The following is a 56076-nucleotide window of genomic DNA, read 5'->3' as shown; positions in this document are numbered from 1 at the left end:
TGCTGGCCTTCGTGCAGCAGGCGCCGGGTTTGCTCGACGGCGTCGCCCTGCGAATTTTCAAAGCGCTTGAGCAGGGCCAGGAAAGCGCCATAGTCGCCGCCGAAACGGCGCAGCGCCGTGTCCAGGTCGATGCCGGGGATCGTGGCGGGCACTTCCAGCGCGTCGCCCGCCTGCGCGCCGGCCACGGCGCCGTCGCTGGCGCCGGCAGGCAGCGAGGGCACCAGCCGTGTCAGGGTCTGGATCATGTCATCGACGTCGATGGGCTTGGCCACGTGCGCGTCCATGCCGCTGGCGATGGCGCGCAGGCGGTCCTCGTCCATGGCGTTGGCCGTCATGGCGACGATGGGCAGTTCCAGCAACCCCAGCGCGCGGATGGCCAGCGTGGCTTCATAGCCATTCATGACGGGCATCTGCAAATCCATCAGCACCGCGTCCCAGGCGTGCGGCGTGCGGGCCAGCATGTCGACGGCCAGCCGGCCGTTGGCGGCCACGGCCACGCGGGCGCCCGAGTGCAGCAGGATGTACTGCGCCACTTCCTGGTTGATTTCATTGTCTTCCACCAGCAGTACGCGCATGCCCGCCAGCAAGCCGGACAGTGGCGTGGAGACGGGCAGCATGGGCGGCGCATTGCGACCGTTGCGCCCGTCGCGCACGGCCGTCACGGCCGCCAGCAGGCGCGCCGGCGTGGCCGGCTTCGAGACGATGCCCGCCAACATCAGGCTGTCGGCCAGGCGCTCGAGGTTTTCACTGTCCTGGTCGGCCACCAGCATGATCACGGGCGGCAGGCGCAGGTGTTCGTCGGCGCGCGCCTCGGTCAGCATGGAAATGCCATCCATGTCCGGCATGGCCGCGTCGAGCAGCACCAGGTCGGCCGGCGGCATGCCATCGGCGCCGCTGGCGTGGTCGCGCAGCAGGGCCAGGCCGGCCGAGCCGCTGTCGGCGCTGCGGCTGTGCCAGCCCAGTGCCGCGCACCACGCTTCGAGCATGGCGCGCACGCTGGCGTTGTCGTCGATGATCAGCAGCGACAGGGGCTTTGGCGCGCTCCGGGCGGGCGTCTCGATGGCCGCCGCTGCGGCGACGCGCGCGAAGCGGCAGGTGAAGCGGAAGTCCGAGCCTTCGCCCAAGGTGCTGCGCACGCTGATCTGGCCGCCCATCAGGTCGACCATGCGCCGGCAGATGGCCAGGCCCAGGCCCGTGCCGCCGTATTTGCGGCTGGTGCTGCTGTCGCCCTGGGAAAAGGCGTCGAAGATGTGTTCCTGCTCGGCCGCGCCGATGCCGATGCCCGTGTCGCGCACGGAAAACTCCAGGGTCACGCCGGCCGCATCGTCGGCCACGGGGCGGATGGACAGCACCACTTCGCCGTGCGTCGTGAACTTGACGGCGTTGCCCATCAGGTTGATGAGGACCTGCTCCACGCGCAGGGCGTCACCCACCAGCTCGGCCGGCACGCCGGGATCGAGCACGAAGACGGGTTCCACGCCGCGTGCCCAGGCGTTGCTGGCCAGCAGCACGCCGACGCTGCCCAGCATGCGCTCGAGCTGGAAGCGGCGCTGTTCCAGCACCATCTGGCCCGCCTCGATCTTCGAAAAATCGAGCACGTCGTTGACGATGTTGAGCAGCGACTGCGTGGCCATCTGGATCTTGCCGACATAGCTGCGCTCGCGCCGCTCCAGCGGCGACTCTTCCAGCAGGCGGGCCAGGCCGATGATGGCGTTCATCGGCGTGCGGATCTCATGGCTCATGTTGGCGACGAATTCGCTCTTCGCGATGCTGGCCGCCTCGGCCTTGTCGCGCGCGCGCACCATCTGTTCGTTCAGCTCGTGCAGGCGCAGTTCCGTGCGCTTGAGCTCCGATACATCCGAGGCCAGCACGAAAAATCCCCGCACGCCGCCGCCGTCGTCGAAATCGGGGATGTAGTTGGTCCACGTGTGGCGCACCTGGCCCGTCGGGTCGAGCAGGTCGCGCTCGAAGCTTTGCGGCCGCCCCGCCAGCACGCCTTCGACGTGGGGCGCATACACATCGAACAGGTCCTGGCCCAGCAGTTCGCTCATGTGGATGCCGGCCAGCTCGGCGCTGCTGCGGCCAAACCATTCGTTATAGAATTTGTTCGCAAAGCGGCAGCGCAAGTCGTGGCCCCAGTACGAGACCATGCCGGGCAGGTTGTCCGTGACGGTGCGGATGAAGCGCTCGCTCTGCTCCAGGCGCCAGGTGGTGGCATGCAGCACTTCCGTGGCGCGCTTGCGGTCCGTGACGTCGATCGATACGCCCAGCACGTGGCTGGCGCGGCCCGCATCGTCGCGCAGCACCACCTTGCGCGTGGTGAAATGGCGCGTGGTGCCGTCCGCCGTATTGATCGCTTCCTGTTCGATCTCCACCATCTGCCCCGTCGCCAGCAGCTTGCGGTCGGCGCTGGCGAAGGCGGCCGCCTGCTGCGGCGGGAAGAAATCGCTGTCGGTCTTGCCCAGTAATTGTTCGCGCGAGCGGCCCAAGGTCAGTTCCGTGTGGCGGTTGACCATTTCAAAGCTCAGCCTGTCGGCGCGCTTGACGAACACCATGGCCGGAATATTTTCGATGATGGTGCCGAACAAATGCTTGGAGCGGCGGAACTCCGCTTCGCTGCGCTTGCGCTCGCTTATGTCGAGCCACAGTCCCGACACGCCCAGCATCTGCTGCTCGGGGCCGAAGATAGGATGGAAGGAAACGATCCAGTGGCTGGCCTGTTCGCGCTGCTGGCCGCTGGTGCCTTTCAGTTCGATATCGACGATGGGCTGGCCCGTCTCCAGCACCTGGCGCAGGCAGCGCTCCACCTCCACCCGCACGGCGTCGTCGAACAGCATGACGCCGACGCGGCGGCCCAGATGCTGCTGCACGCTGGCCGCGTTGATGGCGGCCAGGTACTGGTTGATCATGACGATGTGCAGCTCGCGGTCGACGAACAGCATGCCGATGGGCGCCGTCGCGTACACGGTTTCCAGCAGGCGCGTGGATTTTTCCAGCGCCAGCGTGCGTTCGGCCACCAGGCTTTCCAGCTGCGTGCGGTGGCGCCGCAAGTCGCGCTCCAGCGCGTTCAGGGCGCCGGCCATGTCGGCCGATTCACGGTCCGTGTGCTTGCCCGCGAGCCGGGGCTTGCCGTGCGCCAGCGCCTGGATCTGCCGCGTCAGTTCCTGCAAGGTGCGCGCCAGGCGGCCGCCCACGCGCCAGGCCAGCACATAGGCGGCGCCCAGCAGCAGGGCCAGGATGACGGAGCCCGTCACCACCGAGCGCAGCAGCGCGTCCGCCACCGTGCTGGTGCGCATGGTGACGGCCACCGTCCAGGTATCGGCGCGGGCGCGGTGAAAGCCCGTGTAGACGTCGAGGCCTTCCAGGGTGGCATGGCGCAGCACGCCTTCGCGGCCCTGGCGGATCTGTTCCAGCAGCGGCGCCGACGCGCGCTGGCCCACATAGCGCTGCGGCGCCAGGGTGCGCGCCACGTTGATGCCGTCGGCATTGATGATGGCCGCGCCCAGGTAGGCGGGCATGTTCAGTTCGCGCATCAGCATGGGCAGGTAATCGGCCGGGTACAGCGCCGTGAGTACCCAGGCGCCGCCCTTGTCGCGGGGCAGCGGCAGGTTCAGCGCCAGTTGCGGTGGCGTGTCGGGGGCGTTGAACAGGCTGGTCAGGCGCGGCTTGCCTTGCTCGCGCGCGCGCTGCATGCTGGCGGCCCATTTCTGCGGCAGCGGCGGCGGCACCTCGATGGCGGCCAGGGAGGTATTCACCAGCTGGTTGCCGGCCGTGTCGGAAACGATGAAGGTGCTGATGGCCAGGCCTGGCTGCAGCAGGCCGCCGACCAGGGTGCGCAAGGCGCTGGTGTCACCGCTTTGCAGGATGGGCGAGCCGGCGACGATGCGCGCGGCCATGTGCGCACCGCTCAGGTCGCGTTCGACGGCGGCGGCCACGGCGCGCGCCGCCTGTGCCGTCTCGCTGACGACATGCTCGCGTTCACGCGTGTAGCTTTGCGCCACCAGCAGCATGAACACCAGCGCCGTTGGAATGACCCAGGCGAGCACCAGCCATGAAATTCGTGAGCGTATCGAAGGCAAATCTTGCACCCGGAAAGCTCCCAGAATGGATGAGTCGACAGGCTGGCTCACGCTGGCGCTGGCTGACGTTGAATGAAAAGATGCTAGACGAAATTGATTGTTCTGACAAGCCTAGTTTCTGCTGTGGAAAAAAGGTTGCGCCAGGAACATGGGAAGACAACGCCGCGCTGCGCGGATGGCAGGCGGGCGAGGCGCTCATCCCGCCATGGCGGCGGGAGAGCGGGGCAGCTTACTGGACGACGGTCAGCACGTCGACGTCGATTTCCGGGCTTTCCATGAAGTCCTTTTCCACTTCGCCGCGGATCTCGACCTGCGTCCTGGCGTCGATCTTGCGGTTCATGAAGACCTTGTCGTCGATTTCCACGCGGATCTCCGCCGTGCCGTCGGAGAACGTGTATTTTTCGTTGCCGACCTTGCGCAGCAGATGGCCGCGCAGCACGACAGCCTGGTCATCGACGGGGTTTTTCAGGATGGCGGCAACGGTCTTTGGCGCTTCAGGACCGGTGGATGGTCCCACGTACTGGGCCTGGGCGCTGCCGGCCAGCAAGGCGCAGGCGGCGGCCAGGGAAATGATGACTTTGCGATGTAGCGACATGGTACTCCTTCGATAGTGACAGCCTTGTCAGAAAAACACGGCGGTGCGGGGGATGATAGCACCGGTATTGCCATATGGCATGTTCGCCCGGACGCTGCCCGTGCTGGCCACGCCATCGTCGAGTTTGCTGTCGATCTGCTCCGCATAGCCTTCCGGCAAGTTGTCGAAACGGATGCCGTTGCCGGCCCGCCCGCCCACTTCATCGTTGTACAGGTAGACGGCGCCGCCCTGGGCGCTGGTCATGAATTGCGAGGTGCCGTTGAACGAGCCCGTGATAAAGCCGCCCAGCGCCAGGTGCTGCGGCGCCAAGGTGAATTCGCGCGGCTGGCCGTCACCGATCTGGCCGTCGCCATTGCCGTTGCCGGCCGAGTTAGGCACGTGCACGGTACCCTGGATATCGTCGCCGGGCAGGGCGCGGAATTTATCCTGGTAGGCGTTGACGGCGGCCGTCAGCGAATTCGACTGCTGGATGATGTTTTTCACCTTGGCGCTGTCGATCAGGCCTTGTCCCTTCAGCACGCCGCCCAGCAGCAAGCCGATGATGACCAGGACGATGGCGATTTCAACGAGCGTAAAGCCTTGCTGGCGGCGTGGGGGCATGGGAATTCCTTGTGAAAAGCGTGGGCTGCGGGGGCCTGGTTATCGGGCAGTTTACTGCAAATGGGCATGCGCGGGAATGGCGTTTGCGCACCGCCGGCGCCGGCCATGTCAGGGTGCTCACTTTGCTTTCTTTGCGGAAAGTTCGTCGAGGCGGCGCGCCAGGAATGCCAGCTCGTGCGGGTCGCTGATCTGGCCGCTGGCGATCAGGCCGCCGATCACCAGGCGCGCGCTGTCGAGCTGGTCCATGTCTTCCAGGATGAACGCCTCCATTTCGCGCACCCAGGGCGGCACTTGCGGCCCCGTCGCCAGCTGGCGCAGTTCGCGCGCGTAGCCGAGCGCCAGTGGCAGGTCGTGCAACTGGTGCTTCGCCACCAGCACGGCTTGCGCCATGGCGGGCCAGCGCCGTTGCGGGTCGGCCGCGAAGCTGCCGGCGACAAACGCCAGCATGCGCCGCGCGCGCCGCGGATCGGCCACGCCGGCATACACTTCGCTGGCGGCCACCAGCGCGTACTGGCTGCGCGGATCGAGCGTTTGCGCCGTTTCCAGCCAGCCGGCCAGGCGTTCATAGTCGAGCGCGCGCCATGGCAGGCTGACGCCGGGCTGGTCCTCGAACGCCTGCAGGTACAGCAGCATGGCCTTCGACATGGCCAGCGGCTCGCCCAGGCTGGCCAGGCGCGCCACGCCTGCTGGCGGCGCGGCGGGCAGCGGGCGCGCTTGCGCCGGCGCTTGCTGTTGCGCCACGCGCCAGCCCAGCTGCAGCAGCAGGCAGGCCGCCAGCAGCCAGCACACGGGGCGCGGCACGCTGGACCAGGGGCGCAGGGAGGCGGCCATCAGATATTCCTGCGGTAAAAATCGCACAGCGCGCAGGCAGCCAGCAAGCCGACATAGATGGCCGTTTGCGCCGCCATGCCAGCCAGGGCGGCCAAGTCGCCGGTGCCGTACAGCAGCCATTCCGTGCGCGTAAAATCGTCGAGGCGGGGCAGCAGCAGGGCCAGGACGTCGATGCCGCCCGCCATGGCCTGCTGCGCCCAGGAGCGGCCCGCCTGGGGACTATGCGCCAGCAATTGCAGGCTGCCCAGCAGGCGCGCCAGCACATAGAAGCCGCTGACGGCGGCCAGCGCGGGCAGCGTCTGCTGCAGGCTGGCCGCGCACAGCAGGCTGAAGGCCGCGACGATCCACAATTCTGCCAGCAGGGACAGGGCCCACAGCGCGGCCTGCGCGGGCGCGGCGAACAGCGCCATCAAGGCGCCGAAGAGCGCGGCGGGAACGGCCGCCAGCGCCGCATGCCCCAGCAGCTTGCCCAGCAGGTAGGCGGCGCGCGGCATGGGCAGGGCCAGCAGCAGTTCCAGGCCCTTGTCGGCCGCTTCGCGCGCCATGCTGGTGACAATGAAGGTGGCCAGCAGGAAGACGCTGGCCAGGCGCAAGGTGGCCGCCAGCAGGGCCGCCTGCACGGCGCCGCTTTCCGTCAGCGCCAGTTGCTGCAGGAAGCCGGCCAGGCCGGCGGCGCCGCAGGCGGCCAGCACGAAGAGCCACAGCAGGCGGCTGCGCAGCGCTTCGAGCACGGTGTAGCGGGCGATGGTGCGCGCGGGAGCCAGGGTGGAGATCAGCATCAGCGGGGCAGCCTTTGCGCGGCCACCATGCGGTTGAACAGGATGTTGGGCGACAGCCAGACGACGATGTCGTCGAACTCGCCGCCCGGCTGCTGCGCGCCGCTGGCGGGACGGCTGATGTAGATGTTGCTGCTCGCAGCATTGCTGCGCTCGTCGACATTGTTCCCCGCGGCCACGGCCTGGCGCTGGCCCTGCACGCTGGTGGCGCCGAAACCGTTCTTGCCGTGCGACATGATCATGGCGGGGATGTCGTTCAGCGCCGTCGCCTGCAGCAGCGGGCCGCCATTGCGCGTGACGATGCTGATGTCGCGCGGCGTTCCCAGGTTGAACAGCTGTTCGCTGTCGCTGAAGGCGGGGGTCACGCTGTAGCGGAACAGCTTGTCCCAGCTATCGCCCTGGCGCAAGCCCAGGGTGGCCCAGGGCAGGAAGCCCACGCGCTTGTCGCCGTTGCAGCGGCCGCCGCGCCGGTCTTCCAGGCCATTCACGGCGGAAATGGCGGGGCAGGGCAGGTAGCCATAGCGCAGCGCGTAGCCCGTCAAGGCTTCCTTCGCCTCGTCCAGCGCCTTTTGCGTCTCGGCCACCTTGCGCTGCTCCAGCTGCACCGTCAGCGGCGTGACCAGGCCGCCGATCATCAGGCCGACGATGACCAGCACGATGGCGATCTCGATCAGCGAAAAGCCGCGCTGCCGGCGCAGGGATGGCGGGCGGGCGCTCATGGCAGGTTGCGCGCGGCGCGCATGCGTTGATACAGGGCAGGCAAGGTAATCCAGGTAAACATGTCGTCGAAGGCGCCGCCCGGCAGCGCGTCATTGGCGCTGGCGGGGCGGAAAATGAAACTGCGGCTGGCGTGGTCGTTGCTGGCCTCATCGATATTGCCGCGTGCCGTATTGCGTTGCGCCACGCCGCTGGCCGTGGTGCCGAAGTGCTCCTTGCCTTGCGAGAACAGCACGGCGGGCAGGCACTGGGCGCTGACGTCGCACAGGTCCTGTCCCGCCACATAGGCGAAGGCGCCGCTGCCGTCGCGCGCCAGCACGACCCGGTTGGCGACGGCGGAAAACGAGATGATGGGCGCGCGGCTCATTTGCGGCGTGACGCTGTAGCGCAGCAGCTTGCCCCAGGCGTCGCTGCCCGCCACGCCCAGCGTCACCCACGGCAGGAAGCCGCTGCAGTCGGCGTCGCTGGCGCAGTCGGCGGCGCGCTCGTGGCCATCGAGGGCGGAAGCGGCCGGACGGGGCAGGCGGCCGTGCGTGACGGCAAAGCCCAGCAAGGCGTCGCGGGCCTGCGCCAGGGTGGCCAGGGTGCGCTGCTGGCGCGCCGCCTCGCCCGTATCGCGGCCAAAGGCACCGATCAGCAGGCTGGCCGCACCGAGGCCCAGCACGGCCACCAGCAGCAGCAAAGCGGCGCCGCGCTGCGACGGTATCTGCCTCATGGCTGTCCCTCCGGCGCTTCGCTGACGCTGCCGCTGGCCGGGTCGTAGCGCTGGCCCGGTTTCAGCCGCACCACCTGGCCGCTCGACAGGCGCAAGGTCAGGGTGCCGCCCCTGGCCTGGTCGAGCTGGTTGTGCGGTTCCTGCTGCGGCGTCTGGTTCAGCCAGACGGTCGAGCGTCCGCTGCTGCGCTCGACCATGCCGTTCAATTCCATGGGCGGCGGGGGCGGTGGCGGTGGCGGGGGCGGCGGCGCTACGGCCGGGGCCGGCGTGCCCGGCGGCGGACCGTAGCGCTGCGCATCCAGCTGGGTGCGCTGTTCCGGCGTCATGAACAGGCGCCCCAGCTGCGGCCCCTGGGCGCGCGCGCAGAAAGCCGCCCCGAACAGTGCGCACAGGAGCACGGCGCGCTTCATGGCAAGCCCTGCACGGGCACGGCGACGCTGCCCAGGGTCAGCCACAGCAGGCTGCAGTCGGCGCTGAGGGCAGACGTGGCGCCTGCCGGCGGGCCACCTGCGCCATTGCGCTTGAGCGTGCATTCCTGCACGGCGAAATAGCCCGCCTGGCGCAAGTCATCGAGCAAGTTCAGCAAATCGAGTTCGTGCAGCAAGTCCAGATGCAGCTGCATGCGGCTGCCGCGCAGCTGGTATTGGCCCATGGCCATCGGCGTGGGCACTTGCAGCGTTTGCTGAGCGCTGATTTCATAGCCGATGGGCAGCAGCTTGCGCTGTTCCTGGCTCAGCCGGATGGCGTCGATCCAGGCCAGGCGGTTTTCCTCGCCGATCAGGCCGCGCTGGCGCAAGGCGAGAAATTGCGGTTCGTACAGGCGTATTTCGCCTTTTTCCGCTTCCGCGTGGTTGAACAGGCTGGCCGCCGCCGCGCGCGCATGGCGGGCGAATTCGAACTGCTGCGCCGCGCGTTCGCGGTACGCGGCGCTCAGGCTCAGCAGTATAAGGCTGGCCAGCAGGGTCAGCGCAAAGCACAGCAGGGCGCGGCGGATCAGCGGCAGTTCGCCCAGCCAGGCGGGCAGGGCAGGGGCGGGCGCGGCGGCCTTTTTCATGCCTGGCAGCGGCGTTTGCTTGACGGGGCCGCTCATGGCTGCCACACCAGCAGGAGGGTAAAGCGGGCCTGGCTGTCCGGCGCCGGCGTGGCGCTCTTGCCGGACAGGGCCACGCTGGAACGCAAGTCCAGCGGCGTTTCCTCGATGGCTACCTGCATGCCCGGCTGGCGCGCCAGCGTTTGCGCAAAGGCCGTGATGGCGCCCAGCGCGGCGCGGTAGTCATTGTTTGGCATGGCCACGTCCGCTTCCAGGCGCAGCGCCTGCGGCGGCGGCACGGGAATGCCGGCCAGGCTGCTGCCCGGCGGGGGACTGTTGCCGGCCTGCGGCGGCGCCTGCCCGCTGCCCGGCGTGCGCGCCGACGGCGGTCCCGCGTTCCAGTGCAGCTGGCCCAGCTGGACTTGCGGCGCCTGGTCCAGCGCCGCGCTCAGCATGCCCAGCAGCCGGCCCGGCTCCGGCGCCTGGCTGGCGATCATGCGTCCCAGGGTGACGGCCACTTTCATGTTCTGCGTCTTGGCGGGCGCCGGCGGCATGCCGGACATGATGTTGCGGTAGCGTTCCTCGTAGGAGGCCGTTTCCTGCCGCAGCCGCGCGCCGGCCGCGTCATCGTTGATGCCGCCCAGGACGTTGATCACGCACCACAGGGCCGCCGAGGCGCCGATCAGCGCGCTGGCGCCATACAGCGCCTTGCGCGCGCGCTGGAAGTGGTAATAGCGCGCCAGCGCGCCCGGCGGGTAATGGCTGGGCGGCGGCTGCTTGCCAAGCAAGGTCAGCAGCAACTCATCGGCCAGCGCCGGCGTCTGCCGCAAGCCCACGCGCTCGCTGGCGACTTGCAGGTCGATGAAGTGGTAGGCCACTTCCAGGTCGTTATCGCACAGCAGTTCGAGCTTGGCGATCTGCGCGGCCGGCGCCAGGATGACGGTATTGAGCACTTCGCCGCGCGCCAGCATGCGCGTGCTGGTGAGAAATTGCCGGGTCTTCTCCGTTTCCAGTGCGATATTCACGGCCACGCCGTCGAGCGCGATGGTGGCCGTCTGGCGCGAGAAGCGCAGCTGGCCCTTTTCATAGTAGCTTTGCCGCAAGCCGCCTGATTGCTGCGTCACCAGCAGCAGGTGTTCGTGCGCGAGGGCCAGCTTGCGTACCAGGGCGATGCTGAGCAGGCTGGTCGAATAGATGCCGGCGACGGGAATGCGCAAGTGTTCCAGCGCCTCCGTCCACGGCTGCAGCAGCGAGGGATTGGTCAGCGCGAAGAACAGCACCTGGTCGTCGTGGCGGCCCGTGCTTTCGCGGCCCAGCAGGGTGCTGCCGCGGTAGGGGGTATCGCGGTGCAGCTGCTGCTTGCGCCGCTCCAGCAGCGCGCGGCCCGCCTTGCCGCGCACGTGCGGCACGAGCTGGTGCTGGAAATCTTCCTCGATCAAGTCCGTCAGCAGGTAGGCGGGCACGTCCAGCCGCTGCGCCTGCGGGTCTTCCAGCCAGGCGGCGAAGTCGTCCAGCCCGGCCGCGCTGGCGGGAAACACCTGGCCGGGGCCCAGCGCGCCATGGTGCCAGTCGTAGGCGCACAGGGCATCGCTGGTGATGTAGAGCAGTTGTTTGCGGAACACGGCGGCCTCAGGTCTCGGGTCTCAAGTTTTCATCGTACTGATGGTGTCGTAGATCGGCCCCAGCACGGACAGCATGATCCAGCCCAGCAGCAGGCCCAGGATCACGGTCATGGCCGGCTCTATCATCGCCTGCACTTTTTCAATCAATTCCTTCACTTCGCGGTTGTAGAAATAGCTCACATTGCGCAAGGCCGTATCCAGCGATCCCGTGGCTTCGCCCACTTTCAGCATGCGGATCACCAGCGGCGGAAAGATGCCCGTGTGCTGGAAGGCGGCGGTGACGCCGTGGCCTTCGCTGATCAGCTGCGCGGCGCGGCGCAGGCCGGCGGCCACCACCTGGTTGCCGGCGATGCCTTCGGACAGGCGGATGCATTCGAGGATGCTGATGCCGGATGCATACATCAGGGCAAAAAACGTGGCAAAGCGCGACAGGATGATCTTGTGCAGCACGGGACCGATCAGCCACAGCCGCAGCTTCAGGCCATCCCAGGCATAGCGCACCGGCGCGCTGCGGCGGATCGCCGCGCGCCCGCCGAAGAAGGCCAGCACGGGCAGGGCCAGCAGCACATACCAGTAATCGATGAACACATTCGATACAAAGATCAGCGCGCGCGTATGCAGCGGCAACTCGCCGCCCATGTTGCGGATGAAGGCCGTCAGCTGGGGCACAAGGTAAATCATCAGGAAAAACGTCACGGCCGCCACGACGAGGGCCACGATGATCGGGTACATGACGATCTTGCGCGTCTGCGACGCCAGCTCGTCCTGCCATTTCAGGCTTTCCGACAGGTTCTTGAAGACTTCGGCGATCTTGCCGCTCTGTTCGCCCGCCAGGATCAGGCTGGTGAAGGTGGCGTCGAAGATGTCGCCATGCTGGGCCAGCGCGCCCGACAGCGGCAGGCCGCCCTCGATGCTTTCAATCAGATCCGTGACGACTTCGCGCAGGCGCGGATGATCCGTGCTTTCGCGCAAGTCGTTCAAGCCTTCCAGGATGGGCACGCCGGCCCCCGTCAATTGCTCCATGTGGAAGCAGAAATTGATCAGGTCGCGGCGGTGGATCACGCGCTTGCCCAGCAACACCAGATACTGTCCCGTGATCTTGCAGTCGATCAGGTCGAGCTGCATGTGGTGCAGGCGCGCCTCCAGGTCCGGCACATTGGCCGCCTCCATGCTGCCGGGAATCATCGCCCCGGCCGCATCCATGGCGCGGTAGACATACAGCGCCATCAGACCAGCCTGTCCGTCAGGTCGACCACGCGGGCCACTTCTTCCAGCGTGGTGACGCCTTCGCGCACGCGGCGCATGCCGTCGTCGACCAGCGCCTTGAAGCCGGCCGCGCGGGCCGCGTTCTTCAATTCGCGGCTGCTCGCGCGGCGCGCCGTCAACTCGTCGAGTTCGGCCGTCATCTTGAGGATTTCCATGATGGCCAGGCGGCCCTTGTAGCCCTGGTGCGCGCAGCGCTCGCAGCCGACGGCGCGGCAGATGCTGACTTCGGCATCGTCGGAAACCAATCCCAGCAGGCGCCGCTCGACCTCGTCGGCGATCACGCTTTCCTTGCAGTGCGGGCACAGGCGGCGCACCAGGCGCTGCGCCACGATGCCGATGATGTTGCCGGCCATGATGTCGGGCAGGATGCCGATGTCGAGCAGGCGCGAGACGGAGCCGATGGCCGAGCTCGTATGCAGGGTGGAATACACCTGGTGGCCCGTCATGGCGGCGGCAAAGGCCATTTCCGCCGTTTCGCGGTCGCGGATCTCGCCCACCAGGATGATGTCCGGATCCTGCCGCATCATCGAGCGGATGCCGTCGGCAAAGCCCAGCTTGACGGACTCGTTGACGGAAGTCTGGCGTATCATGTTCATCGGATACTCGACCGGATCTTCCAAGGTCATGATGTTGACGCTTTCCGTATTGATATGGTTGAGTATCGAATACAGGGTGGTGGTCTTGCCGCTGCCCGTCGGGCCCGTCACGAGGATCACGCCGTCGGGCCGCGCGATCATCAGTTTCAGCAGGTTCAGTTCCGCCTCGGCCAGGCCCAGCGCATCGAGCGGGACGATGCCTTTTTGCCGGTCCAGCACGCGCAGCACGACGTTTTCGCCATGCGTGGTCGGTTGCGCCGAGGCGCGGAAGTCGATTTGCCTGCCGGAAAATTTGATGCTGATGCGGCCATCCTGCGGTGCGCGCGCCTCGGCGATATTCATGCCCGACATCACCTTCAGGCGCACGGCCATGGCCGGCCAGTACGATTTGTGCAGGCTGCGGATCTGCCGCAGGATGCCGTCGATGCGGTAGCGGATGCGCAGGAACGACTGCTCCGGCTCGAAATGGATGTCGGAGGCGCCATGCTGCACGGCGTCGGCCAGCAGCGCATCGATCAGGCGCACCATGGGCTGGCTGTATTCGTCCGAGGGCGAGGCCATGCTTTGATAGCTGACTTCGCCCGTTTCGATTTCATGCAGGATGCCGTCGATCGACAGCTCGAAGCCGTAATACTGGTCGATGGCGCGTGAAATATCCGATTCGTTGACCAGCACGGTGGAAATCGTGATGCCCTTGACCAGCATGGCGCTGATCTGGTCCAGCGCGACGATGTTGCTCGTGTCGGCCATGGCCAGGATCAGGTTGTCGGCCTGCCGTTCGTAGACGATGGGAAAGACGCGGTAGCGCTTGGCCACATCCTTCGGGATGAGTTTCAATGCGATGGCGTCGACGACCAGGCTCGACAGATCGGCGCTCACCTGTTTCAGGTTTTCGCTGAGCGCCTCGCGCACCGTGGCTTCCGTGACGAAGCCCAGGGTGATCAAGAGCTTGCCCAGTGGCTCGCTGCTGCGCTTTTGCTCGATCAGCGCGATGCGCAGCTGGTCTTCGCTGATCACGCCCTTCTGGATCAGCAGCTTGCCGAGGGGAAGTTTTGCCTGTTCTGCCATGTGATGCTTATTCCTGACGGATAATGATGATGGCCGGGTCGCTGCCTGGCGCGGCAGCCATCGGCATGCCCAGTTCGCGCAGGCGCGCCTGCACCACGGCGCGGTCAAAGGCGGCGGGCGCCGTTTGCGCCAGGGCCAGCGCGCGCTGGTAATAGGTGGCGGCCAGCTTCGGCTGGTTCAGCCGGTCCAGGCCCACGGCCAGGTTGAAGGCATAGTCGGGATTGCCTGGCACGGCGTTGTAGGCGCGGAAGAATTGCTGCTGTGCCTCGTTCCAGCGGCGCTGCTTGGCGTACACATTGCCCAGGGCGAACAGCACGGGGCCGCTGTCGGGCGAGCGGGCCAGGATGGCTTTCAATTTCGCTTCGCTTTGCACCACGTCGCCCTGGCGCAAGCCGATCAGCCCGGCCAGCGCCTCGCCATCGTCGGGATTGATCTCCAGCAAACGTACATACAGTGCCGCGGCTTGCGCGCCCTGCCTGTCGCGCAGGGCCACGGCCGCCAGGCCCAGCAGGGCATCGCGGTTGTTGGGGTCTTGCTGCAGCACGGCTTCATATTGCTGGCGCGCGGCGCCCAGCTGGCCCCCGTTCAGGGCCTGATAGGCTTGCTGCACGCCGGGCGCGATCTGCGGCGCGGGCGCGTTGCGCAGCACCTGGATCTGGCTATTGTCAGGCGCGGCGACGGGCGGCAGGCTGGGCGGTGCCGGTGGCGGCATCTGCGCCAGCTGCGCCGCCACGGCCGCCTGGGCCGCCGCTTGTATCATCGCCTGCTGTTCGGCCGCGCTGGCTTGCTGGCGCGGCGCCTGCTGCAATTCGGGCGGCAGGGCTGGCGGCAGTGGCGCGGGAGCCGCTGGCGTGGCTGTGCCCGGGGCCGCCAGTACCACGATGGGGCCGGCGGCACTGGCTGCGCCAGGCGCATCGGTCAGCGGCATGGGCACGCCGGGCAGGTTGGCGCCCGCGCCGGGGCTGGTGCTGGCGCGCCAGTACCAGTACGCCATCGAGCCTGCCACCAGCAGCAGGACGCCCAGCAGGACGGCCAGGCGCACGGTGGCAGGGTCGACACTGATGGGGCCGGCAGGACCTTTCGGCGGCGTGTTGCTGCGGCTGGCGCGGGGCTTGGCGGCCGGCGGCTCGGGACGCGCGCGCGGCGGCTCGCTGCGCGGGCCTGGCTGCGGCCCCGCGGCCTGCGCCGTTGCCGGCTGGGCCGGGGTAGCGCCGGGCGGCGGCGCCGGCGTCGGACTGGACGATGGCGCCGGCGCTGGTGCGGGCGTATCGCCCAGCGGTTCCAGGCTCAGGGTGCTCGGCGCCGGCACGGGCGGCGGCGTCGCTGCTGCCGCTGCGGGACGGGCGGGCATGGCATCGGCCGGCGCCAGCGCCAGTACCTGGTCGTAGGCTTCCGACGGCTTTTCCAGCTCCTCGTCGGGCAGGCTGTTCTGCTTGGCGCGCTCGGCCTTCTTGAGCGCCTGCATGAGCAAGCTCATGGAAAGTCTCCCTGCACGCGCGCCTGCGGCGGTGCGGCGGCCGCGGGCGGTCCTTCCGTGTACGGCTGGCTGTTGAGCGGCGCCTGACCTGGCAGCAGGTAGCGGTAGTCGCGGAAGTCGCCATCGATGCCAGCATCCTTGACCACCACGGGGCGCATGAAGATCACCAGCTCCGTCTTGCTGTTGGCTTCGCTACGATAGGTGAACAGATTGCCCACCACGGGCAGGCTGGACAGGCCGGGCACGCCGTCCTTGAGATTGTCGATGGAATCTTGCATCAGGCCACCCATCACGGCGATCTGGCCGTTGCCTACCTTCATGATCGACTCGAGTTCACGCGCCTGTATCACGGGCACGCGGCTGCGCACGTTGGCCGTGGCCAGGGCCGGGTTCGGATCCTGTTCATAGCCGACGATGCGCGTGATGGTGGGGCGCACGTTCAGGGTCACTTCGTCGCTGTCGGAAATCTGTGGCGTGACGCTCATGACGAAGCCCACGGGCACCGTTTCCAGCTTCGATTCGTAGGTGGCGGGCGTGGTGATGGTGCCTGTCGAGCTGATCACGGCGGGCGTGACCTTGATGGTGAAGAAGACGTTGTTGTCGACCACCTTCAGCATCGCCGTTTGGTTGTTGAGCACGCTGATCTTCGGACTGGACAGCACTTTCACCTTGCCGAACGATTCCAGCAGCTGGATGGTGGTGCTGAAACTGTCTTTCAGATAGTTGAGCACGAAGATGCCGGGCGTGGCACCGGGCGTCACGCCCGATGGCAGCGTGCCCACCTGCTGCTGGCGCAGCTGCAGGTTGCCCGTCAGGCGCGACCAGTTGATGCCCTGCTGGTACTCGTTACTCAGGCGCACTTCGATGATGGTCGCCTCGATCAGCACCTGCCGCTTGGCGCTGTGCAGCACCGTGTCGATGAATTCGGCGATTTTCTCGTGCTGGCGCCCCGTGGCGCGCACGGCGATCAGGCCGCCCTCGACGTTCACCACCACCGACGACGGGCTGCCCTTGTTGGCCAGTTTCAGCAGGGGCAGGCCGTTCGCATCGACCGGCTGGGCCGGGTTGGCGTTGCCCTGCTGCTGTCCCGGCGCAAGCTGGCCGCCCGTCTGCATCGGCGCCTGGCTGCCGTATTGATTGCCGTACTGGCCGCCATTTTGCGTTGGGGGCGGCGCATTGCCGCCCGGGTTCTGCTGCTGGCCTTGCTGGCCCGCTTGGCCCTGCTGGCCTGGCGCATTGCCCTGGGCCGCCGTCAGCTGCTGGTTCAGCTGCGCCAGCGGGTCCACCTGCGCGTCGTTGAGCGTCGTTTCGCGCAGCAAGTCGCGGATATTCCTTTCCAGGCTGTACCAGAAATTATTCTCTGAACGATTCACCACCAGCGTCGTCGAATTGTTATTGCCATTGCCGCTGCTGCCCTGGGCATTCGCATTGGCGCTGCTGTTGCTGCCGGCACCGGCCGTGGAAATCTGCGTGGCGATATTGACGCTGCTGTTGGTGCTGCGCGCCATGTTGACGTAATCGACCTTGTAATTGCGCCATACGGGCGCGTCCGGCAGCACCAGCAGGTTCTTGCCATCGATTTCGTAGCGCATATCGACTTGCTTGCTGATACGCGTCAGCAGTTGCGGCAGGGTCTGATTCAGCGCGTTCAGGGTCACGCTGCCTTCGATCTGCGGGTGAATGTCCACGTTCATGCCGGCGTCGCGCGCCAGCGCGAACAGCAGCGATTGCACGGGCACCTTGTGCACGGTGACGCTGTACGTTTCCGCCTTGGCGGCCGGCAGCGGCGCGGGCAGCACGCTGCTCTGCTGCACGGGTTCGGGAATGGCGCCTGCCGGGCGCGGCGCTTCATTCAGGTGAGCGGGCGACAAGGGCATTTGATGCGAGGCGCAACCGGCCAGCATGGCGCTGCAGGCGAGGGCGAGGCGAGAGGCCAGCACGGGAATAGGCTGTTGATTCATGAAAAGTGCGCCCTTGAAGTCGTGTTGTGCTTTAGCAATTTTAACCACCATGATCCTCTAAAAGCAATCGTCTGTGCAGGGCACGGAGGGAATAAAAGGAAATAAAATCAGGGTGTACCACGTCAGTGATTTTCGTGTTCGACGGCTTTCATTTCCGTGCGGATACTCTCCATGTCGATCAGCAATAGTTTCTGTGGTGATGCACTGTGTTGCCGTGTCCACAAGGCCTCGGCGCTGGCCCGGTCGGCGAAGCTGCCGTAGACAAACAGCAGGCGCGCGGAGGCGTTGGCCGGCAGGACGGCCGGCATGCCGGCGTGGCCGGTTGCCGACGTCTCGCCCGGCAGGCGGAAGACGTGCAGATCGCGCAGGCCGATGGCTTGCTGCGCCTGTTGCAGGAATGCTTCGGCCGCGGCCCTGTCGGCGGCCGGCAGGGTGGCAATGTGCACGCTCAGCTGCTGCGCGTCTTGCCGCGCCAGCCAGCCGCGCGATTCCAGCAAGCTGCGCTCAAGCAGCGGCGCGGACGCGGACGCGGGCGGTGGCGCCCTGCTGCCCGTCGCCATGGCCGGCGTGCTGGCGGCGGTTGCCGTCGCGGCTGCCGCGCCTGCGCCGCCGTGCGCGGGCGCCAGCCATTGCCACAGCAGTGCGGCCGCCAGCAGCAGCATCAGCGCGACGAGGACGATGGCCAGCGGCTTGCCCGCATGCCATGGCGCGGGGCGGAAAGGGCTGTCGGCGATGGCCAGGCGCAGGTGCCGCGCCTGGATTTCCTGCGCGTCGTCGGTGTAGGCCGCCAGCAAGGCCTTGTCCGCCAATATGTTTATACGCCGCACGATGCCCTGCGAGGCGCGCGCCAGCAGGCGCAGGGCGGCCGGCGCGAAGACGAGCGGCGCCGCGCGGCCGGCCGCCGCCAGCCGGCATGCCAGATAATCGTTCAGCAAGGCGGGCGGCAGGCGCGGCACCGTAAAACTGTGCGTGATGCGCTCCTTCAATTGGCGCAACTGGGGCAAGTCCAGCGTGTGCTGCAGTTCCGGCTGGCCGAACAGCACGATTTGCAGCAGCTTATGGCTGGCCGTTTCCAGGTTCGTCAGCAGGCGCAGCGCTTCGAGCGTATCGGCCGGCATGGCTTGCCCCTCTTCCACCAGCAAGAGTACCTGGCGGCCCGCCGCGTGCCTGTTGATGAGTTCGGCATGCAGGGCGCGCAGCACGGCATCGGCGCCATGGCCGGCCAGTGCCAGACCCAGTTCGGCGCCGATGGCATGCATGACTTCGTCCGGCGCCAGGCTGGGATTGAGCAGGTACAGCACGTCGATGCGCGGCGGCAGGCGCTCGGCCAGCATGCGGCACAGCATGGTCTTGCCGCTGCCCACTTCCCCTGTCAGCTTGATGATGCCTTCACCCTGCGTGACGGCATACAGCAGCGCCGCGAGCAATTCGCCGCGCGTATTGCCGGGATAGAAGAAGGCCGGGTCCGGCGTAATGCCGAACGGCGCCGTGCGCAAGCCGAAATGGCGCAGATACATGCCGTGCGGCGACGGCGCATAGGGATGCTCTGGATCGCCGGGCGCGACAGGGTGGTGGGCGTGGGTGCTCATGCGGCAATACAATGCAAGAACGCCTGTTCCAGGCTGGCGTCCGGCGCACCGCCGTGCTGTGCGCGGCAGGCGGCGGGCGTGCCAATAAACACGATGCGGCCCGCATGCAGGATGGCCATGCGGTCGCACAGCTCTTCCACATCGGCCAGCGCATGCGAGGTGAGCAGGGCGCCACGGCCCTGTGCCTGGCATTGCCGCAGCGCCTGCTTGAATTGCGCGCGCGCCTTCGGGTCGAGTCCGCTCATCGGTTCGTCGAGCACCAGCTGCCGCTTGCCCGACAGCAGGCAGGCGGCCAGCCCCAGCTTTTGCATCATGCCCTTTGAAAACGTGCGCGCGGGACGGCGCAGGGCTTCCGGCGCCAGCTCCAGCGCCGCCAGTATCTGCCGCAGCGCGTGTTCGTCGTGGCGCACCTGGTGCAGGCGCGCTAGGTAGCGCAGGAAATCGTCGCCCGTCAGGTAATACGGTGCCTGGAAACGCTCGGGCAGGAAGGACAGGGGCTGGCGCGCCGCGCTATGCCGGTGCGGCTGGCCGAAGATGGCGATGCTGCCCGCCTGCGGCGTGCAAAAGTCCAGCAGGCATTTGAGCAGGGTGGTCTTGCCCGCACCGTTGACGCCCACCAGGCCGAACAGTTCCCCCGCGCGCACGTGCAGGTCGACGCCGCGCAGGACGGCCATGCCGTCCAGCTGCGTGTGCACATTGTCGAACTCGATGGCGCTGGCGTTCATGGGAAGAGGTGGGTGAAAAAAGCGGTGGACGACCTCCATTATTGCCATGCGCGGGGGTGCCCGGCAAGTGTTTCCTTGTACAGTGTTGAAATGCACAAAAATCAAGCCGCGGAACATATTCTCTTTAAGAAACAACAGGTTCTGGAATAAAATACTCTCGGGCACCGCTGGCGTGCGCCGTCTGTTGAATTTGTCGAGGAGTAAGCATGGCAAGGCCAGAGAAAGTCCGGCTCGGTGAAATTTTGGTGCAGCAGAAACTGCTGACGGAAGAACAGTTGGGCCAGGCCTTGACGGAGCAGAAGCGCTCCGGACGCAAGCTGGGCCGCGTGTTTGTCGAGCACGGCTTTGTCACGGAAGAGCAGATCTCCGGCGCGCTGGCGCGCCAGCTGGACATTCCCTACATCAATCTGAAATTTTTCAACATCAATCCCGAGCTGGTGCGGCTGCTGCCGGAAACCCAGGCGCGGCGCTTCCGCGCGCTGGTGCTGGAAGACCGCCGCGAGGGATTGCTGGTCGGCATGTCCGATCCGACCGACCTGTTCGCCTACGATGAAATCTCGCGCCTGGTCAAGCGCCAGGTCGAGCTGGCCGTCGTCAACGAGACGGAAGTGCTGGCCGCCATCGACCGCATCTACCGCCGCACGGAAGATATTTCCACCCTGACGCGCGAGCTGGAGCAGGACCTGGGCGACGTCTCCGTCGACTTCGGCGCGCTGGCCGTCAATCCGGGCCTGGAAGAGGCGCCCATCGTCAAGCTGCTGCAATCGGTGTTCGAGGATGCCACGCAGGTGCGCGCCTCCGACATCCACATCGAGCCGCAGGAAGGCCGGCTGCAGATCCGCTTCCGCATCGACGGCGTGCTGCACCTGCAGACGGAGGCGGACAGCAAGATCGCCAGTTCGCTGGCGCTGCGGCTGAAACTGATGTCGGACCTGGATATTTCCGAGAAGCGCCTGCCGCAGGATGGCCGTTTCGCCATCCGCGTGAAAAACCAGCGCATCGACGTGCGTATCTCGACCATGCCGACGCAGTACGGCGAATCCGTGGTGATGCGGCTGCTGAACCAGGGCGGCACCACCCTGCGCCTGGACGCCATCGGCATGCCGCCCGCGCTGGTGCAGCAGTTCCGCGCCATCGTCAGCCGCCCGAACGGCCTGGTGCTGGTGACGGGGCCGACGGGCAGCGGCAAGACGACGACCCTGTATTGCGCCTTGTCCGAACTCAATTCGGTGGAAAAAAAGCTCATTACCGTGGAAGACCCCGTCGAATACCGCTTGCCCGGCATTAACCAGGTGCAGGTGAACGACAAGATCGAACTGAATTTCGCCCGCGTGCTGCGCTCGGCCCTGCGGCAGGATCCCGACATCGTGCTGGTGGGCGAGATGCGCGACCAGGAAACGGCGCAGATCGGCCTGCGCGCCGCCATGACGGGCCACTTGGTGCTGTCGACCCTGCACACCAACGACGCCATCAGCACGCCGCTGCGCCTGATGGACATGGGCGTGCCCCGCTACATGGTGGGCAGTTCGCTGCAAGCCGTGCTGGCGCAGCGCCTGGTGCGCGTGATCTGCGAAAGCTGCAGCACGCCGTACGCGCCCACGCCGAACGAATATGAATGGCTGCGCCTGGAACTGGGCGAGCTGGTCGAGCGCAACCAGTATTTCCACGGCAAGGGCTGCTCGCACTGCAACGGCATGGGCTACCGGGGCCGCACGGGCGTGTACGAATTGCTGGAAATCACGCGCGCCGTGGCGGACGCCGCCAACCATGCCGATCCGTCCCACTTCATGAAGGTGGCGACGGCGCAGATGGCGGGCGAAACCTTGCGCCGCCACGCCGTGCAGCTGGTGGTGCAAGGCCGCACGACGGTGATGGAAGCGATGCGCATCAGCAACCAGAGCGAGGATTGAGGTGCCGTTCTTCGCTTACAAGGCGCGCAATGCCAGCGGTGAACCGCTGACCGGCGTGATGGAAGGCGCCGACAGCGGCGCCGTGGCCGACCAGCTGATGGCGGGCGGCCTCACGCCCGTCGACATCAGCGCCACCAAACAGACGGTGACGGGCGCCGGCGCCAGCCAATTGAACTGGTGGGACAAGCTGACGGAGAAAAAAGTCACGCCGATGGACGTGCAACTGTTCAGCCGCCAGCTGTACACCTTGCTGAAAGCGGGCGTGCCCATCATGCGCGGCCTGGCCGGCTTGCAGGAGTCGGCCATCAGTCCCGCCTTTGGCCGCATCATCAAGGACGTGCGCGAATCGCTCGACGCGGGACGCGAACTGTCGGCCGCCATGGCGCGCCACCCCACGGTCTTCACGCCGTTCTATCTGTCGATGGTGCGCGTGGGTGAAATGACGGGCCGCCTCGATGAAGTCTTCCTGCGCCTGTTCGACCACCTGGAATTCGACCGCGACATGCGCGCGCGCGTGAAAACGGCGACGCGCTACCCCACCTTCGTCGTCATCGCCATGCTGGCGGCGATGATCATCGTGAACATCTTCGTCATTCCCCAGTTCGAGAAGGTGTTTGCCAGCTTTCACGCGGAACTGCCGCTGATGACGCGCATCCTGATCGCCACCTCGCGCTTCACCGTCGAATACTGGCCCATCCTGCTGCTGGCGGGCGCCGGCGCTTTCTTTGGCTGGCGCGCCTGGCTGCGCACGAAGGAGGGCCTGTACAAGTGGGACCGGGCCAAGCTGCGCCTGCCCGTCGCCGGCAAGATCATCCTGAAGGGAACCATGGCCCGCTTCGCCCGCAGCTTTGCCCTGTCGAGCACCAGCGGCGTGCCCATCGTGCAGGCGCTGACGGTGGTGTCGCAAACGGTCGACAACAGCTATCTGAGCGCCCGCGTGGAGCAGATGCGCGACGGCGTCGAGCGCGGCGAAAGCATCTTGCGCACCTCGGTGGCGGCCAATGTGTTTACGCCCGTGGTGCTGCAGATGATCGCCGTCGGCGAGGAATCGGGTTCGCTGGACGACCTGATGGACGAGATCGCGGACATGTACGAGCGCGAAGTCGACTACGAGCTCAAGACCCTGTCGTCGCAGATCGAGCCGATATTGATCGTCTTCCTCGGCGCCATGGTGCTGGTGCTGGCGCTGGGCATCTTCCTGCCGATCTGGGACCTGGGCAGGGCGGCCCTGCACTGATGCCGACACCGGTCCGCCAGCGCGGTTTCACCCTGTTCGAGCTGGCGGTGGTGGCGGCCGTGTTCGCCATCCTGGTGACGGTGCTGCTGAGCCGGGTCGGCGACTACCAGAGGCAGGCGCAGCAGGTAGCCATGGCACGGACCCTGGGTGCCTTGCGCACCAGTTTGCGGGTGCAGGTGCTGCAGCTGTACCTGGCGGGTCAGCGCGCGGATATCGCGGCGCTGGCGCGGCAGAACCCGTTCGACTGGCTGGCCGACAAGCCGGCCAATTATCTGGGCGAGTTCGCGCAGCCGGCGCTCGATAAATTACCGGCAGGGAATTGGCTGTACGACAAAAAAGAACAAAAAATCATTTATTTGTTTAGTGAAGGCAATATTTTTCCCAGTGCGAGGGTTGATGCAGTGAAATTTAAGGTAATCTTGCCGGGTGCGGATGCCGAGATTGAAAAGCTCGCCCGGGAACCCGATATCGTGGTGTGGAAAACGCCGGACTCGGCAGCAAATTGAGTGCGGCGCAGTGAACGTTTTTTGATGTTTTTAATTGATTTTGGAGAGCTGGTATGAACAAATCCTTACGTAGTCTGAAGAGCGGCGCCCAGGCGGGTTTCACCCTGATCGAATTGATCGTTGTCATCGTCATCCTGGGCATCCTGGCGGCGACGGCGATTCCTAAATTCATCGACATGTCGACCGATGCGCGCGTGGCCAAGATGCAGGCGGCCGCCGGCGCCGTCAAGGCGGGGGCGGCGCTGTACCATGCGCAATACCTGGTCAATAGTGATCCTGCCAAGTCTGTCGTCATGGAAGGCAAGACCATCAAGGATGCGTTTGGCTACCCGGCAGCCAGTGCGGATGGCATCCAGGAAGCAGCTGGCTTGTCGGCCGATGACTACAACATCACCTTTGCCGGTTCTGTCATGACCGTCGCGGTGGACAGCGCCACCACCCGCAGCAACTGCTCCGTGACGTACACGGCACCTGCCAGCGCAGGCGGGGCGCCGGTTATCGCAGTAAAAGCAAGCCCAACCAATTGCGGTTAAGCCTGTAAGTCATTTGCAAGGAATGTCCGGCAACGCCGACCTTCCTTGCGCTCCACCAGCCCAACCGCAGGCTTTGCCAGTTGGGCTTTTTTACGGGCCATCCCTTGCCACAGCCACCGACCCGATCCGCACACACCGACACCGCGCCGCCAGTCCGGCCGCGGCGCCGTGGCGCGCGCGGCTTCACCGTGATCGAGCTGGTGGCCGTGCTGGTGATCGCCGGTCTGCTGGCCACGTTTGCCGCCGCCCGCTTTTTCCAGCGCGACAGCTTTGATGCGCGCAGTTTCCGCGACCAGGTAGCAACTATCGTGCGCTACGGGCAAAAGCTGGCAGTGGCGCAAAACCGTCCCGTGTTTGTCCTCGTCAATGCCGAGCGGGTGGCCCTGTGCTTCACGTCCGCCTGCGATTCCGCCGCCAGCCGGGTGGTGCCGCCCACGGGCAGCAATAGCGGCAGCAAGGAAACCCTGGCCAATTGCGCCAGCCATACCGACTGGCTGTGCGAGGGCCGGCCGGCCAGCGTGACCCTGCCTGGCGGCGCGGCCATCGGCGGTTTTTATTTCGACGCGCTGGGCAAGCCGTATGGCTTGAACGACGTGTTTCCGGCGGCATCGACGTTCCCGGCGCAGCTGCTCATCGCCATCCAGGGCGACGGCAGCCCGCGCAGCGTGACGGTGGAAGGGGAGACGGGCTATGTGTATTAGCCTGCGGCGGCGCCAGCGCGGCGTGACCCTGATCGAACTGGTGCTGTTCATCGTCATCGTCGGCGTGGCGTCGGCCGCCATCCTGGGCGTGATGAGCCTGACGACGCAGCGCAGCGCCGATCCGCAACTGCGCAAGCAGGCACTGGCCATCGCCGAAGGCATGCTGGAGGAAATCGAGCTGGCGCGCTTTACGTATTGCGATCCGCAAGATCCTGCCGCCGCGACGGCCGCCAGCGCGGGCGAGTGCGCGACACCGGAGGGGCCGGGCCAGGAGGCCGGCGGCGTGGGGCGGCCGTATGACAACGTCAACGACTATGTCGCCGCTTATGACGCGCCCACCTCCTACACCACGGATGCGGCCGGTGTTGGCTTTCCGGCCGGCTACGCGGCCAGCGTGGTGATCCGCCCGGTGACGACGCTGCAGGACCATGCCCCGGCCACGCTTCTCGTCGGCTTGCGCATCACGGTCACGGTCGCCTATGGCGACAAGCAGCAGGTGGTGCTCGATGGCTACCGTACGCGCTACGCACCGAACAATATCCCATGAAGACCACCGCCATCCTGCGGCGCGCGCGCGGCTTTACCCTGGTGGAGATGGTCATCGTGATCGTCATCACGGGCATCATCGGCGCCATGGTCGCCGTCTTCATCCGCGTGCCCGTGCAGGGCTATGTGGATGTCGCGGCGCGCGCGGCGCTGGCCGATACGGCCGATACGGCCACGCGCCGGCTGACGCGTGACGTGCGCCTGGCGCTGCCCAACAGCGTGCGCGTGTCGGTGGATGGCCGCTACCTGGAACTGCTGCTGACCCGCACGGGCGGGCGCTACCTGGGCGAGAATGACCCGCCCGGCCTGGGCAACGTGCTCAGCTTTACGGCCGTGCCGAATCCGCCGGCGCCGTTCAGCTTTACCATCGTTGGCGCCGCGCCGGCCGATGCGCTGGGCACGCGCCAGGCGATCCGCGTGGGCGACCAAGTCGTCGTCTACAACCTGGGCACGGCCTACACGGCGAACGACGCGTATGCCTGCAGCGCGGCGACGGGCTGCAACCGCGCGCAAGTGACGGGCGCGGCCGGCAACGAGGTCACGCTGGCCAGCAACCCGTTTGCCACGGACCCGGCGCCGCTGCCATCGCCATCGAACCGTTTTCATGTGGTGACGACGCCCGTCACCTATGCGTGCAACCCGACCACGCGCACCTTGACCCGCTATGCGGGCTATGCCATCCAGGCCATTCAGCCGGCCGCCGCGGGCACGGCGCCACTGGTGGCGACGAAGGGGGCCTTGCTGGCGAACCAGGTGGCCGCTTGCCGCTTCAGCTATAGCATCCTGGATAACGTGCAACGGGGGCTCGTGAGCGTCGACCTGAGCCTGGGCGTGGCGGGCAGCAACACGGGGATCGTGCGCCTGGTGCAACAGGTGCAGGCAAGGAATACGCCATGAGACATCGCTTGCCTTCCCCTCGCCGGCTGCGCCGCATGCGCGGCTTCAGCCTCGTCACGGCCATTTTCCTGCTGGTGGTGCTGGCCGCGCTGGCCGCCGTGATGGTGAATATTTCCACCTTCCAGCAAACGGAGTCGGCCCTCGACGTGCAGGGCGCGCGCGCCGAGCAGGCCGCGCGCGCGGGCCTCGAATGGGGCGTGTACCGGCAGTTGATCGATGGACAGTGCGATCCTGGCACCACGTTTGCCTTGCCGGCCGGTACCTCGCTGTCGACGTTTTCCGTTACCGTGCAGTGCGCGCTGGCCACCCGTCCCGGCGCCTTGAATACGTGGACCATCACGGCCACCGCCTGCAACGGGCCGGGCGCTGCCGGCTGCCCGAATCCGCAGAACAACGCCGACTATGTGCAGCGCCGCCTGCAGGCGGTGCTGGCAAATTGAGGGGTGTGGAGAAAAGCGGCGCTAATTTGTTGTTTATGCACAATAAATTAGTTTCATGAATTAAAATTGGTTTGATGCATTATCTGCGCGGCAAGGCCGGGCAGGCACTTACACTGGATAGTTCGCATGGGTTTATTCGCAAGAGCAAAGAAATACGATGGCTGGATGGCGACGGCGTTTGGCCGCGAAGGTGTCAGCGCTGTCGTTGTCGCGCGTCCCGCCGACGGCATGCCGCGCGTGCTGGGCGCCGGCTACCAGGCGGCGCCACGGCCCGCGCCAGCCGAGGCGCTGGAACGGCTGGGCAAGGAATTGCAGGCGGCGTCGCGCCACTGCACCACCGTGCTGGCCGGCGGCGAATACCAGCTGCTGTCGTTGGAAGCGCCTGCCGTGCCGCGCGAGGAACTCAAGACGGCCGTGGGCTGGCGCCTGAAGGACATGCTGGACTTTCCCCTGGCCGAGGCCACCATCGACGTGTTCGATATCCCTGGCGACCCGAACGGCACCCAGCGCGGCAGCAGCGTGTTTGCCGTCGCCGCGCGCAACAACGCCGTGTCGCGGCGCCAGGCGCTGTATGCCGAATGCAAGATCGGCCTGTCCGTCATCGACATTCCCGAGATGGCGCAACGCAATATCGCCACCTTGCTGGAAACCCCGGGACGCGGCATCGCCGTGCTGTCCTTCGACGGCGACGGCGGCTTGCTGACCATCAGCTTCAATGGCGAGCTGTACCAGGCGCGGCGCATCGACGTGAACCTGGCGCAATTGCAGTCGCCCGACGCCAGCCAGTACTACGACCGCGTCACCCTGGAACTGCAGCGCTCGTTCGACCACTTCGACCGCCAGTTCCATTTCATTTCCCTGGCGCGCCTGATGCTGATGACGGATGGCAGCGATGGCTTGCACGGCTACCTGGCGGACAATCTGTACATGCCGGTCGAACGCCTGGACCTGGCCAGCGTGCTTGACTTTTCCCAGGTCGCGGCACTGCGCGAGCCAGCCATGCAGGCACGCTACTTCCTGGCCATCGGCGCGGCCTTGCGCGAGCAGGGCAAGAGCGAAGGGAAGGGCGCATGAGCCAGCAGATCAATCTGTTCAACCCCCAGTTTGAACCGCAAAAACACCATATGTCGGCGCGCACGGCGGGCCTGGCCCTGGCCGGACTCGCGCTGGGCTTGCTGGTCTTGAGCGTGCTGGGCAAGCGTTCGCTGGCGGAGCTGGAACAGCGGGAAGCGGGTACCGCGACGGCGCTGGCGCAGCTCGAAGCCAAGCGCGACCAGATCGCGCGCGACTTCCCGCCGCACAAGAAGGATCCGGCGCTGGCGCAGGAGCTGGCTGCCGCCGAAGCGCAGCGCCAGTTGCTGCAGGACGCCTCTGCCGTGCTGGCCAGCGGCGAGCTGGGCAACACGCGCGGCTATGCGGGCTATTTCCGCGCGCTGGCGCAAGCGCGCGTGGAAGGCGTGTGGCTGACGGGCGTGGACATCGCCGGCGCCGGTAACGCCATCGGCTTGCAGGGCCGCGCCTTGCAAGCCTCGTTGTTGCCGGCCTACATCACGCGCCTGGGCCAGCAGGAGGTATTGAAAGGCAAGACTTTCGCCAGCCTCGACATTGGTCCGCCGCCCCAGGCCGCCGTCGCTGCGCCCCAGTCCCAGGCGCCAAGCGTGCCCTATGTGGCGTTCAGCCTGCAATCGTCGAACCCGCCAGCGGCATCGGCTGCGCCGGCCGGAGGAGCACGCTGATGCTGCCCCTGCTGAAAAAATGGGCCGCCGCCTTCGATGCCCTCAGCCTGCGCGAGCGGCTGATGCTGTTCGGCGCGGGCGCCGCCGCCGTGCTGTTCGTGTTTTATTTCATGAGCTTCAATCCGCTGCTGGCAAAACGCACGGCGCTGGCCGCCAGCATGTCGCAGAAGCAAAACTTGCTGACGGCGACCAACAAGGAAATCGAGCTGGTCATGCTGGCCCACGCCAGCGATCCCGACCGCGATGCACGCGCGCGCCTGAGCGCCATGCTGGCGGAAACAGACACCCTGAAGCGGGAATTGCGGCAGCAGCAGCACGGCCTGGTGGCGCCCGAGCGCATGGTCACCTTGCTCGAACACTTGCTGCGCCGGCATGCCGGTCTGCGCGTGGTGTCGCTGAAAACGTTAGCGGGCGGCACCGTTGGCGAGCGCCGCACCACGGACAGCGACGCCGCCAAGGCCGAGGCCGTCAAGGCGCCCGCCGCCGTGCTGCACCGGCATGGCGTGGAAGTGGTGCTGCAGGGGAGTTATGCGGACATGCTGCACTACATGCAGGCACTGCAGGCGATGCCGACGCGGGTGTTCTGGGGCAAGGCCCAGCTCGCGGCCGACACCTATCCGGGCGCCACGCTGACCCTGACTTTATATACTTTGAGCATGGACGACACATGGATCGCACTTTGACGCCGCTGCTGGCATCGCTGTTGGCGCTGAGCCTGGCCCCGTCCGTCGCGCAGGCGCAGGCGCTGGACGACCCCACGCGTCCGCCTGCCGCCCTGTGGGCGCCCGCCGCGGCCGCACCCGTCGGGCCGGCGCGGCCGCAACTGCAATCGGTGCTCATTTCCAACAAGCCGGGCGGGCGCCGCGTGGCCGTCATCGATGGCCAGGTGGTCCGGGTTGGCGGCAAGGTGGGCGACGCCGTGGTGACGGAGATCCGCGACACGGCCGTGCTGTTGCGGCGTGGCAAAACGTTGGAAACTTTCAAGCTGTACCCGGAGAGCAAGACCGAAAACCAGTCCAAGGCCGGGTCCAAGACCGACCGCAAGCAGGAGTAGACGAAGTGGCCAAGCAATTCAATCAACACAAGGCGAGCATGTTCAAGATCAGTACGATGGCGGCAGTCATCAGCGTCAGCCTGGGCCTGGGCGGCTGCAATGTCGCGCCCGTCAAGCGCGACACTTACAATGCCATTACCGATGCCGTGAAAGGCGCGGCGGCCACCACCACGCCAGCGGCCCAGCCCGATGCCGTGGAAGCGGCGCTGCTGCCGCCCGTGGCGGCCCTGGCGCAGCAATTGCCGAAGGCCCGCGCCGCGCTCGACGAGCGCTTCAACGTGGCCTTCAATAATGTGCCGGCGCGCCAGTTCTTCACCTCCATCGTGGCCGGCACGCGCTACAACATGCTGGTCCACCCCGATATCGGCGGCACGATTTCGGCGAATCTGAAGGATGTGACCCTGTTCCAGGCGCTCGACGCAGTGCGCGAATTGTATGGCTACGATTACAAGGTCGAAGGCACGCAGATCTATATCAAACCCCTCACCATGCAGACGCGGTTGTTCCACGTCAATTACCTGACGGGCGCGCGCAAGGGCACGTCGAACTTGCGCGTCTCGTCGACCTCGGTGTCGTCCGTGGGCGCGACCACTTCGGGCGGCACGGGCAACAATGGCACCGGCAATAACAACGCCACGCAGAATCCGGGCAGCCTGGTGCCGGGCGAAGACAGCAGCAACCTGACGACCACCTCGAACGCGGATTTCTGGCGCGAACTGAAATTGTCGCTGGAAGCCATCGTCGGCAGCACGGAAGGGGGCCGCCAGGTGGTGCTCAGCCCGCAATCTGGGGTGATCGTCATCCGCGCCATGCCGGAAGAACTGCGCAATGTCGACATGTATCTGAAGGCGACGCAATTGTCCGTCGACCGCCAGGTGATCCTGGAAGCGAAAATCCTCGAGGTCGAACTCAACAACAACACGCAGACGGGCATCAACTGGGCCTCGTTTGCCTCGATCAAGAGCGGCCACACGAACCGCATCTCGACCGGTTTCATCCAGCCGGGCGGCACCCTGGCGCCGCTGCCGTTCAACGGCGGCCAGCCGCCCAACATGACGAATGGCAGCGGCCTGACGGCCAGCAGCGGCTTTGGCCTCAGTTCGGCGGCCACCTCGGCCGGTTCCATGTTCGGCCTGGCGTTCCAGACGGCCAATTTTGCCGCCATGATTTCCTTCCTGGAATCGCAAGGCTCCGTGCACGTGCTGTCGAGCCCGCGCATCGCCACCATGAACAACCAGAAGGCCGTGCTGAAGATCGGCACGGACGAGTTTTACGTGACGGGCGTGTCGACCACCACGAACACGACGGCCAGTGGCGCCACCACCAGTCCCAACGTGACCTTGCAGCCGTTCTTTTCCGGCGTGGTGCTGGACGTGACGCCGCAGATCGATGCGGACGGCAACATCATCCTGCACGTGCACCCGTCCGTCAGCCAGGTGTCGACCATCAGCAAGGAAATCGACCTGGGCAGCGCCGGTTCCCTGAAACTGCCGCTGGCCGCCTCCAGCACGTCCGAGATGGACAGCATGGTGCGCAGCCAGGATGGCCGCATCGTCGCGATCGGCGGCCTGATGCGCCAGGCGACGACGGCGGACCGCTCGCAAGTGCCGGGCGCGGGCGACATTCCCGTGCTGGGCGCGCTGTTCCGCAACACGGGGCAGGTGATCCAGAAGCGCGAACTGGTGGTGCTGATCAAGCCCACCATCGTCGATGGCGCCAACAGCTGGAACGAGGACTTGCTCGATTCGGGCAAGCGCATCGAGGCGCTGGACCCGCGCCGTCCGTCGGAGCGGCGCTAAATGTATCAGGCCCATTTCGGCTTGCGCGAGGCGCCGTTCGGCCTCACGCCCGATACCAGTTTCTTTTTCAACGGCCCGCAATCGCAAAAGGCGCTCAACACCCTGCTGGTGGCGGCGCGCAATGGCGAGGGCTTCATCAAGATCACTGGCGAAGTGGGGACCGGCAAGACTTTTCTGTGCCGCAAGTTCATGCAGTCGCTGGGACCGGACTTCGTCACCGCGTATATCCCGAATCCGAACCTGCCGCCACGGTCGCTGATCCTGGCCCTGGCGGACGATCTCGATGTCTTGCTGGAGAAGGATGCCGATCAGCATCAGCTGCTCAAGTCGCTCAACTTGCGCTTGCTCAACCTGGCGGCGCAAGGCAGGCGCGTGCTGCTGTGTCTGGATGAAGCGCAGGCGATCCCCATCGACAGCCTGGAAGCGCTGCGGCTGCTGACGAACCTGGAAACGGAAAAGCGCAAGCTGCTGCAAATCGTGCTGTTCGGCCAGCCTGAGCTGGACGTCAAGCTGGCCCTGCCGGAAATCCGCCAGCTGGCGCAGCGCATCACGTTTCATTATCACCTGGGGCCTTTGTGCCGCGATGACGTGGAGTTTTATGTCGCGCATCGCCTGCGCGTGGCCGGCTTCGATGGCGCGCGCCTGTTCAGCCGTGGCGGCGTGAGCAAGCTGTACCAGGCTTCCGGCGGCATTCCGCGCCTGATCAACATCATGGCGCACAAGGCGCTGATGGTGGCCTATGGCGAAGGCCGCCAGCAGGTCAGCGGGCGCCACGTGGCGCTGGCGGCCAGCGATACCCTGGCCAGCAAGCGGCGCGTCTGGGCGCGCCCGTGGCCGTGGCTGGCGGGCGCCGGCGTGCTGGCCGTCGCCGCTGCCGCAAGCTGGACTTTATTGAACCGATGACCAAGATGAGCCTGTAGATGAGCCTGATTAACAAGATGTTGCAAGACCTCGATGCCCGCGGCACCCCGGACGGACGCGCCGACGCGGGCGGCATCCGTTCCGTGCCCGAACGGGAACGGGGCGTCTCGCGCGCGCTGGTCTTCGGTGGTGCGGCCGGCCTGACGGCGGCCGCCATCGCCCTCGGTTGGGTGTACTGGAAACGGCCGCCCGTGCCGCCCGTGCTGGTCAGCGTGGCCGGCACGCCGCTGCCTGCACCGCTGCCCGCGCCGGCGGTTGCGGCCGCGCCCGCTCCAGCCCCCGTTGCCGAAGTGCCGGTGGCGCCCGAGCCGGTATTCCAGGCAGAGGAAGCGCCGGCAGCCGCTTCGCCGCCCGCCAAGGCGCGCCGTCCTGCGGAAAACATCGCCAGGCCCGCCGCCGCGCCTGTGGCGAAGCCGGCAGCGCCGGCCGTTGCCAGTGAGCGCATCGTGGATGGCAAACAAGTCACGCCGCAGCAGCGCGTGGAGAATGCATACCGGCGCGCGCTGGGCCAACTGGAAGACGGCCGCGTGTCCGAGGCCATGCTGGCCTTGCAGCAGACCCTGCAGCTGGACCCGCGCCACCAGGGCGCGCGCGAAACCCTCGTGCGCCTGCTGCTGGAAGCGCAGCGTCCCGACGACGCGGCCCGCCAGTTGCAGCTGAGCTTGGCGCTCGACCCGAAACAGCCGGCGCAGGCGATGATGCTGGCCCGCTTGCAGCTGGACAAGCCCAACGGCGGCCCGGCCGCCCTCGATACCCTGATGCGCAGCCTGCCATACGCGGCCGAGAATGGCGACTACCGCGCCTTTTTGGCGGGCGTGCTGCAGCGCGAACAGCGCTACCGCGAGGCGGCGGAGCAATACCAGCTGGCCCTGCAGACGGCGCCCGACAACAGCGTCTGGTGGATGGGCCTGGGCATTGCCTTGCAGGCTGACAACCATCCGGCCCAGGCGCGTCAGGCGTTCGAGCGGGCCAGGGGTTTGCAGACGTTATCGCCCCAGCTGCAGGCGTTTGTCGAGCGCAAGCTGGTGCAGTTGACGGCGGCGGCTGCCAAGTAATTTTTACCTCAATGAAAGAATCAGCGTGAAGCCTCTGCATCTGCTCATCGCCCTGTGCTGCCTGGCCAACAGCGCCCTTGCCGCCCCCGCCAGCGCGCCCGCCAGCTACGTTCTTGAGAATACGGAAGTGCGCGACATCCGGGCGCAAGCCCTGAAACGCGACTATCAGGTGTATGTCGCCTTGCCCGATTCCTACCGGCAGGGGAATAAACGCTATCCCGTGCTGTTCGTCGTCGATGCCAATTATGCGTTTCCCGTCGTGCGCAATATCGCGCAGCGCCTGAACAAGCATGCGGGCATGGAAGAGGTGGTCGTCGTCGGCCTGTCGTACGCGAATGGCGATGGCGGCGTCTACAGCCGGCGCCGCGACTACACGCCCACCACGCCGCGCAAGCATGATTACCGCTCGGACATGCCGGGACGGCAGCCGGCGTTCGGCGAAGCGAAGGCGTATGGCCAGTTCATCTCGGGCGAAGTGTTTCCCTTTATCGCAAGTAACTATCGCGTCAACATGCAGCGCAAGGTGTTCATCGGCCATTCCTACGGCAGCCTGCTGGGCCTGCAATTTTTGCTGACGGAACCGCGCACCTTCGAGCATTACATCTTGGGCAGCCCGTCGTTGTGGTACGACGCCGGCGTGATGTTCGACCGCGAGCAGGCGTATGCGGCCAGCCACAAGGACTTGCCCGCATCCGTGTTCTTCGGTATCGGTGGCCTGGAGAAACTGGCGGCGGGCAAGAAGCGTTCGCGTTCGGAGGAAGACGCCGACATGGTGGCGGACTTGCGCGAGTTCGACGGCAAGCTGAAGGCGCACAAGTTCCCGAATTTGAAGACGCGCCTGCGCGTCTTCGAGGATGAAGACCATGCGAGCGTGTTTCCTTTCGTGCTCACGCATGGACTGCGGGCGTACTTGACGTCCGCAAAATAAAGGGCGCTTACGGGCGCATCAATGCCGGCAGGATCAGCTTGGTCAGCAATTTTTCGCTGAGGCCATGGGCATCGCGTACCTGGAAATTGGTCGTGGTGATGACGACCACGGCATCGAGTTCCGGCAGGACCAGCACTTTATTGCCGCCGGAACCTGCCATGCCATAGCTTTGCACGGTGCGGCCATTGGCCGTGAACGCTTGCAGCCACCACAGGTAGCCGTAGTCCATGCCTTCGCGCGCGTTGGCATGGGGCGTGATCGAGCGCTGGACCCATTCGGCCGGCATCACCTGCTTGCCATGCCAGCGCCCGCCGTCGAGGTAGAGCTGGCCCAGCTTCATCAGGTCCACGCTGCGCAGCTGCAAGCCGCCGCCCGTCATGGCGCTGCCCTTGGGCTGGAATTGCCATTTCACCTTGTCGATGCCCAGCGGCTGGAACAGGTTGGCGGCGGCGAAGTCCGGCACGCCCTGGCCGCTCACCTTTTCAAGCAGCGGCCCCAGCAGGGTTACGCCGGCCGTGCAATAGCTCCAGGCGCGGCCATACGGCGATTGCGCGGGGCGGGGCTGCCATTCGGGAAAGCCGCGGATCGGCAAGTCCGCCACGAAGCGGCTCCAGTCTTCCACCAGATACATGCGCTCTTCGTTGCCGCGCGAATGCTGGTTGTCGTCGTCGCATTCGAGTAGCGAGCTCATGGTCAGGAAATCCTCGACCGTGATCTTGTCCTTGCGCGGGTCGGCATGGGCCAGCGGGCGCAGTTCCGGAAAGTAGGGCAGCACGGGCGTGTCGGCGCGCAAGAGCTTGCGTTCGATGGCCAGGCCGACCAGCATGCCGGCCACCGTCTTGCCAACGGAGCGCGTGTTGCGCAGGCTTTCGGCGCCATCCTTGTCGAAGTAGTGTTCGTACAGCAGCTTGCCATGCTGCGCCACCACGACGCTGGTGATCTGCTTGTAGTCGCCCGCTTCGATGGCGGTGGTAACGCCGTCCAGTTCGCCCGCGTGGACGCTGCTGCCGAAGGCCAGAAGAAGGGGGAGGAATCGCAACATGGTGTGCTCCTGAGTTGGAAAAGGGCAGTCTAGTCTTGCAAATTGGGCGTTGTCTTGGACGTTTGAAACATTTGCCGGCGATAGTTGCTGGGCGTCATGCCGTAGCGGGCCTGGAAGGCGCGGCTCATGTGGCTCTGGTCGGCAAAGCCCACGCTCAGCGCCACGTCGGCCATGCTCAGTTCCGGGCGGCGCAGCAGGCCGCTGGCCTGGTCGACGCGGCGCCAGCGCAGCAGGTCGCCCGGCGAGCAGCCCCAGGCCTGGCGGAATACGCGGGCCAGGTGCACGGGATGCACGCCCAGCGCGGCGGCCACGTCGGCGATGCGCAGATGCGTGTCGTCGGCCAGGTCCATCACGGCTTCATAGGCCTGGTGGGCCCAGCCGGGCAGGGCGGGGCACGCCTGCCGGGGGGCCTTGTGCAGGCTGGCCAGCATCTCCCACGCGCCCGCTTCGAGCAGGGCGCCATCGCCGCCGCGGCCGATGTCGCGCGCGAGCCGGAATGCGGCCGCCGCGCTGGCCGTATCGCGCAACACGGTGGCGCACTCCTGGGCCGCGTGCAACTCCTCGGCGCCCGACAGCAGGGCAGGGTCGAGCGATACAGTCATGAAACTGCCCTTGCCATCGACGAAGCGGTCGCGGTGCGTCGTGCCGGCAGGATTGAAGACGAGGGTGGGCGCCGGCGCGCGCGGCGGGGCGTGCAGCGCGCTGGAAATATACGTGCCGGACAAAACAAAGACGAAGTGGGCATCGTCATGCCGGTGCGTTGCGACTTCATCCTCGCCACGCGTGGCCTTCAGGCGGCGGATATCGAAGATGCTGCCGCGCGCGCCGTGATGCACGTCGCCATAGAATTGGCCGGACTTGAACTGGAGTGGAGTGGTCATGTCGGCATGGTATGTGCGGCCGCCCGCACGGGCGAGCGCGGGACGACGAACAGCGCCAGGCGCAGGATGAACGGTCGATTCAGGGGGATGCGCGGCGTGCCGGCCGGCGGCATCCGGCCGGCGTTGCGTGGCCGCTGGCAGGCGTGCAGGGGGGGCTGGGGCGGGTATGTGTAAAATTTACGGAGCGTCCAGGTGTCGTCAGCGATACTGGGTCGCGCCAGGGGCGAGCCGCTGGAATGCCGGGCGCCGTCCGCCAGACAGTGCCAGCGTCGTCATGAACTCTCCGACCGCCGGAAGCGGTCATCGATAAGGTCAGGTGTAATGCGTACATTGAATGAATTACTGGATAGTGAAGACCCGGCGTTTCCGCTGATCCGGCAGTGGGCCGGCGAGGCCGGGATCCCGGTGGAATTGCTGCCGCCCTCGGCCGGCAGGGAGGACGTTCTGCTGAGCCTGCAGGTCACCACGCGTTCTCCCCTCGGCGCGATCGCCTATGAAACCGGCGGCATCCTCGTCGATGACGGCTGGCTGCGCATATTGGGCTCAGGACATGGCAAGCTGGAGCGGAACATTGCTACGTGGAACGAAGGAAAGAGCGAGGGTTTTCTGCTGGTGGCCGACGACGTGCTCGGCGGCTTTTTTGCTATCAACGGCGGCGCACTCGGGGCCGACCAGGGCAAGATGTATTACCTCGCGCCCGAGACACTGGCATGGGAAGCGCTGGAGATCGGCTTCACGGCGTTCATCGAATGGGCCTTTACTCGCCAGTTGCGGCAGTTTTACGGCCGGCAGCCCGGCGATGCGCAGGAGTTTGACGAATTGCCCTTGCCCGGCGACCTGTGCCTGAATTTTTATCCATTTCTGTGGACGCAAGAAGGTTCCCTCAAGACCAGCTCGCGGCGCGCCATTCCGGTGGAAGAGCAGTGGGCGCTTAACCTTGATCTGCAACAGACGTTGCTGGACGCTCCTGCGGGCGCGAACTGAGGCATGGCTTGCGGGCGTATCTGAAGGCATCGCCATGCGCATCCCGGGCCGGCGAAATGGCGTTTCAATCCCCGATTCAAGCGCTTTGTCGCAATGGCATGCGCCAGGAAATGGCAAGGGGATAGCATACGCTGGGCTTCTCCATGATGAGTTGCCCGCAAGCGAGTGTCCGATACCGGCGGTGCCGCAGTAATCAACGGATGCTTTTCAATGACCTCGACCAGGATGACTACGCATGAAATTGACCCTTCCACATATCCTTGCCACCTGCCTGCTGGGCGCCTTCGGTGCGATCGGCAGCGCGCACGCAGCTCCCGCCGATGCCGAACTGGTGGCTTTGGTGCAGCGCCATGCGCAGGCGCAGAGCAGCTTCGATCAAGCCACCTTGAGATCCACCACGGCCGAGAATTATGTGGAAATATCACCGGTCGGCGAGGTGGACGGGCGTGACAAAATGCTCGCCTTCTATGCGCCGGAGCAGAAGCGGCCGAGCCCCCAGCTCCAGATCGATGAGCCTGTGGTGCGTACCTTTGGCGATACGGCGCTCATCTCGGCCCGGCTATCCTACCGCGTCAACCAGGATGGGGCCGCCCGCGCCTTTGCCATGCGCGCCGGGTATGTCGCCCGCCTGATCGACAAGCAATGGCTATTGGTCAGCGCACAGTACACGGGTATCCGTCCGCCGAAGCCGTGAGGTGGCATGGTTGCGGGGCGGGCGCCCGGCCTTGCCCCGCCAGACTATAAGCGCGCCTCATCGCCCCACACATGCCGCATGCTGAAATGCAAGCCCGCATCGTCCTCGTGCAGCGAGGAAACGATGGCAAAGCGGCTGTCGGCCGTGTCGCGCGGGGACAGCTGTGACAGTTCGGTGGCGGCCAGCGGGGCGCCTAGCGGGTCGCTGAGCGGATGGACGTGGGTGGCGCCCCGTTGCGTGACGACGCCCAGTTCGCCGCTGCGCAGTCGCACCAAGGTGCCGGGGGGATATTTGCCCAGCAGGTTGACGAATTGCTCGCCCAGCAAGGGGTCGATGGGCAGATTCTGGTCGAGGAAGATGTGCTGCAGGGCCTGGTCGGGCACGATGGAGCGGCGGTAGTTGCGCGCCGAGACGCGCGCGCAATAGCGGTCGGCCAGGCCGATCAGTTTGGCGTTCTGCAGGATTTCATCGGCCGTGCGGCCCTGCGGGTAGCCGCTGCCGTCATCGTTTTCATGGTGCAGCAGCACGCAGCTGAGCCACTCCTCGTCGTCGACACCGGCGCAGCGCAGGAGTTCCTCGCTTTCTTGCGGATGCTGGCGCACGATGCGCATTTCCTCGTCGTTCAAGGGGCCGCGGCGGTCCTGAAAGCTGTCGTGGTGGCGCAGCATGCCCACGTTCATGGTCAGGGCGGCGGCGCCGATCAGCAGCAGCTCATCGTGGGATTTATGCATGCCGCGCCCCACCAGCATGGCCAGCAAGGCCGTTTCGATGCAGTGGCGCACGGCGTAGCTGCCGGCGATCTGGTTCAGCAGGATGCTGGCCAGGGCGATATCGGCATCGTGTTCCAAGGCGCGCAGCAATTCGCGGGCGATGTCGCGCACGTCGCGCTCGGCATTGTTTTCGCTGCGCAAGTCCAGCAGCAAGCGCTCCAGGCGCTGCGCCGCCTCGTTCAGCAGACGCAGGACGGACGGCTGGTCGGGCGCGCCCACATACAGGCCCAGCTGCAACAAGCGTCCCAGCTGCGCGCCATCCGTGATGATTTGCCCCCTGCGCAGTTGCGGGCCGGCACTATGATCGGCCAGAAATAAATCCCAGGGCAGGGGTTCGCCGGGAACCAGATCGGCCGGGCCGATGCGACGCTGTACCATGCTGTTGTCCCTCAGTCATTTGCCGCGCCGGGGCGCGGCAGTGCTGCATTCCATCAAATGCTGCGCAGGCGCTCCAGCGCCAGGCGCAAGGTCTCGTCTTTCTTGGCAAAGCAGAAGCGCACGATGCCCGACTCCTTGCCTTGCGCATAAAACGCGGAGACGGGGATGGCGGCGACCTTGATTTCCGTTGTCAGCCATTCGGCGAACTGCGCTTCGGTGTCGTGCGAGATGGCATCGTAGCGCACGCACTGGAAATACGTGCCGTCGGCCGGCAGCAGGGTAAAGCGGCTGCCCGCCAGCCCATCGCGGAAGAGGTCGCGCTTGTGCTGGTAAAACGCGGGCAAGTCCAGGTAGGGCTGCGGGTCCGCCATGTAGCCGGCCAGGCCGTGCTGCATCGGCGTGTTGACGGTGAAGACGTTGTACTGGTGCACCTTGCGGAACTCCGCCGACAGGGCCTTCGGTGCCGCCACATAACCGACTTTCCAGCCCGTCACGTGATACGTCTTGCCAAAGCTGGAGACGATGAAGCTGCGCGCCGCCAGTTCCGGGTGGCGCGCGAGCGACTCATGGCGCACGCCGTCGTACACCATGTGTTCGTAGACTTCGTCCGACAAAATCAAAATTTGCGTGCCGCGCACGATGTCGGCCAGCGCGGCCACGTCGGCCGGGCGCAAAATCGTGCCCGTCGGGTTATGCGGCGTGTTGATGATGATCAGGCGCGTCTTGCCGCTGACGGCGGCCGCCAGCTTGTCCCACGGCACGCTGTAGCCCTGTTCGCCTACCTCCATGGCCACCAGCACGGGTACGCCGCCGGCCAGCGCGATGGCGGGCAAATAGCTGTCGTAGGCCGGTTCGATGACGATGACTTCGTCGCCCGGATGCACGCAGCACAAAATCGCCGTGGTCAGGGCCTGCGTGGCGCCGGCCGTGACGGTGATTTCCGTGCCCGCATCGTAGGCGTGGCCGTACAGGCTGGCGATCTTGGCGGCAATGGCGTCGCGCAGGGGCGCGGCGCCCGTCATCATCGGATACTGGTTGTGGCCGGCGCGCATGGCGTCGGCGACCAGGTCGACCAGCGCCGGCGCGCAGTCGAAGTCGGGAAAACCCTGGCCCAGGTTGACGGCGCCATGCTGGGCCGCCAGGCTGGACATGCGGGTAAACACGGTGGTGCCCACCAGCGGCAGGCGGGAGGTCAGGCTGGGAGTCGTGTAGGGCAGGGACGGGCTGTTCATGAACGGTAGGGTCGCGGTGCGGAAAGTGGAATCGTTTCCCATTCTAGCGCAGCGCGCCCCGTCGCGTGCGGGGCTTTGGCGGCTCAGCCCGGCAATGCCCAGCCTTCCGGCAGCATGATCCTGAACATGCCGGCCTTGGCCGTCTTGCGGGCCAGTTTCAGCAGGGCCTTGTCCTTGGTGATGAGGATGTCGGCGTTGGCGTCGCGCGCCAGTTCGAGGAATTTCTGGTCATCCTTGTCCGTGCAGACGGGCAGGCGCACGCCGGAGACGGGCGGCGCCACCACCGTGATGTGGGCGTCGAAACGGGCGGCGGCGACAGCGCGGCTGGCCTCGTCGAGGGGCAGATGCTTGTAGTGCAACACGACCAGGTATTCCTCACGGCAATCTTGGCGCGTGATGGCGTGCACGGCGCCGCTTTCCATGGCCGCCAGCAGGGGCGCCCAGCGCGGGTCGTTGAAGACGAAGAGGTCGAGGCAAACGTTGGTGTCGAGGACGAGTTTTTGTGGAGCAGGTATCATGTCGGCAATTCTATTCTGTAGTGATAATTTATGTTGATCGTGCTTTCGCCCGCCAAGAGTCTCGACCTGGAGACGCCGCCAACAACCTCGTTGCACAGCACCCCCGATTTTCTCGACCATTCCGCTCAGCTCATCGAACGCATGCGCCAGTTTTCGCCCGCCGAAGTGGGCAGCCTGATGGGTATTTCCGACGCCTTGTCGGCCCTCAACGTGGCCCGCTACGCGTCCTGGACCCCCAAGCTCGACGATGCGCGCCAGGCCATCATGGCCTTCAATGGCGACGTGTACGCCGGTTTCGAGGCGCGCAGCCTGCAGCCGGCCCAGCTGGCCTACGCCCAGTCGCAGGTGCGCATCCTGTCGGGCCTGTACGGCTTGCTGCGTCCGCTGGACCTGATCCACCCGCACCGGCTGGAAATGGGCACGCGCCTGTCGACGGCGCGCGGCAAGGATTTATATGCGTTCTGGGGCGACACCATCACCAACGGCCTGAACCGCACGGCAAAAGAGCAGGGCGCCAAGGTGCTGGTGAATCTTGCTTCCGAAGAATATTTCAAGTCCGTCAAGCCGCGCCAGCTGGACGTGCCCGTCATCGCGCCCGTGTTCGAGGACTGGAAGAACGGCAAGTATAAAATCATCTCGTTCTACGCCAAGCGCGCGCGCGGCATGCTGGCCCGCTATGCGGCCGTCAACGCCATCCGTGATCCCGAGCAGCTGAAGCAGTTCGACGTCGACGGCTATGGCTTCGTACCGGAAGCGTCGAACGACAAGAGCTGGGTGTTCCGGCGCAAGGTTGGCGAGTAGGCGCGAATGAATCAGTAAAGCACCCCAGCTGCAAAAGCGGGGGTCGTACCCGACGGGGGAATGCGTCCCAATGGGACGCATTCCGATCGCGCAGCGACTGACCCCGGATTCTGTTGTTGGGTCAAGAAAAAACCGGAGCAAGCTCCGGTTTTTTCATTTTACTGCCAGAACTTCCACCACTTGCGTTCCTTGTTCACCCCTTCCGGGCTGAGGAATGCCGTGTTCGGGTAGTTCCTGGTCAGCACGCGCAAGGTGTCGTCGCGCAGGTCGGTCAAGCCCAGCTTGTCATACGAGCGGTACATGATGAACAGCGCTTCCTCGATGGCCGGCGAGGCGGCGAAGTCGCTCACCGTCGTTTGCGCGCGGTTGGCGGCGGCCAGGTAGGCGCCGCGGCGGTAGTAATAGCGCGCCACGTGCACTTCGTACTTCGCCATCGCATCGATCAGATAGTTCATGCGGGCCAGGGAATCGGGCGCATATTTGCTATTTGGAAACTTGTCGACCAGTTGCTTGAAGGCGGCAAACGCTTCGCGCGTGGCTTTCGGATCGCGCTCGGTCGGATCTTGCTCGTACAGGAAGTTCAGGAAGCTGATCTGGTCGTTAAAGCTGATCAGGCCCCGCAAGTAGTACATATAATCCACATTCGCGTGGTTCGGATGCAACTTGATGAAGCGTTCGACGGCGGCCAGTGCCTGCGCCTGGTCTCCCGACTTATAATACGCGTAAGCGATCTCCATCTGCGCTTGCAGAGCATAGTTGCCGAAAGGATAGTTAGCCTCCAGCTTCTGGAACAGGCCGATTGCAGCTTCATAGTGCTGCCCGGCCATTTCTTCACGCGCCTCCGAGTATAATTTCGTAACGGACCAGTTTTTGGTCTCATCCACTTTTTCAGGCAACAAGCTGCAAGCGGACATGCCGAGCAGAACGACTGAAGCGACTACCAACGATAATTTTTTTTGCATGACGTTTTGCAAGAAGGTTTTAACCAAGATTTTACAATAGGCTGATTATAGCCGATGGGAATGCTGTGATATTAACTCCGAAGCCTAATTTGGCTGACCCCGCGTTTGACTCCCTTTCTGACCATGCTGCCGAAGCGGCGTTTGACGGCGATTTCGCCGCCGACGACGTCTTCGAGGAAATGGCCCCGATTACACTGGAACTGACGCCGGACGCCTGCGGCCACCGCCTCGATAAAGTCATCGCCCAGCTGGTGCCGCAATACTCGCGCAGCCGCTTGCAATTGTGGCTGGAAGCCGGTTTCGTGACCGTCGACGGGAAAGTTGCCAAACGCAACATGACCGCCTATGGCGATGAAAAGATCGTCATTCTGCCGCAAAGCGCGCCGGAAGACGAGGCTTTTAAGCCGGAAGCGATGGAATTGAACATCGTGCACGAGGATGAGCATATCATCGTCATCAACAAACCAGCCGGCCTGGTCGTGCATCCGGGGCCCGGCAACTGGTCCGGCACCCTGCTCAACGGCTTGCTGCACCACTGCCCGCAGCTGGCCGGCGTGCCACGCGCCGGCATCGTGCACCGCCTGGACAAGGATACCAGCGGCCTGATGGTCGTCGGCAAGACCCTGGCCTCGCAAACGGACCTGGTGCGCCAGTTGCAGGCGCGCACCGTCAAGCGTGAGTATTTCGCGCTGGTGTGGGGCACGCCGAAAATGGCCGGCACCATCGACGCCTCCATCGCGCGCCACCCGCGCGACCGGGTCAAGATGGCCGTGTCGGAAAACTTCACGGCCAAGCCGGCCATCACGCACTATGAATTGATCGGCAGCGGTGAACTCGACCGCCGTCCCGTGAGCTTGATGCAATGCCGCCTTGAAACAGGCCGTACGCACCAGATCCGCGTGCACATGCAGCACCTGGGCTTTGCGCTGGTCGGCGACCATGTGTACGGCAAGCAGCACCTGGTGACGGTCTTTTCGCGTCAGGCGCTGCAGGCGCGCCGCCTGGGCCTCGTGCATCCGGGTACCCTGGAAGCGTGCGAGTGGATCGTGCCGCTGGCCGATGACTTCGCGCAACTGATCGCCACGGCCGGCATTCCCGAGCCGGAACAGGTCTGATGACGTCACCGTTGCCTTGTCTTCTGCCCCATTGGCCCGGCTTGCCTGCCAATGTGGGCGCGCTGTCGAGCGTGCGCGCGGGCGGCGTCAGCCAGGGACCGTATGGGGACGGCCAGGGCGGCGGTGGCTTGAACCTGGGCACGCACGTGGGCGACGAGCCCGCGCACGTGGCCGCCAACCGGGCGCGGCTGGCGGCAGTCTTGCCGGCGCAGCCGGCCTGGCTGTCGCAAGTGCATGGCGTGGACGTGGCGGACGCGGCCAGCCTGGCTGGCTGCGTGCCGGACGCCGACGCCAGCGTGGCCAGCTTGCCTGGCGCCGTGTGCGTGGTGATGACGGCCGATTGCCTGCCTGTGCTGTTCTGCTCCCATGACGGCCTCGTCGTGGGAGCTGCGCACGCGGGCTGGCGCGGCCTGGCCAACGGCGTCTTGCGGCAGACGGTGGAGCGCATGCGGGCGCGGGGCGCGACGCAGATCCTCGCGTGGCTGGGGCCGGCTATTGGCCCGCAGCAATTCGAGGTGGGACACGATGTGCTGCAAGCGTTCCGCGACGGCGCGCGCGACGAAGCCGAACGGCAGGTGCTGTCGGCCGCGTTCACGGCCATCACTGGCAAGCCGGGCAAGTATCTGGCGGATATCTACGCGCTGGCGCGCACCATGCTGCTGCGCGATGGCGTGGCGCAGGTGGCGGGCGGGGAATATTGCACCGTCAGCGATGCGGCGCAGTTTTACTCGTACCGGCGCGACGGCGTCACGGGACGACAGGCCAGTTTGATCTGGCGCAAATAATCTGCACGGCAGGCACTTATGTGTCTGCCGTTTTTGTTTTATCGTCTGTTGAGGCAACGCTGCGCGCTTTCCGTTCGGCCTTGCGTTTGCGTCGCCGCGAGCCCGTCAGATAGAATAGGATGGACAGCGGGATGACGCAGTACAGCACGAAGGTCATCACCCCGGCGACGATGGACGGTTCCGTCAGCGCCATGAGGCCGACGACATAGATCCAGGCAACAGCGGTCATGAGCATCATTGGTAGTGGCAGTGAGTAAGAGTGTGCATGCAGGTGCTCCATAAATATGTATTTTTGACTACGTTTGCGACGCCTGGCAACACCCTGGCAAGCGCAAGGCAGGGGTGGCCAAGAAGCGCAACCGGACTTTGGTACGGTGCGCATCGCAGGCCGCCTGTACCGACGCGCAGCGGGTTTTGTTCGGCGTCCCTCAATCTTGAATGGACTTAACTATCTATGAATATGCCCGATCCTCAAGCGATGACCAAGGAATGGATGGCGCAGATCAGCAATCCTGAGCAGTGGAAAACGTGGTTCAACATGGTACCGCAGCCGTCCGGCAATCCGATTGCCGGCATTTTGCAGGATGCCGGTGCCAGCATCAAGCCGGAAGTGATCGAGCAGCTGAAAAATGCCTATGTCGCCAAGCTGACGGGCTTGTGGGCCGACTTCATGGCGGGCAAGACGCCGGAGCTGAAGGATCGTCGCTTCGCCGCGCCCGCCTGGCACGCCAGCCCCTTGTCGGCCTTCAACGCGGCCGCCTACCTGCTGAACGCCGAATTTCTCACCGCCATGGCCGCGGCCGTGGAAGCGACGCCGCACCAGCGGCAAAAGATTGCGTTTGCCGTGCAGCAAATTGTCGACGCCATGTCGCCCGCCAATTTCCTCGCCACCAATCCTGACGCGCAGCAAACCCTGATCGAGACCAAGGGCGAAAGCCTGGCCAAGGGCTTGACGAACATGCTGGCCGACATGCAGAAGGGCCGCATCTCGCAGTCCGACGAATCGGCGTTCGAGGTGGGCCGCAACGTGGCCACCACGCCGGGCACGGTGGTGTTCGAGAATGCACTGTTTCAGCTGATCCAGTACACGCCGACGACGCCCAAGGTACACCAGCGGCCCCTGTTGATGGTGCCGCCATGCATCAATAAATTCTATATCCTTGACTTGCAGCCAGAAAACTCGCTCGTGCGCTACGCGGTGGAGCAGGGCAATACGGTGTTCCTGATGTCCTGGCGCAATCCGGACCTGAGCATGCAGCACGTCACGTGGGATGACTACGTGGAGCAGGGCGTGATCACGGCCATCCGGGTGGTGCAGGAGATTTCCGGCCAGGACAAGCTCAACATGTTCGGCTTTTGCGTGGGCGGCACCATCGTCTCGACGGCCCTGGCCGTGCTCAAGGCGCGCGGCGAGAGCCCGGCCGCCAGCCTGACCCTGCTGACGACCTTCCTCGATTTCTGCGACACGGGCGCGCTCGACGTCTTCATCGACGAGCCGCAAGTGGCGCTGCGCGAGCAGGCCCTGGCCAAGGGCGGCCTGATGTCGGGCCGCGACCTGGGCAGCACGTTCTCCAGCCTGCGGCCGAACGACCTGGTGTGGAATTACGTGCAGTCGAATTACCTGAAGGGCAAGGAGCCGCCCGCCTTCGACTTGCTGTACTGGAACGGCGACGGCACCAGTCTGCCCGGTCCCATGTTCTGCTGGTATCTGCGCAACACCTACCTGGAAAACAGCCTGAAAGTGCCGGGCAAGCTGACGGTGGCCGGTGAAAAAGTCGACTTGAGCAGCATCGACGCGCCCGCCTTCATCTACGGTTCGCGCGAGGACCATATCGTGCCCTGGGGGGCGGCGTACGCCAGCACGGCCCTGCTGAACCCGAAAAAGCCGAAAGCCAACCGTTTCATCCTGGGCGCGTCCGGCCACATCGCCGGCGTGATCAATCCCGCATCGAAGAAAAAGCGCAGCTACTGGAGCAACGATACGCCGCGCACGGCCCGGTCGAAGCCGCAAAGCGCCGAGCAATGGCTGGAGGGCGCGACGGAACACGCTGGCAGCTGGTGGCCCGAATGGGCGGCGTTCCTGGCCGAACATGGCGGTAGCGACGTGAAAGCGCCAGCCAAGCCCGGCAGCAAGCGCCACGCGCCGATCGAGGCGGCGCCGGGCCGGTATGTTAAAGTCAGGGCGGAATAGGGCGGACCAGCCTGATGGCCGGGCAAGACCGCAGTGATCTCCGGTCTTGTCAGGAATCTACTTTTAGTTGCGTTGCAATAAATGCGGGAATCTACTACCCTGATGTGCAATGGAGCCGTTTTCCACTCTATAATGCAAAAAGTAGGCAGGTGCGAAAGCGGACCCACGTTCGCTTTTTTTTCGGATTAACTCAGTACGCGCTGCGGCGCAATAAGTGGAACTTGTGATGAGTAGTGCAAAAAAAAATATAGACCGCCTGATTAAAAAATATCCCAACCGCCGTCTGTATGACACGCAAACCAGCTCCTACATCACCTTGACGGACGTCAAGCAGCTGGTGTTGGATAACGAGGTCTTTACGGTCGTCGATGCCAAATCCAGTGAAGATTTGACGCGCAGCATCTTGCTGCAGATCATTTTGGAAGAGGAAGCCAATGGCGCGCCCATGTTCTCGAGCAGCGTGCTGTCGCAGATCATCCGCTACTATGGCCACGCCATGCAGGGCATGATGGGATCCTACCTGGAAAAGAACGTGCAAGCGTTCACCGATATCCAGCATAAATTCACGGGCACCTCGGCCGGCAGCTTCGAAGGCAAGCCATTCAGCCCGGAAATGTGGACCCAGTTCATGAATGTCCAGGGTCCGATGATGCAGGGCATGATGAACAACTATATCGACCAGAGCAAGAGCCTGTTCGTGCAGATGCAGGAGCAGATGCAGAGCCAGAGCAAGAATCTGTTCGGCACTTTCCCCTTCGTGCCGCCGGTCCCGCCAACGGACAAGAAGTAGGCCCCAAGCGATGCGGGTCCCGCGACGGCACAGGAATTCCTGTGCCGTTGTGCATTCAGGCGCCATATCGCCTCGGTGTGCCGGGTTTTGATCGGAGCATGGTGCAACCATTTTTCCTTGATGGGCAGACGCTGTCCGGCAAGGATGACATCGCAGCGTTCGTTTGATATGCAACTGCAGGTTCACAAGGAGTATATATGGCGCTGCTTGAGCAATTGCAGGCAATGATTGCAGCCGATAATGAGCGTATGCATGTCCTTCGTCTTGTCAGGGAACTTGATCTGCCCGATTGCTGGGTTGCTGCGGGATTTGTGCGATGCTGTGTCTGGGATCATTTGCACCAACGTGCGCCTTCGCCACTGCCTCACGATATCGACGTCATCTGGTACGACCCAAGCAAGGCGACACAGGCGCATGACGCCATGCTTGAGTCGAGTTTAAGAGCACGGGACGGCACGCTGGGCTGGTCGGTCAAGAATCAGGCGCGTATGCATGAACGCAATGCGGACCTGCCTTACCTGACCGCTTCCGATGCCATGAGATACTGGCCGGAAACCGCCACTGCCGTGGGTGTGCGACTCAATGACCTTGCAGGCATCGATATAGCGGCGCCTTTCGGCCTGCATGATCTTTTCGATCTGGTGGTCCGGCCGACAGAGCGATTTCTGACAGCGAAGCAATCGGTCTACGCAGGCCGCGTGCGTGGCAAGAATTGGCAAGGTACCTGGCCCAAGCTACGTATTGAAATCCCAGGTGCTGCTTCCAGCCGTGCTTTGGAACCGGACCGAGCAAGCTCATAGCCTGCAGTTGATGATAAGCGATGCAGGAGCCTGAGAATCGCACATGCAATCCATTGCTACCTATGCCCGGTCAACCCGGACAGCGTAGCAACCGCGTCTGGCGTTGCGGACGTGGATATAGCTGACTTCCTGATTGCCAAAGATCTGCTCAATCAGGGTTTCAATCGACGTGCCTTCCACCACATATTCAGGCGCGTCCGCCATCCGGCTCTTGCTCTGCAAGTCGATCCAGGCAGACGGCACGGATGCCGCCTGGCAGTCATCGTTCACATCGGGTGGGCATGGCATTGTCGACTGACGGTCAGAACTTTCACTTCATGCTTTCGGCAGTCCAGCTTTTACCGCCGTCGTTCGATATTTCAAATTGCGCCGGCACGCTCCAGCGCGTTATTTTTCCCAGAATCGCACCCGATTTAAGCGGGGTCAACTCGCGTGATTTCGGTTTGGCGTCCACCAGTGTCCACGTTTTGCCCATGTCGCTACTGGCATGTAAGGTCGTATCGCTCATCAGACTGCTTTCAAAACGCAGCAGGGTGCCATCGGTACGCTGAACCAGCGGAATGTGGCTAGCGGTGACCTCTTGCCAGCTTTGACCTTGATTCACTGAAACGAAAGCATCTCTGGAGGTGATCGCAAATGGCCCGTAACCTTGTGTTATGAGGCTCCACATGCCGCTGCCGCTGATGCGCATCGCATCCACACGGCGATCGGGCATTGCCCGCTCTGACCACTGGCCACTGGCGTAGTCGTAGAGGTGCAGCGTTCCTTTCGTCGACGTGTAGGCAAAGCCTGTGCCGATATCGCGCAGCCAGAACCAGGTGTCCTGGTTCAGGAGCCATTTCCCCAGCTTCTCACTGCGTACCTGATTCCACTCGCCGCGCTCGAGACGGGCGGAATGATAAATCGTGACTTCATTGTTACGCTGGACGGCGACATACCAGCCAGCGTCCATATTGCCAGCCAGTCCGACCAGATTGCCATAGGGAAGGTTGCCAGTGTCAATCGGTTCAAGCTTGTTCTGTCCCGGCGCATGGCGCAGCAGGGTGCCGAACTCGCCGAAGGCCAGCAAGTCTGCATCCGGCATTTGCACCGGCTGCACGCAGTTCAGCGTCTCTATTTTGTCGCTGGCCAGTTGTTTCCATGTTCCCTCAGGGCTGCGCCACAGCACTGTGCCCATGCGGGTTGCGGCCGCCACGCTGCCGTCTGGTAGCTCCGTCACGCATTCGGCACCGGTGGGGCGGGCCATGGCGACTTCCTCAGCGCGATCCGTATCACTGCGCGATCCGGACCAGTTGACTGTCTTTTCGGGTGCAAACAGCTTCAGGTGCTCGGGAGAATAGCGTTCGAGCAGGGTGCGGTTGTCTCGCACCCGCACGCTGCGGCCGACCAGTACACGCTCGCCATAAAGAGGAGTGACGATCAGGCGGCCCAGATCGACCGGCTTGCCTTCCTCCACAGTAAATAAGCCCAGGCCGCCGCCCATTTTGATGTAGCGGTTTGATTTGCCGGAGTCGGCCAGTTTACTGAAGTAGTATTTCCCCGGTGGCAGGGTCCCCATGAAAAGAGTCGTGTCGCGCGCCATATCCTTGGCAACCTGGTTCAGGATATATTGCTGCAGGATCAGGCTGGATCCTGCGTCTCCGCTACTCAGGCGGCCCAAAGTGATCTGGCCCAGTCCGTTCACCTCATCAGTGTTGGCAGTAATGCTGACAGTAACGGCTGTACCTTCGGAGGGCACGCCGACGCTGAGAGGGCGCTGCACATGCGTTGTGACACAGCCACCGAGCATCAGCGCAGAGACGGCTCCTGCAAAAACGTTGGCAACAAGATTTTTGATGAACATTTTATTTCCACAGTGCAATAAAATCTTATTATAGCGAGACTGTGTATGAAATAACAAGTACATTAGTCAAGTATGGGCTGCAGCCAGATATGGAATGCGTGAAAGAATATGCTCAGGGCAGGTCGCCCGTGGCTCCCCCCGTTGCATATCCCGCAGCAAACCCAGACCGCCACTGACAGCAAGGGGCGGCTCGGGGTACAATAGCCGATTCGCCTCACCATTTTACTAGCTGCCACCTATGTCTGAAATTCACCGTATTCCCGTTCCTTCCGCCCAGCCCGAGGCCATGCTGGCCATGCCAGGTGCGGCGCCGAAAGTGGGCTTCGTCTCGCTCGGCTGCCCGAAAGCGCTGGTCGATTCCGAACAAATCCTGACCCAGCTGCGCGCCGAAGGCTACGAAACGGCGAAATCCTACGCTGGCGCCGATCTGGTGATCGTCAATACCTGCGGTTTTATCGATGCCGCCGTGCAAGAGTCGCTGGACGCCATCGGCGAAGCGCTGGCCGAAAACGGCAAGGTGATCGTCACCGGTTGCCTGGGCGCCAAGAAAGATGCTGCCGGCGACGACATCATCATGAAGGTGCACCCGAAGGTGCTGTCCGTCACGGGCCCGCACGCGCTGGCCGAAGTGATGGACTCCGTCCACCTGCACCTGCCAAAGCCGCATGCGCCGTTCCTCGACCTGGTGCCGCCGCAAGGCATCAAGCTGACGCCGAAGCATTACGCCTACCTGAAAATCTCCGAAGGCTGCAACCACCGTTGCAGCTTCTGCATCATCCCGTCGATGCGCGGCGACCTGGTCTCGCGCCCGATCGGCGAGCTGATGATGGAAGCGGAAAACCTGTTCAAGTCCGGCGTCAAGGAATTGCTGGTCATTTCGCAAGACACTTCGGCCTATGGCGTGGACGTGAAATTCCGTTCCGGCTTCTGGAATGGCCGTCCCGTGAAGACGCACATGACGCAGCTGACGGAAGCGCTGGGCGAACTGGCCAAGTCCTACGGCGCCTGGGTGCGCCTGCACTATGTGTACCCGTACCCGCACGTGGACCAGATCATCCCGATGATGAGCGGCGGCCACATCCTGCCTTACCTCGATATTCCGATGCAGCATGCGCACCCTGACGTGCTCAAACGCATGAAGCGTCCGGCCAGCGGCGAGAAAAACCTCGACCGCATCCAGGCCTGGCGCGCCATCAACCCGGACCTGACGATACGCTCGACCTTCATCGCCGGTTTCCCGGGCGAGACGGAAGCGGAATTCGAATACCTGCTGGACTTCCTCAAGGAAGCGCAGATCGACCGCCTGGGCTGCTTCGCGTATTCCCCGGTGGAAGGCGCGACCGCCAACGCCATCGCCAATCCGGTGCCGGAAGAGCTGCGCGAAGAGCGCCGCGGCCGCGTGATGCTGCTGCAGGAAGAAATCTCGAAAAAACGCCTGCAAGCCAAGGTCGGCAAGACCGTGCGCGTGCTGATCGATGAAGTCACCCGCTCCGGCGGCGTGGGCCGCTCGTCCGCCGACGCGCCGGAAATCGACGGCGTCGTGTACGTCAAGCCGCCATACGAGCCGCACCGCAAGCTGGCCGTGGGCCAGTTCGTTGACGTCACAATTACATCAGCGGATGCGCACGACCTGTGGGGCGCCGCCGAGTAAAAAACGTCCATGCCGGCGTTGCGCTGCCTTGCCGTACAGTAAAGTACTGTCTTCGGCAGCGCGCCTTGGGCTGAACGTTTTTTATGCAGGTGTAACACTCTGTCATACGTACGGCAGGCAAGGGCATAAGCCCTTACAATCAAGGCGGACCAGCACAGGCTGATCCGCCTTTTTTTATTTTCCGACGCCATGACCATACCCAAATCCCCCCAGACGGCGCTGATCCACAGCGATTACCAGGCGCCGCAAGGCTTTGCCGCGTTTCCGAACGCCATCCACCATGCCTCGACCGTGCTGTTCAAGGACGTGGCGGCCATGCGCTCGGGCGACTGGAAAGAGAAGAACGCCTACACCTACGGCTTGCACGGCACGCCCACCACGTTCACGCTGGAAGCGCGGCTGGCCGAGATCGAAGGGGGGAATTACTGCCTGCTGGCGCCATCGGGCCTGGCGGCCATCGCCATGGCGGACTTCGCCCTGCTCAAAACAGGCGACGACGTGCTATTGCCGGAAAACATCTACAACCCGAACCGCGAACTGGGACGCTGGCTGGCGCAGGATTTCGGCATCACGGCCCGCTATTACGATCCGCTCATCGGCGCCGGCATCGCGGCCTTGATCCAGGACAATACCAAGCTCATCTGGACGGAAGCGCCGGGTTCCGTGACGATGGAAGTGCCGGACTTGTCCGCCATCTGCGCAGCCGCCCATGCGCGCGGCGTGCTGGTGGCCCTGGACAACACCTGGTCGGCGGGCCTGGCCCTGCGCGGCTTCGACCTGGGCGTGGACATCATCATGCAGGCGCTGACCAAATACCAGTCGGGCGGCTCGGACGTGCTGATGGGCGCGCTCATCACGCGCGAGCGGGCGCTGCACGACCGCCTGGCGCAGGCGCACATGCGACTGGGCATGGGCGTGGGGGCGGACGACGCCTATCTGGTGCTGCGCGGCTTGCCCACCATGAAGCTGCGCTTCGACGCGCACGACAGGGGTGCGCGGGCGGTGGCCGCCTGGCTCAAGGGCCGGCCGGAGATCGCCACGGTGCTGCATCCGGCTTTCGCCGATTGCCCCGGCCACGCCATCTGGCAGCGCGATTTCACGGGCGCGGGCGGCCTGTTTTCCGTGCTGTTCGATGCCCGCTACACGGAGGCGCAGACGGACCGCTTCGTCGACGCCTTGCAGTTGTTCAAGATTGGCTACAGCTGGGGCGGCGCGAACAGCCTGGTCATGCCATACCGTATCGCGTCCATGCGCAAGGGCTGGCCCTTGCCGGGCCAGCTGGTGCGCCTGAACGTGGGGCTGGAAGAGCCGCAGGATTTGATCGCCGATATCGAACGGGCGTTCGCGGCGATGTAGCGGGAAGGGCAGGCGCGGCGGCTTGCCCGCGGGCTTACAGGGGCACGGGCGTGTTGTTGCTCAGGTCGAGGAAGCCGCGCAGCAGGCGGTAGGCTTTCCACAGCCAGGCCACGCCCCAGACGACGAACGCCAGCGGAATGCCGATGATGGTAATCCACAGCACGGCACCGACGACGATCCAGCACACATACCACCAGAAGGAACGGATCATCCAGCTGTGATGGCTGTACACGAAGGTCCCGGCCGCCTCGTCCCGCTTCACATAATTGATGATGAGCGGAATGAAGGAAAAGGCGCCCAGCGAAAAGACAAAGCTGGCGCCATGTATCAGGTACAACCACCAGGCCAGGTTCTTGGTTTGCTGGAGTTGAGTATCGGAAATAATATCTTGGGACATGCAGGCTCCTTGCTTGGTCAGTTTTTTATTGTAACAAGCAATTTTGCAAGGGGGCGCAGTCCATGGAAAAGGCAGAATACATTGTTGACATCAGATCGAAATCTCACGCTCGCCGCGCGCGCCCGGCGATACTTGCGCCGCGCCATGCCGGTCTTGCTGCTCTGCGGCGCCATGGCCCACGCCGCCGAAGCCACCCTGCAGGCCGATATGAATGCCGGCTTGACGGAAGAAGGCTTGACGGGCGCCGTCTGGAGTGAGGTGTTGCCCGATGGCACAGTACGCACGGGCGCCGCCGGTATGCGCAATGCGGCCAAACAAGCGCCCATGCAGGCCGATACGCGCGTGCAGGTCGGCTCCGTGGCCAAGGTGGCGCTGGCGCTGGGCGTGCTGCGCCTGGTCAGCGAAGACCGGCTCACGCTCGACACACCCGTGCAGCAGGTGTTGCCGGAACTGGCCCTGAAAAATCCGTGGCAGGCCAGCGACCCCGTGCGCATCCGCCACCTGCTGGCGCACACCTCGGGCCTCGATAATGTGCGCTTCTGGCAGGCGTTCAGCCTGAAGCCACGGCCGCAGACGCCGCTGGCCGAGGCCTTTGACGGCGGGCGCAACCTGCTGCGCGTGCGAGCCCGTCCCGGCAGCCGCTATGCCTATTCCAACATGGGCTATGGCTTGCTGGGCATGGTGATCGAAAAGGTCACGGGACAGCCGTATGAGCGCTACCTGGACGCGCAGCTGCTGCAGCCGCTGGGCATGGCGGACAGCACGTTTGCCTTTGTTACGCAAACCGGCGCGCAGGCCGACCCGCGCCTGGCCATGGGCCATGTCGAGCATTGCGTGGCGCAGCCGGCCGTGCCGCAGTATCTGCGTCCGGCCAGCCAGTTCACCACCACGGCGGCCGACATGGGCAAGCTGGCGCAATTTCTCATGGGCGATGGCAAGCTGAATGGCGCGCAGTTCATCGACCTGGCGCTGATGGGCGCCTTGTCCGAGCCGGCCGGCACGGATGCGGCGCAGGCGGGGCTGGCGACGGGCCATGGGCTGGCCCTGGCCGTGCGCGACCGCCACAACGTGGTGGGGGCCTGCCACCCCGGTACCACGGTGGGCTTTCGCGCCATGCTGTGCATCTATCCGGAGCAGGACAGCGCCTTTTTCGTGGCCTTCAATACGGATGCCGAGCAGGCCGACTATGAACGCTTCAACCGGCTGCTGTTGCGCGACCTCGATGTGCCCCTGCGCGCGCCGGCCGCGCGCGGCACGCCCGCGCCCACGGTGGAAAACTGGCAGGGCGTGTACCTGCCGTCCCCCAGCCCCATGGCCAGCATGGCCTGGATCGATGCCGTCTTCGGTTTTACGCGCCTCAAATGGGATGGCGAGTCGCTGTTCCTGATCCCGTTCCAGGGCGAGCCGATGGAGCTGGAGCCGGCAGGCGGCTTCCTGTTCCGCGCCAGCGACCGCAGTACGCCGTCGCACGTGCTGATGCAGGAAGATGGCCGGCATATCCTCAGCGACGGCTTGCGCAGTTATGAACGGGTTTCCATGCTGCGCATGCTGGTCTTGTGGGGCAGCCTGGCACTGGGCGTGGCGGGCATGCTGTACGTGCTGCTGGTGGGCCTGTACCGCGCCGCGCGCCGCACCTTGGCAAGGGGCGACCACCTGTTCGCGCCCGTGCTGTCGCTGCTGGCGCTGGCGCTGCCCTTGCCATTCTTTTTCTTCCAGTCCTGGCTGCGCCTGGGCGACGTGACGCTGGCCAGCGTGCTGCTGGCATTGGCCACGGGCGCGCTGCCGCTGGCCACGGCATTCGGCCTGGCCCGCTGCTGGCGCAGCCGCGGCACGGCGGCCGAGGTGGGCTCGCTGGCGAAATGGGATTGGCTGGCCTTGCTGGCGGCGCTGCAATTGCTGCTGGTGCTGGCTTGGTGGGGATTGCTGCCGCTGCGCCTGTGGCAGCTGTAGGCCTTGTCCGCCGTCAGCGCCAGCGTGCCAGCAGCCGGCGCCACCAGGGGTGGGCCGGCCTGGCCTGGATGCCGTGTACGGCGCGTCCGGCGCGCTTGGCGCGATAGCTGGCCGCCGCCATCTGCAAGCCGACGCGGTCGATCGCCGCCATCGCGTCGGCTTCCCGCGCCGACAAGCCATGCAGCAGCGCCTGCGCGCGCGGCGCGAGCAAAAAAGCGTGGCGCAGTGCGTCGTCCGTGTACAGCCTGGCCAGATAGGTTTCGAGTGCGGGAGAGCTCATGCGCTGCGCCCCGCGCGCAAGGCCGCGCGCGCCAGTTCCAGCTGGCCCAGCACATGTTCGAACGACGGGTAATTGCCGTCGCGTTCGACGATCACCGTCAGCGGCTGCGGCGCATGGCGCGCCAGCACGGTCAATAAATCGAACACTGCGGGCGGCACGTCGTGCAGGTGGTCGTCCAGCAGGCGCCTGCCGGCACCGTCCGGCTGGTCCACCCAGTGGCCGCCGCTCAGGTGCACGGCGCCGACCGTGGCCAACGGCAGGCGCAGCAGCATTGCCTCCGGTTCCCTGCCAACATTGACGGCATTCGCATACAGGTTGTGCAGGTCCAGCAGCAGCGGCACTTGCGCGCCATGGATAATCTGCGCCAGCCATTCGGCTTCGTCCAGCGTGCTGGCCGGCGGGGCGACGAGGGTGGCGATGTTTTCCATCAGCGGCGCGCTGCCGACGATGCGCGTGGCCGATGCGATATTGGCGACGGCGCCGGCGACGCTGAGCGGCGTGCGCGGCGGCGCCGCCAGATGGCCGATTTCGACGCCGCCGGCGCGCACAAAGCTCAGGTGCTCGGACCATGATTCCGCCTGCACCGCCTTCATCAGCCGCGCCATGGCCTGCAGCCGGCGCGGTTCGGCGGGTATCGTCGATGCCAGGCCCATGCCGACGCCATGCAGGCTGACGGGCACCTGGCGCGCCAGGCTGCGCAGGGCGGCGATATCGGCGCGCGAGGCGCGGTAATAATCATCGGCGAT

At 65.0% G+C, this 56076-nt stretch carries 55 protein-coding genes (2 of these 55 only partly in view); 27 read left to right on the top strand and 28 right to left on the bottom strand.

The window, feature by feature from the left end:
* The 16 genes from BM193_RS21500 to BM193_RS21425 all read right to left on the bottom strand — a co-directional run.
* Nucleotides 1-4046: the 5' portion of a PAS domain-containing protein gene (locus tag BM193_RS21500; RefSeq protein WP_254786356.1), read on the bottom strand. 451 nt of this gene lie to the left of the window's left edge; the window shows 4046 of its 4497 coding nt (coding positions 1-4046); it begins with the start codon at nt 4044-4046; the stop codon falls past the left edge of the window.
* Nucleotides 4047-4308: 262 nt separating this feature from the next.
* Nucleotides 4309-4674 carry a YgiW/YdeI family stress tolerance OB fold protein gene (locus tag BM193_RS21495; protein ID WP_092799975.1) on the bottom strand — a complete coding sequence of 122 codons (366 nt, stop codon included), beginning with the start codon at nt 4672-4674 and terminating at the stop codon, nt 4309-4311.
* A gap of 27 nt (nt 4675-4701) precedes the next feature.
* Nucleotides 4702-5274, bottom strand: a complete 573-nt coding sequence (locus BM193_RS21490) for a prepilin-type N-terminal cleavage/methylation domain-containing protein (protein ID WP_092799977.1) — start codon at nt 5272-5274, stop codon at nt 4702-4704.
* Between the two features lie 117 nt (nt 5275-5391).
* Complete coding sequence (locus tag BM193_RS21485; RefSeq protein ID WP_092799979.1) at nt 5392-6105, bottom strand: hypothetical protein; 714 nt, start codon at nt 6103-6105, stop codon at nt 5392-5394.
* Nucleotides 6105-6884 carry an ABC transporter permease subunit gene (locus tag BM193_RS21480; RefSeq protein ID WP_092799981.1) on the bottom strand — a complete coding sequence of 260 codons (780 nt, stop codon included), beginning with the start codon at nt 6882-6884 and terminating at the stop codon, nt 6105-6107. Before BM193_RS21480 ends, BM193_RS21485 begins: the two co-directional genes overlap by 1 nt.
* Nucleotides 6884-7600: a type II secretion system protein gene (locus tag BM193_RS21475; protein ID WP_092799983.1), complete on the bottom strand. Its 717-nt coding sequence runs from the start codon at nt 7598-7600 to the stop codon at nt 6884-6886. The genes BM193_RS21480 and BM193_RS21475 overlap by 1 nt, the downstream gene beginning before the upstream one ends.
* Nucleotides 7597-8313: a hypothetical protein gene (locus BM193_RS21470; protein ID WP_092799985.1), complete on the bottom strand. Its 717-nt coding sequence runs from the start codon at nt 8311-8313 to the stop codon at nt 7597-7599. The genes BM193_RS21475 and BM193_RS21470 overlap by 4 nt, the downstream gene beginning before the upstream one ends.
* Nucleotides 8310-8723 carry a hypothetical protein gene (locus BM193_RS28870; RefSeq protein WP_092799987.1) on the bottom strand — a complete coding sequence of 138 codons (414 nt, stop codon included), beginning with the start codon at nt 8721-8723 and terminating at the stop codon, nt 8310-8312. Before BM193_RS28870 ends, BM193_RS21470 begins: the two co-directional genes overlap by 4 nt.
* A complete protein-coding gene (locus tag BM193_RS21460; RefSeq protein ID WP_254786355.1) occupies nt 8720-9403 on the bottom strand; it encodes a hypothetical protein in 684 nt (227 codons plus the stop codon). The genes BM193_RS28870 and BM193_RS21460 overlap by 4 nt, the downstream gene beginning before the upstream one ends.
* On the bottom strand, nt 9400-10965 hold the full coding sequence (locus tag BM193_RS21455) for a hypothetical protein (protein ID WP_092799989.1): 1566 nt from the start codon (nt 10963-10965) through the stop codon (nt 9400-9402). The genes BM193_RS21460 and BM193_RS21455 overlap by 4 nt, the downstream gene beginning before the upstream one ends.
* A gap of 21 nt (nt 10966-10986) precedes the next feature.
* Entirely contained in the window at nt 10987-12192 is a 1206-nt protein-coding gene (locus BM193_RS21450) for a type II secretion system F family protein (protein WP_092799991.1), read from the bottom strand.
* The gene (locus BM193_RS21445) at nt 12192-13895 is read right to left on the bottom strand and encodes a GspE/PulE family protein (RefSeq protein WP_092799993.1); all 1704 of its coding nucleotides are present in this window, start codon (nt 13893-13895) and stop codon (nt 12192-12194) included. Before BM193_RS21445 ends, BM193_RS21450 begins: the two co-directional genes overlap by 1 nt.
* Nucleotides 13896-13902: 7 nt before the next feature.
* Nucleotides 13903-15372: a tetratricopeptide repeat protein gene (locus tag BM193_RS21440; RefSeq protein ID WP_254786354.1), complete on the bottom strand. Its 1470-nt coding sequence runs from the start codon at nt 15370-15372 to the stop codon at nt 13903-13905.
* Complete coding sequence (locus tag BM193_RS21435; protein WP_092799995.1) at nt 15369-17333, bottom strand: secretin N-terminal domain-containing protein; 1965 nt, start codon at nt 17331-17333, stop codon at nt 15369-15371. The genes BM193_RS21440 and BM193_RS21435 overlap by 4 nt, the downstream gene beginning before the upstream one ends.
* A 122-nt stretch (nt 17334-17455) precedes the next feature.
* A complete protein-coding gene (locus BM193_RS21430) occupies nt 17456-18922 on the bottom strand; it encodes an ExeA family protein (protein ID WP_254786353.1) in 1467 nt (488 codons plus the stop codon).
* Nucleotides 18919-19647 carry an ABC transporter ATP-binding protein gene (locus BM193_RS21425; protein WP_092799997.1) on the bottom strand — a complete coding sequence of 243 codons (729 nt, stop codon included), beginning with the start codon at nt 19645-19647 and terminating at the stop codon, nt 18919-18921. The genes BM193_RS21430 and BM193_RS21425 overlap by 4 nt, the downstream gene beginning before the upstream one ends.
* A gap of 206 nt (nt 19648-19853) precedes the next feature.
* Between BM193_RS21425 and BM193_RS21420 the strand changes: the two genes are divergently transcribed.
* The 16 genes from BM193_RS21420 (at nt 19854) to BM193_RS21345 (ending at nt 33910) form a co-directional block, all read left to right on the top strand.
* A complete protein-coding gene (locus BM193_RS21420) occupies nt 19854-21557 on the top strand; it encodes a GspE/PulE family protein (RefSeq protein ID WP_092799999.1) in 1704 nt (567 codons plus the stop codon).
* A 1-nt stretch (nt 21558) separates the two neighbouring features.
* Nucleotides 21559-22794, top strand: a complete 1236-nt coding sequence (locus tag BM193_RS21415; protein WP_092800001.1) for a type II secretion system F family protein — start codon at nt 21559-21561, stop codon at nt 22792-22794.
* On the top strand, nt 22794-23300 hold the full coding sequence (locus BM193_RS21410; protein ID WP_092800003.1) for a type II secretion system protein: 507 nt from the start codon (nt 22794-22796) through the stop codon (nt 23298-23300). The genes BM193_RS21415 and BM193_RS21410 overlap by 1 nt, the downstream gene beginning before the upstream one ends.
* A 53-nt stretch (nt 23301-23353) precedes the next feature.
* On the top strand, nt 23354-23833 hold the full coding sequence (locus BM193_RS21405; protein WP_092800005.1) for a type II secretion system protein: 480 nt from the start codon (nt 23354-23356) through the stop codon (nt 23831-23833).
* Nucleotides 23834-23913: 80 nt separating this feature from the next.
* Nucleotides 23914-24534: a pilus assembly FimT family protein gene (locus tag BM193_RS21400; protein WP_368087290.1), complete on the top strand. Its 621-nt coding sequence runs from the start codon at nt 23914-23916 to the stop codon at nt 24532-24534.
* Entirely contained in the window at nt 24524-25081 is a 558-nt protein-coding gene (locus BM193_RS21395; RefSeq protein ID WP_092800007.1) for a type II secretion system protein, read from the top strand. Before BM193_RS21400 ends, BM193_RS21395 begins: the two co-directional genes overlap by 11 nt.
* A complete protein-coding gene (locus BM193_RS21390; RefSeq protein ID WP_254786351.1) occupies nt 25078-25977 on the top strand; it encodes a prepilin-type N-terminal cleavage/methylation domain-containing protein in 900 nt (299 codons plus the stop codon). Before BM193_RS21395 ends, BM193_RS21390 begins: the two co-directional genes overlap by 4 nt.
* A complete protein-coding gene (locus tag BM193_RS21385; RefSeq protein ID WP_092800009.1) occupies nt 25974-26417 on the top strand; it encodes an agglutinin biogenesis protein MshP in 444 nt (147 codons plus the stop codon). The genes BM193_RS21390 and BM193_RS21385 overlap by 4 nt, the downstream gene beginning before the upstream one ends.
* 126 nt (nt 26418-26543) lie before the next feature.
* Entirely contained in the window at nt 26544-27491 is a 948-nt protein-coding gene (locus BM193_RS21380) for a type IV pilus biogenesis protein PilM (protein ID WP_092800011.1), read from the top strand.
* Nucleotides 27488-28153 (top strand): PilN domain-containing protein, encoded by a 666-nt coding sequence (locus BM193_RS21375; RefSeq protein WP_092800013.1) that lies wholly within the window; start codon nt 27488-27490, stop codon nt 28151-28153. Before BM193_RS21380 ends, BM193_RS21375 begins: the two co-directional genes overlap by 4 nt.
* On the top strand, nt 28153-28836 hold the full coding sequence (gspM, locus tag BM193_RS21370; RefSeq protein WP_092800015.1) for a type II secretion system protein GspM: 684 nt from the start codon (nt 28153-28155) through the stop codon (nt 28834-28836). Before BM193_RS21375 ends, gspM begins: the two co-directional genes overlap by 1 nt.
* Nucleotides 28821-29207 carry a hypothetical protein gene (locus tag BM193_RS21365; RefSeq protein ID WP_092800017.1) on the top strand — a complete coding sequence of 129 codons (387 nt, stop codon included), beginning with the start codon at nt 28821-28823 and terminating at the stop codon, nt 29205-29207. Before gspM ends, BM193_RS21365 begins: the two co-directional genes overlap by 16 nt.
* A gap of 38 nt (nt 29208-29245) precedes the next feature.
* Nucleotides 29246-31006 (top strand): pilus (MSHA type) biogenesis protein MshL, encoded by a 1761-nt coding sequence (mshL, locus tag BM193_RS21360; RefSeq protein WP_092800499.1) that lies wholly within the window; start codon nt 29246-29248, stop codon nt 31004-31006.
* Entirely contained in the window at nt 31007-31909 is a 903-nt protein-coding gene (locus BM193_RS21355) for an ExeA family protein (RefSeq protein ID WP_092800019.1), read from the top strand.
* Between the two features lie 17 nt (nt 31910-31926).
* A complete protein-coding gene (locus BM193_RS21350; protein WP_092800021.1) occupies nt 31927-32982 on the top strand; it encodes a tetratricopeptide repeat protein in 1056 nt (351 codons plus the stop codon).
* Nucleotides 32983-33007: 25 nt separating this feature from the next.
* Nucleotides 33008-33910, top strand: a complete 903-nt coding sequence (locus tag BM193_RS21345; RefSeq protein ID WP_092800023.1) for an alpha/beta hydrolase — start codon at nt 33008-33010, stop codon at nt 33908-33910.
* Nucleotides 33911-33917: 7 nt separating this feature from the next.
* Here the strand turns inward: BM193_RS21345 and BM193_RS21340 are convergent, their stop codons facing one another.
* On the bottom strand, nt 33918-34952 hold the full coding sequence (locus BM193_RS21340; protein ID WP_092800025.1) for a serine hydrolase domain-containing protein: 1035 nt from the start codon (nt 34950-34952) through the stop codon (nt 33918-33920).
* Nucleotides 34953-34981: 29 nt separating this feature from the next.
* Nucleotides 34982-35833 carry a helix-turn-helix transcriptional regulator gene (locus BM193_RS21335; RefSeq protein WP_092800027.1) on the bottom strand — a complete coding sequence of 284 codons (852 nt, stop codon included), beginning with the start codon at nt 35831-35833 and terminating at the stop codon, nt 34982-34984.
* A gap of 321 nt (nt 35834-36154) precedes the next feature.
* On the opposite strand from BM193_RS21335, the gene BM193_RS21330 reads away from it, so the two are divergent.
* Both BM193_RS21330 and BM193_RS21325 read left to right on the top strand, forming a co-directional pair.
* Complete coding sequence (locus BM193_RS21330) at nt 36155-36817, top strand: DUF2625 family protein (RefSeq protein ID WP_092800030.1); 663 nt, start codon at nt 36155-36157, stop codon at nt 36815-36817.
* 235 nt (nt 36818-37052) lie between these two features.
* Nucleotides 37053-37511, top strand: a complete 459-nt coding sequence (locus BM193_RS21325; protein WP_092800032.1) for a nuclear transport factor 2 family protein — start codon at nt 37053-37055, stop codon at nt 37509-37511.
* Between the two features lie 44 nt (nt 37512-37555).
* On the opposite strand, the gene BM193_RS21320 is transcribed toward BM193_RS21325, so the two are convergent.
* From BM193_RS21320 to BM193_RS21310, 3 genes are all read right to left on the bottom strand, one after another.
* A complete protein-coding gene (locus tag BM193_RS21320) occupies nt 37556-38659 on the bottom strand; it encodes an HD-GYP domain-containing protein (RefSeq protein ID WP_092800034.1) in 1104 nt (367 codons plus the stop codon).
* 53 nt (nt 38660-38712) lie between these two features.
* A complete protein-coding gene (locus BM193_RS21315; protein ID WP_092800036.1) occupies nt 38713-39891 on the bottom strand; it encodes a pyridoxal phosphate-dependent aminotransferase in 1179 nt (392 codons plus the stop codon).
* Nucleotides 39892-39974: 83 nt separating this feature from the next.
* Nucleotides 39975-40409: a putative toxin-antitoxin system toxin component, PIN family gene (locus BM193_RS21310; protein WP_092800038.1), complete on the bottom strand. Its 435-nt coding sequence runs from the start codon at nt 40407-40409 to the stop codon at nt 39975-39977.
* A gap of 30 nt (nt 40410-40439) precedes the next feature.
* On the opposite strand from BM193_RS21310, the gene yaaA reads away from it, so the two are divergent.
* Nucleotides 40440-41210 (top strand): peroxide stress protein YaaA, encoded by a 771-nt coding sequence (gene yaaA / locus BM193_RS21305; protein WP_092800040.1) that lies wholly within the window; start codon nt 40440-40442, stop codon nt 41208-41210.
* A 158-nt stretch (nt 41211-41368) separates the two neighbouring features.
* Here yaaA and BM193_RS21300 read toward each other — a convergent pair whose 3' ends face one another.
* Nucleotides 41369-42172, bottom strand: a complete 804-nt coding sequence (locus tag BM193_RS21300) for an outer membrane protein assembly factor BamD (RefSeq protein ID WP_092800042.1) — start codon at nt 42170-42172, stop codon at nt 41369-41371.
* An 89-nt stretch (nt 42173-42261) separates the two neighbouring features.
* On the opposite strand from BM193_RS21300, the gene BM193_RS21295 reads away from it, so the two are divergent.
* The gene (locus BM193_RS21295; RefSeq protein ID WP_092800044.1) at nt 42262-43287 is read left to right on the top strand and encodes an RluA family pseudouridine synthase; all 1026 of its coding nucleotides are present in this window, start codon (nt 42262-42264) and stop codon (nt 43285-43287) included.
* Nucleotides 43287-44072, top strand: coding sequence for a peptidoglycan editing factor PgeF (gene pgeF, locus BM193_RS21290; RefSeq protein WP_092800046.1), 786 nt, complete (start codon nt 43287-43289; stop codon nt 44070-44072). Before BM193_RS21295 ends, pgeF begins: the two co-directional genes overlap by 1 nt.
* A 16-nt stretch (nt 44073-44088) precedes the next feature.
* Here the strand turns inward: pgeF and BM193_RS21285 are convergent, their stop codons facing one another.
* The gene (locus tag BM193_RS21285; protein WP_368087289.1) at nt 44089-44310 is read right to left on the bottom strand and encodes a hypothetical protein; all 222 of its coding nucleotides are present in this window, start codon (nt 44308-44310) and stop codon (nt 44089-44091) included.
* A gap of 216 nt (nt 44311-44526) precedes the next feature.
* Between BM193_RS21285 and phaC the strand changes: the two genes are divergently transcribed.
* The 3 genes from phaC to BM193_RS21270 all read left to right on the top strand — a co-directional run bounded on the left by phaC (nt 44527) and on the right by BM193_RS21270 (nt 47853).
* Complete coding sequence (gene phaC, locus BM193_RS21280; RefSeq protein WP_092800048.1) at nt 44527-46263, top strand: class I poly(R)-hydroxyalkanoic acid synthase; 1737 nt, start codon at nt 44527-44529, stop codon at nt 46261-46263.
* A 226-nt stretch (nt 46264-46489) separates the two neighbouring features.
* Nucleotides 46490-47053 carry a polyhydroxyalkanoate synthesis repressor PhaR gene (gene phaR / locus BM193_RS21275; RefSeq protein ID WP_092800050.1) on the top strand — a complete coding sequence of 188 codons (564 nt, stop codon included), beginning with the start codon at nt 46490-46492 and terminating at the stop codon, nt 47051-47053.
* A 197-nt stretch (nt 47054-47250) separates the two neighbouring features.
* Nucleotides 47251-47853: a nucleotidyltransferase family protein gene (locus BM193_RS21270; RefSeq protein WP_092800052.1), complete on the top strand. Its 603-nt coding sequence runs from the start codon at nt 47251-47253 to the stop codon at nt 47851-47853.
* Nucleotides 47854-47913: 60 nt separating this feature from the next.
* Here the strand turns inward: BM193_RS21270 and BM193_RS21265 are convergent, their stop codons facing one another.
* Both BM193_RS21265 and BM193_RS21260 read right to left on the bottom strand, forming a co-directional pair.
* A complete protein-coding gene (locus tag BM193_RS21265) occupies nt 47914-48075 on the bottom strand; it encodes a DUF1203 domain-containing protein (RefSeq protein WP_175533379.1) in 162 nt (53 codons plus the stop codon).
* 88 nt (nt 48076-48163) lie between these two features.
* The gene (locus BM193_RS21260) at nt 48164-49696 is read right to left on the bottom strand and encodes a beta propeller repeat protein (RefSeq protein ID WP_092800056.1); all 1533 of its coding nucleotides are present in this window, start codon (nt 49694-49696) and stop codon (nt 48164-48166) included.
* A 295-nt stretch (nt 49697-49991) separates the two neighbouring features.
* Between BM193_RS21260 and rimO the strand changes: the two genes are divergently transcribed.
* Together rimO and BM193_RS21250 are read left to right on the top strand one after the other, a co-directional pair.
* A complete protein-coding gene (gene rimO, locus BM193_RS21255) occupies nt 49992-51347 on the top strand; it encodes a 30S ribosomal protein S12 methylthiotransferase RimO (RefSeq protein WP_092800505.1) in 1356 nt (451 codons plus the stop codon).
* Between the two features lie 189 nt (nt 51348-51536).
* A complete protein-coding gene (locus BM193_RS21250) occupies nt 51537-52703 on the top strand; it encodes a cystathionine beta-lyase (RefSeq protein WP_092800058.1) in 1167 nt (388 codons plus the stop codon).
* A 34-nt stretch (nt 52704-52737) separates the two neighbouring features.
* Here BM193_RS21250 and BM193_RS21245 read toward each other — a convergent pair whose 3' ends face one another.
* On the bottom strand, nt 52738-53100 hold the full coding sequence (locus BM193_RS21245; protein WP_092800508.1) for a DUF4870 family protein: 363 nt from the start codon (nt 53098-53100) through the stop codon (nt 52738-52740).
* A 144-nt stretch (nt 53101-53244) separates the two neighbouring features.
* Between BM193_RS21245 and BM193_RS28865 the strand changes: the two genes are divergently transcribed.
* Complete coding sequence (locus BM193_RS28865) at nt 53245-55050, top strand: serine hydrolase domain-containing protein (protein WP_175533378.1); 1806 nt, start codon at nt 53245-53247, stop codon at nt 55048-55050.
* A 13-nt stretch (nt 55051-55063) separates the two neighbouring features.
* Here the strand turns inward: BM193_RS28865 and BM193_RS21235 are convergent, their stop codons facing one another.
* Both BM193_RS21235 and BM193_RS21230 read right to left on the bottom strand, forming a co-directional pair.
* Complete coding sequence (locus tag BM193_RS21235; protein ID WP_092800062.1) at nt 55064-55330, bottom strand: hypothetical protein; 267 nt, start codon at nt 55328-55330, stop codon at nt 55064-55066.
* On the bottom strand, nt 55327-56076 hold the 3' portion of the coding sequence (locus BM193_RS21230; RefSeq protein WP_175533377.1) for an MbnB/TglH/ChrH family RiPP precursor modification enzyme. It continues 108 nt past the right edge of the window; 750 of the gene's 858 nt are visible here — the last part of the coding sequence; its start codon lies beyond the right edge, outside the window; the stop codon is at nt 55327-55329. The genes BM193_RS21235 and BM193_RS21230 overlap by 4 nt, the downstream gene beginning before the upstream one ends.

Source organism: Janthinobacterium sp. 344, assembly GCF_900112025.1.
Lineage (GTDB): Bacteria > Pseudomonadota > Gammaproteobacteria > Burkholderiales > Burkholderiaceae_D > Janthinobacterium.
Note: the sequence above shows the minus strand (reverse complement) of the source record. Positions and strands in the feature narration are given on the sequence as shown.

Bases quoted from the DNA above. Each gene is read 5' to 3' on its own strand.
- BM193_RS21485 (WP_092799979.1), bottom strand. From the start codon at position 6,105: ATGGCCGCCTCCCTGCGCCCCTGGTCCAGCGTGCCGCGCCCCGTGTGC.
- gspM (WP_092800015.1), top strand. From the start codon at position 28,153: ATGCTGCCCCTGCTGAAAAAATGGGCCGCCGCCTTCGATGCCCTCAGC.
- BM193_RS21330 (WP_092800030.1), top strand. From the start codon at position 36,155: ATGCGTACATTGAATGAATTACTGGATAGTGAAGACCCGGCGTTTCCG.
- BM193_RS21480 (WP_092799981.1), bottom strand. From the start codon at position 6,884: ATGCTGATCTCCACCCTGGCTCCCGCGCGCACCATCGCCCGCTACACC.
- BM193_RS21380 (WP_092800011.1), top strand. From the start codon at position 26,544: ATGGGTTTATTCGCAAGAGCAAAGAAATACGATGGCTGGATGGCGACG.
- BM193_RS21420 (WP_092799999.1), top strand. From the start codon at position 19,854: ATGGCAAGGCCAGAGAAAGTCCGGCTCGGTGAAATTTTGGTGCAGCAG.
- BM193_RS21245 (WP_092800508.1), bottom strand. From the start codon at position 53,100: ATGTCCCAAGATATTATTTCCGATACTCAACTCCAGCAAACCAAGAAC.
- BM193_RS21470 (WP_092799985.1), bottom strand. From the start codon at position 8,313: ATGAGGCAGATACCGTCGCAGCGCGGCGCCGCTTTGCTGCTGCTGGTG.
- BM193_RS21335 (WP_092800027.1), bottom strand. From the start codon at position 35,833: ATGACCACTCCACTCCAGTTCAAGTCCGGCCAATTCTATGGCGACGTG.
- yaaA (WP_092800040.1), top strand. From the start codon at position 40,440: ATGTTGATCGTGCTTTCGCCCGCCAAGAGTCTCGACCTGGAGACGCCG.
- BM193_RS21320 (WP_092800034.1), bottom strand. From the start codon at position 38,659: ATGGTACAGCGTCGCATCGGCCCGGCCGATCTGGTTCCCGGCGAACCC.
- BM193_RS21430 (WP_254786353.1), bottom strand. From the start codon at position 18,922: ATGAGCACCCACGCCCACCACCCTGTCGCGCCCGGCGATCCAGAGCAT.
- BM193_RS21350 (WP_092800021.1), top strand. From the start codon at position 31,927: ATGAGCCTGATTAACAAGATGTTGCAAGACCTCGATGCCCGCGGCACC.
- BM193_RS21410 (WP_092800003.1), top strand. From the start codon at position 22,794: ATGCCGACACCGGTCCGCCAGCGCGGTTTCACCCTGTTCGAGCTGGCG.
- BM193_RS21445 (WP_092799993.1), bottom strand. From the start codon at position 13,895: ATGGCAGAACAGGCAAAACTTCCCCTCGGCAAGCTGCTGATCCAGAAG.
- BM193_RS21405 (WP_092800005.1), top strand. From the start codon at position 23,354: ATGAACAAATCCTTACGTAGTCTGAAGAGCGGCGCCCAGGCGGGTTTC.
- BM193_RS21475 (WP_092799983.1), bottom strand. From the start codon at position 7,600: ATGAGCGCCCGCCCGCCATCCCTGCGCCGGCAGCGCGGCTTTTCGCTG.
- phaC (WP_092800048.1), top strand. From the start codon at position 44,527: ATGAATATGCCCGATCCTCAAGCGATGACCAAGGAATGGATGGCGCAG.
- BM193_RS21310 (WP_092800038.1), bottom strand. From the start codon at position 40,409: ATGATACCTGCTCCACAAAAACTCGTCCTCGACACCAACGTTTGCCTC.
- BM193_RS21385 (WP_092800009.1), top strand. From the start codon at position 25,974: ATGAGACATCGCTTGCCTTCCCCTCGCCGGCTGCGCCGCATGCGCGGC.
- mshL (WP_092800499.1), top strand. From the start codon at position 29,246: ATGTTCAAGATCAGTACGATGGCGGCAGTCATCAGCGTCAGCCTGGGC.
- rimO (WP_092800505.1), top strand. From the start codon at position 49,992: ATGCCAGGTGCGGCGCCGAAAGTGGGCTTCGTCTCGCTCGGCTGCCCG.
- BM193_RS21490 (WP_092799977.1), bottom strand. From the start codon at position 5,274: ATGCCCCCACGCCGCCAGCAAGGCTTTACGCTCGTTGAAATCGCCATC.
- BM193_RS21250 (WP_092800058.1), top strand. From the start codon at position 51,537: ATGACCATACCCAAATCCCCCCAGACGGCGCTGATCCACAGCGATTAC.
- BM193_RS21375 (WP_092800013.1), top strand. From the start codon at position 27,488: ATGAGCCAGCAGATCAATCTGTTCAACCCCCAGTTTGAACCGCAAAAA.
- BM193_RS21315 (WP_092800036.1), bottom strand. From the start codon at position 39,891: ATGAACAGCCCGTCCCTGCCCTACACGACTCCCAGCCTGACCTCCCGC.
- phaR (WP_092800050.1), top strand. From the start codon at position 46,490: ATGAGTAGTGCAAAAAAAAATATAGACCGCCTGATTAAAAAATATCCC.
- BM193_RS21340 (WP_092800025.1), bottom strand. From the start codon at position 34,952: ATGTTGCGATTCCTCCCCCTTCTTCTGGCCTTCGGCAGCAGCGTCCAC.
- BM193_RS28870 (WP_092799987.1), bottom strand. From the start codon at position 8,723: ATGAAGCGCGCCGTGCTCCTGTGCGCACTGTTCGGGGCGGCTTTCTGC.
- BM193_RS21395 (WP_092800007.1), top strand. From the start codon at position 24,524: ATGTGTATTAGCCTGCGGCGGCGCCAGCGCGGCGTGACCCTGATCGAA.
- BM193_RS21495 (WP_092799975.1), bottom strand. From the start codon at position 4,674: ATGTCGCTACATCGCAAAGTCATCATTTCCCTGGCCGCCGCCTGCGCC.
- BM193_RS21355 (WP_092800019.1), top strand. From the start codon at position 31,007: ATGTATCAGGCCCATTTCGGCTTGCGCGAGGCGCCGTTCGGCCTCACG.
- BM193_RS21300 (WP_092800042.1), bottom strand. From the start codon at position 42,172: ATGCAAAAAAAATTATCGTTGGTAGTCGCTTCAGTCGTTCTGCTCGGC.
- BM193_RS21260 (WP_092800056.1), bottom strand. From the start codon at position 49,696: ATGTTCATCAAAAATCTTGTTGCCAACGTTTTTGCAGGAGCCGTCTCT.
- BM193_RS21235 (WP_092800062.1), bottom strand. From the start codon at position 55,330: ATGAGCTCTCCCGCACTCGAAACCTATCTGGCCAGGCTGTACACGGAC.
- BM193_RS21425 (WP_092799997.1), bottom strand. From the start codon at position 19,647: ATGAACGCCAGCGCCATCGAGTTCGACAATGTGCACACGCAGCTGGAC.
- BM193_RS21440 (WP_254786354.1), bottom strand. From the start codon at position 15,372: ATGAGCTTGCTCATGCAGGCGCTCAAGAAGGCCGAGCGCGCCAAGCAG.
- BM193_RS21435 (WP_092799995.1), bottom strand. From the start codon at position 17,333: ATGAATCAACAGCCTATTCCCGTGCTGGCCTCTCGCCTCGCCCTCGCC.
- BM193_RS21365 (WP_092800017.1), top strand. From the start codon at position 28,821: ATGGATCGCACTTTGACGCCGCTGCTGGCATCGCTGTTGGCGCTGAGC.
- BM193_RS21325 (WP_092800032.1), top strand. From the start codon at position 37,053: ATGAAATTGACCCTTCCACATATCCTTGCCACCTGCCTGCTGGGCGCC.
- BM193_RS21450 (WP_092799991.1), bottom strand. From the start codon at position 12,192: ATGGCGCTGTATGTCTACCGCGCCATGGATGCGGCCGGGGCGATGATT.
- BM193_RS28865 (WP_175533378.1), top strand. From the start codon at position 53,245: ATGCCGGTCTTGCTGCTCTGCGGCGCCATGGCCCACGCCGCCGAAGCC.
- BM193_RS21285 (WP_368087289.1), bottom strand. From the start codon at position 44,310: ATGATGCTCATGACCGCTGTTGCCTGGATCTATGTCGTCGGCCTCATG.
- BM193_RS21270 (WP_092800052.1), top strand. From the start codon at position 47,251: ATGGCGCTGCTTGAGCAATTGCAGGCAATGATTGCAGCCGATAATGAG.
- BM193_RS21390 (WP_254786351.1), top strand. From the start codon at position 25,078: ATGAAGACCACCGCCATCCTGCGGCGCGCGCGCGGCTTTACCCTGGTG.
- BM193_RS21460 (WP_254786355.1), bottom strand. From the start codon at position 9,403: ATGAGCGGCCCCGTCAAGCAAACGCCGCTGCCAGGCATGAAAAAGGCC.
- pgeF (WP_092800046.1), top strand. From the start codon at position 43,287: ATGACGTCACCGTTGCCTTGTCTTCTGCCCCATTGGCCCGGCTTGCCT.